Source organism: Alcanivorax sp. DP30 (genome assembly GCF_009882945.1).
Taxonomy (GTDB): domain Bacteria; phylum Pseudomonadota; class Gammaproteobacteria; order Pseudomonadales; family Alcanivoracaceae; genus Alcanivorax.
On the sequence record NZ_WTUY01000002.1, the window covers coordinates 699,325 to 756,995 of the forward strand.

The 57,671-nt window shown below is 58.0% G+C and carries 50 protein-coding genes (1 of these 50 running past the window's edge); 12 read left to right on the forward strand and 38 right to left on the reverse strand.

Translation table 11 applies throughout. The features are described 5' to 3' along the window. Positions 1-2,279 precede the first annotated feature (2,279 nt). The gene (locus GQF00_RS03825) at positions 2,280-3,281 is read right to left on the reverse strand and encodes an alpha/beta hydrolase (protein WP_161317805.1); all 1,002 of its coding nucleotides are present in this window, start codon (positions 3,279-3,281) and stop codon (positions 2,280-2,282) included. A gap of 107 nt (positions 3,282-3,388) precedes the next feature. Between GQF00_RS03825 and GQF00_RS03830 the strand changes: the two genes are divergently transcribed. Then, positions 3,389-4,216, forward strand: coding sequence for an ion transporter (locus tag GQF00_RS03830; protein ID WP_161317806.1), 828 nt, complete (start codon positions 3,389-3,391; stop codon positions 4,214-4,216). Between the two features lie 12 nt (positions 4,217-4,228). Here the strand turns inward: GQF00_RS03830 and GQF00_RS03835 are convergent, their stop codons facing one another. From GQF00_RS03835 to nirB, 5 genes are read right to left on the reverse strand one after another with little or no spacing between them, the layout of a single operon-like run. After that, complete coding sequence (locus GQF00_RS03835; protein WP_161317807.1) at positions 4,229-5,071, reverse strand: peroxiredoxin; 843 nt, start codon at positions 5,069-5,071, stop codon at positions 4,229-4,231. A gap of 56 nt (positions 5,072-5,127) precedes the next feature. Continuing rightward, a complete protein-coding gene (locus tag GQF00_RS03840) occupies positions 5,128-7,743 on the reverse strand; it encodes a nitrate reductase (protein WP_161317808.1) in 2,616 nt (871 codons plus the stop codon). Beyond that, positions 7,740-8,966: an NAD(P)/FAD-dependent oxidoreductase gene (locus tag GQF00_RS03845; protein WP_161317809.1), complete on the reverse strand. Its 1,227-nt coding sequence runs from the start codon at positions 8,964-8,966 to the stop codon at positions 7,740-7,742. Before GQF00_RS03845 ends, GQF00_RS03840 begins: the two co-directional genes overlap by 4 nt. A 19-nt stretch (positions 8,967-8,985) precedes the next feature. Then, the gene (nirD, locus tag GQF00_RS03850) at positions 8,986-9,336 is read right to left on the reverse strand and encodes a nitrite reductase small subunit NirD (protein ID WP_161317810.1); all 351 of its coding nucleotides are present in this window, start codon (positions 9,334-9,336) and stop codon (positions 8,986-8,988) included. Between the two features lie 2 nt (positions 9,337-9,338). Beyond that, positions 9,339-11,867: a nitrite reductase large subunit NirB gene (gene nirB / locus GQF00_RS03855; protein ID WP_161317811.1), complete on the reverse strand. Its 2,529-nt coding sequence runs from the start codon at positions 11,865-11,867 to the stop codon at positions 9,339-9,341. 671 nt (positions 11,868-12,538) lie between these two features. Between nirB and GQF00_RS03860 the strand changes: the two genes are divergently transcribed. Continuing rightward, positions 12,539-14,008, forward strand: a complete 1,470-nt coding sequence (locus GQF00_RS03860; RefSeq protein WP_202560333.1) for a NarK family nitrate/nitrite MFS transporter — start codon at positions 12,539-12,541, stop codon at positions 14,006-14,008. 56 nt (positions 14,009-14,064) lie between these two features. After that, the gene (locus tag GQF00_RS03865; RefSeq protein ID WP_161317812.1) at positions 14,065-15,789 is read left to right on the forward strand and encodes a bifunctional protein-serine/threonine kinase/phosphatase; all 1,725 of its coding nucleotides are present in this window, start codon (positions 14,065-14,067) and stop codon (positions 15,787-15,789) included. 145 nt (positions 15,790-15,934) lie between these two features. Here the strand turns inward: GQF00_RS03865 and GQF00_RS03870 are convergent, their stop codons facing one another. Both GQF00_RS03870 and GQF00_RS03875 read right to left on the reverse strand, forming a co-directional pair. Continuing rightward, positions 15,935-16,477, reverse strand: a complete 543-nt coding sequence (locus GQF00_RS03870) for a DUF1285 domain-containing protein (RefSeq protein ID WP_161317813.1) — start codon at positions 16,475-16,477, stop codon at positions 15,935-15,937. After that, entirely contained in the window at positions 16,474-17,109 is a 636-nt protein-coding gene (locus tag GQF00_RS03875) for a TetR/AcrR family transcriptional regulator (RefSeq protein WP_161317814.1), read from the reverse strand. Before GQF00_RS03875 ends, GQF00_RS03870 begins: the two co-directional genes overlap by 4 nt. A gap of 241 nt (positions 17,110-17,350) precedes the next feature. Here GQF00_RS03875 and GQF00_RS03880 point away from each other — a divergent pair, with 241 nt between their 5' ends. Next, positions 17,351-18,469, forward strand: a complete 1,119-nt coding sequence (locus tag GQF00_RS03880) for an aminotransferase class V-fold PLP-dependent enzyme (protein WP_161317815.1) — start codon at positions 17,351-17,353, stop codon at positions 18,467-18,469. A gap of 41 nt (positions 18,470-18,510) precedes the next feature. Continuing rightward, positions 18,511-19,359 (forward strand): hypothetical protein, encoded by an 849-nt coding sequence (locus GQF00_RS03885; protein WP_161317816.1) that lies wholly within the window; start codon positions 18,511-18,513, stop codon positions 19,357-19,359. Here the strand turns inward: GQF00_RS03885 and GQF00_RS03890 are convergent. The 15 genes from GQF00_RS03890 to GQF00_RS03960 all read right to left on the reverse strand — a co-directional run bounded on the left by GQF00_RS03890 (position 19,318) and on the right by GQF00_RS03960 (position 33,078). Next, on the reverse strand, positions 19,318-20,967 hold the full coding sequence (locus GQF00_RS03890) for a trypsin-like serine protease (RefSeq protein WP_161317817.1): 1,650 nt from the start codon (positions 20,965-20,967) through the stop codon (positions 19,318-19,320). The genes GQF00_RS03885 and GQF00_RS03890 overlap by 42 nt on opposite strands. A gap of 279 nt (positions 20,968-21,246) precedes the next feature. Then, positions 21,247-22,560 (reverse strand): DNA recombination protein RmuC, encoded by a 1,314-nt coding sequence (gene rmuC / locus GQF00_RS03895; RefSeq protein WP_161317818.1) that lies wholly within the window; start codon positions 22,558-22,560, stop codon positions 21,247-21,249. Then, positions 22,557-23,348 (reverse strand): TatD family hydrolase, encoded by a 792-nt coding sequence (locus tag GQF00_RS03900; protein ID WP_161317819.1) that lies wholly within the window; start codon positions 23,346-23,348, stop codon positions 22,557-22,559. Before GQF00_RS03900 ends, rmuC begins: the two co-directional genes overlap by 4 nt. 156 nt (positions 23,349-23,504) lie before the next feature. Beyond that, entirely contained in the window at positions 23,505-23,852 is a 348-nt protein-coding gene (locus GQF00_RS03905) for a PilZ domain-containing protein (protein ID WP_161317820.1), read from the reverse strand. A 77-nt stretch (positions 23,853-23,929) separates the two neighbouring features. After that, positions 23,930-24,928, reverse strand: coding sequence for a DNA polymerase III subunit delta' (locus GQF00_RS03910; protein WP_161317821.1), 999 nt, complete (start codon positions 24,926-24,928; stop codon positions 23,930-23,932). Further along, on the reverse strand, positions 24,919-25,545 hold the full coding sequence (tmk, locus tag GQF00_RS03915; protein WP_161317822.1) for a dTMP kinase: 627 nt from the start codon (positions 25,543-25,545) through the stop codon (positions 24,919-24,921). The genes GQF00_RS03910 and tmk overlap by 10 nt, the downstream gene beginning before the upstream one ends. Next, positions 25,542-26,600 (reverse strand): endolytic transglycosylase MltG, encoded by a 1,059-nt coding sequence (gene mltG / locus GQF00_RS03920; protein WP_161317823.1) that lies wholly within the window; start codon positions 26,598-26,600, stop codon positions 25,542-25,544. Before mltG ends, tmk begins: the two co-directional genes overlap by 4 nt. A 68-nt stretch (positions 26,601-26,668) precedes the next feature. Then, on the reverse strand, positions 26,669-27,484 hold the full coding sequence (pabC, locus tag GQF00_RS03925; protein ID WP_237440364.1) for an aminodeoxychorismate lyase: 816 nt from the start codon (positions 27,482-27,484) through the stop codon (positions 26,669-26,671). A 21-nt stretch (positions 27,485-27,505) separates the two neighbouring features. Beyond that, positions 27,506-28,744, reverse strand: coding sequence for a beta-ketoacyl-ACP synthase II (fabF, locus tag GQF00_RS03930; protein ID WP_161317824.1), 1,239 nt, complete (start codon positions 28,742-28,744; stop codon positions 27,506-27,508). A 204-nt stretch (positions 28,745-28,948) separates the two neighbouring features. After that, positions 28,949-29,182, reverse strand: a complete 234-nt coding sequence (acpP, locus tag GQF00_RS03935) for an acyl carrier protein (protein WP_035233967.1) — start codon at positions 29,180-29,182, stop codon at positions 28,949-28,951. A gap of 187 nt (positions 29,183-29,369) precedes the next feature. Next, entirely contained in the window at positions 29,370-30,101 is a 732-nt protein-coding gene (gene fabG / locus GQF00_RS03940; protein ID WP_161317825.1) for a 3-oxoacyl-ACP reductase FabG, read from the reverse strand. Positions 30,102-30,125: 24 nt separating this feature from the next. Further along, positions 30,126-31,052 carry an ACP S-malonyltransferase gene (gene fabD, locus GQF00_RS03945; protein ID WP_161317826.1) on the reverse strand — a complete coding sequence of 309 codons (927 nt, stop codon included), beginning with the start codon at positions 31,050-31,052 and terminating at the stop codon, positions 30,126-30,128. Positions 31,053-31,134: 82 nt separating this feature from the next. Further along, on the reverse strand, positions 31,135-32,163 hold the full coding sequence (gene plsX / locus GQF00_RS03950; protein ID WP_161317827.1) for a phosphate acyltransferase PlsX: 1,029 nt from the start codon (positions 32,161-32,163) through the stop codon (positions 31,135-31,137). A gap of 174 nt (positions 32,164-32,337) precedes the next feature. Then, the gene (gene rpmF, locus GQF00_RS03955) at positions 32,338-32,529 is read right to left on the reverse strand and encodes a 50S ribosomal protein L32 (protein ID WP_161317828.1); all 192 of its coding nucleotides are present in this window, start codon (positions 32,527-32,529) and stop codon (positions 32,338-32,340) included. A gap of 33 nt (positions 32,530-32,562) precedes the next feature. Continuing rightward, a complete protein-coding gene (locus tag GQF00_RS03960; protein WP_161317829.1) occupies positions 32,563-33,078 on the reverse strand; it encodes a DUF177 domain-containing protein in 516 nt (171 codons plus the stop codon). 221 nt (positions 33,079-33,299) lie between these two features. On the opposite strand from GQF00_RS03960, the gene GQF00_RS03965 reads away from it, so the two are divergent. After that, positions 33,300-33,890: a nucleoside triphosphate pyrophosphatase gene (locus tag GQF00_RS03965; RefSeq protein WP_161317830.1), complete on the forward strand. Its 591-nt coding sequence runs from the start codon at positions 33,300-33,302 to the stop codon at positions 33,888-33,890. Positions 33,891-34,052: 162 nt separating this feature from the next. Here the strand turns inward: GQF00_RS03965 and sppA are convergent, their stop codons facing one another. The 3 genes from sppA to GQF00_RS03980 are packed head-to-tail and all read right to left on the reverse strand — an operon-like array spanning position 34,053 to position 36,666. Then, positions 34,053-35,033, reverse strand: a complete 981-nt coding sequence (sppA, locus tag GQF00_RS03970) for a signal peptide peptidase SppA (RefSeq protein ID WP_161317831.1) — start codon at positions 35,031-35,033, stop codon at positions 34,053-34,055. Continuing rightward, positions 35,034-35,705: an HAD family hydrolase gene (locus GQF00_RS03975; protein ID WP_161317832.1), complete on the reverse strand. Its 672-nt coding sequence runs from the start codon at positions 35,703-35,705 to the stop codon at positions 35,034-35,036. A gap of 4 nt (positions 35,706-35,709) precedes the next feature. Beyond that, positions 35,710-36,666: an RluA family pseudouridine synthase gene (locus tag GQF00_RS03980; protein WP_161317833.1), complete on the reverse strand. Its 957-nt coding sequence runs from the start codon at positions 36,664-36,666 to the stop codon at positions 35,710-35,712. 741 nt (positions 36,667-37,407) lie between these two features. On the opposite strand from GQF00_RS03980, the gene rne reads away from it, so the two are divergent. Beyond that, a complete protein-coding gene (rne, locus tag GQF00_RS03985; protein ID WP_161317834.1) occupies positions 37,408-40,500 on the forward strand; it encodes a ribonuclease E in 3,093 nt (1,030 codons plus the stop codon). Between the two features lie 435 nt (positions 40,501-40,935). On the opposite strand, the gene murB is transcribed toward rne, so the two are convergent. From murB to GQF00_RS04025, 8 genes are read right to left on the reverse strand one after another with little or no spacing between them, the layout of a single operon-like run. Then, entirely contained in the window at positions 40,936-41,955 is a 1,020-nt protein-coding gene (gene murB / locus GQF00_RS03990) for a UDP-N-acetylmuramate dehydrogenase (protein WP_161317835.1), read from the reverse strand. Continuing rightward, positions 41,952-42,425 (reverse strand): low molecular weight protein-tyrosine-phosphatase, encoded by a 474-nt coding sequence (locus GQF00_RS03995; protein WP_370519460.1) that lies wholly within the window; start codon positions 42,423-42,425, stop codon positions 41,952-41,954. The genes murB and GQF00_RS03995 overlap by 4 nt, the downstream gene beginning before the upstream one ends. A 13-nt stretch (positions 42,426-42,438) precedes the next feature. Further along, on the reverse strand, positions 42,439-43,194 hold the full coding sequence (gene kdsB, locus GQF00_RS04000) for a 3-deoxy-manno-octulosonate cytidylyltransferase (RefSeq protein WP_161317836.1): 756 nt from the start codon (positions 43,192-43,194) through the stop codon (positions 42,439-42,441). Positions 43,195-43,239: 45 nt separating this feature from the next. Next, a complete protein-coding gene (gene lpxK / locus GQF00_RS04005; protein ID WP_161317837.1) occupies positions 43,240-44,235 on the reverse strand; it encodes a tetraacyldisaccharide 4'-kinase in 996 nt (331 codons plus the stop codon). Between the two features lie 36 nt (positions 44,236-44,271). After that, positions 44,272-46,014 (reverse strand): lipid A export permease/ATP-binding protein MsbA, encoded by a 1,743-nt coding sequence (msbA, locus tag GQF00_RS04010; RefSeq protein WP_161317838.1) that lies wholly within the window; start codon positions 46,012-46,014, stop codon positions 44,272-44,274. Beyond that, the gene (locus tag GQF00_RS04015; RefSeq protein ID WP_161317839.1) at positions 46,011-46,436 is read right to left on the reverse strand and encodes a biopolymer transporter ExbD; all 426 of its coding nucleotides are present in this window, start codon (positions 46,434-46,436) and stop codon (positions 46,011-46,013) included. Before GQF00_RS04015 ends, msbA begins: the two co-directional genes overlap by 4 nt. Next, positions 46,433-47,062: a MotA/TolQ/ExbB proton channel family protein gene (locus tag GQF00_RS04020; protein WP_161317840.1), complete on the reverse strand. Its 630-nt coding sequence runs from the start codon at positions 47,060-47,062 to the stop codon at positions 46,433-46,435. Before GQF00_RS04020 ends, GQF00_RS04015 begins: the two co-directional genes overlap by 4 nt. A gap of 48 nt (positions 47,063-47,110) precedes the next feature. Next, positions 47,111-49,342: a DNA internalization-related competence protein ComEC/Rec2 gene (locus GQF00_RS04025; RefSeq protein ID WP_161317841.1), complete on the reverse strand. Its 2,232-nt coding sequence runs from the start codon at positions 49,340-49,342 to the stop codon at positions 47,111-47,113. Between the two features lie 248 nt (positions 49,343-49,590). Here GQF00_RS04025 and GQF00_RS04030 point away from each other — a divergent pair, with 248 nt between their 5' ends. After that, positions 49,591-50,202 (forward strand): DUF2062 domain-containing protein, encoded by a 612-nt coding sequence (locus GQF00_RS04030; protein ID WP_161317842.1) that lies wholly within the window; start codon positions 49,591-49,593, stop codon positions 50,200-50,202. 8 nt (positions 50,203-50,210) lie between these two features. Here the strand turns inward: GQF00_RS04030 and lolD are convergent, their stop codons facing one another. Then, positions 50,211-50,900, reverse strand: coding sequence for a lipoprotein-releasing ABC transporter ATP-binding protein LolD (gene lolD, locus GQF00_RS04035; RefSeq protein ID WP_161317843.1), 690 nt, complete (start codon positions 50,898-50,900; stop codon positions 50,211-50,213). After that, positions 50,893-52,128 (reverse strand): lipoprotein-releasing ABC transporter permease subunit, encoded by a 1,236-nt coding sequence (locus tag GQF00_RS04040; protein ID WP_161317966.1) that lies wholly within the window; start codon positions 52,126-52,128, stop codon positions 50,893-50,895. Before GQF00_RS04040 ends, lolD begins: the two co-directional genes overlap by 8 nt. Before the next feature lie 179 nt (positions 52,129-52,307). Here GQF00_RS04040 and GQF00_RS04045 point away from each other — a divergent pair, with 179 nt between their 5' ends. From GQF00_RS04045 to yecR, 4 genes are all read left to right on the forward strand, one after another. Next, positions 52,308-53,315 carry a hypothetical protein gene (locus GQF00_RS04045; RefSeq protein WP_161317844.1) on the forward strand — a complete coding sequence of 336 codons (1,008 nt, stop codon included), beginning with the start codon at positions 52,308-52,310 and terminating at the stop codon, positions 53,313-53,315. Between the two features lie 43 nt (positions 53,316-53,358). Next, positions 53,359-54,366, forward strand: a complete 1,008-nt coding sequence (locus GQF00_RS04050; protein ID WP_161317845.1) for an agmatine deiminase family protein — start codon at positions 53,359-53,361, stop codon at positions 54,364-54,366. A gap of 37 nt (positions 54,367-54,403) precedes the next feature. Further along, positions 54,404-55,297 carry a carbon-nitrogen hydrolase gene (locus GQF00_RS04055; protein WP_202560335.1) on the forward strand — a complete coding sequence of 298 codons (894 nt, stop codon included), beginning with the start codon at positions 54,404-54,406 and terminating at the stop codon, positions 55,295-55,297. A 169-nt stretch (positions 55,298-55,466) separates the two neighbouring features. Further along, the gene (yecR, locus tag GQF00_RS16660) at positions 55,467-55,676 is read left to right on the forward strand and encodes a YecR family lipoprotein (protein WP_237440366.1); all 210 of its coding nucleotides are present in this window, start codon (positions 55,467-55,469) and stop codon (positions 55,674-55,676) included. 163 nt (positions 55,677-55,839) lie between these two features. Here yecR and GQF00_RS04065 read toward each other — a convergent pair whose 3' ends face one another. Further along, the gene (locus GQF00_RS04065) at positions 55,840-57,096 is read right to left on the reverse strand and encodes a hypothetical protein (protein ID WP_161317846.1); all 1,257 of its coding nucleotides are present in this window, start codon (positions 57,094-57,096) and stop codon (positions 55,840-55,842) included. A gap of 206 nt (positions 57,097-57,302) precedes the next feature. Further along, positions 57,303-57,671, reverse strand: partial view of a polysaccharide deacetylase family protein gene (locus tag GQF00_RS04070; protein WP_237440367.1) — the end only. It continues 390 nt past the right edge of the window; only the last 369 of its 759 coding nucleotides appear in the window; its start codon lies beyond the right edge, outside the window — the gene reads right to left on this strand; it ends in the stop codon at positions 57,303-57,305.

Sequence of the window (57,671 nt, forward strand, 5' to 3'; positions counted from 1 at the left end):
CGGCCATTGAGGTTTCCGGACAGAACTGCGCCAGTACCGGCTCCAGCGGATTGCCATCGGCACCCGGCAGGCCACCGCCGCCCGGGGCAAAGCCTCCGGCTGCTTCTTCAAAGCAAGCTGCGGGATCAATCGGGCTGTTCGCCGCGGCTTCCGGGCACAGTTGCTCGGTCAGCGGGTTGGAGCCTAGCAGCAGGTCCTGCACGTCGCCAAAGTTACCTCCGGCTTCGGTCAGACAGTCGATCGGTGTGGTCGGACCCAGGTCCGCCTCGGAGGTGTCAGGGCAGAACTGGGCCAGTACCGGCTCCAGCGGATTGCCATCGGCACCCGGCAGGCCACCGCCGCCCGGGGCAAAGCCGCCGGCCGCTTCTTCGAAGCAGGCAGCCGGATCAATCGGGCTGTTCGCCGCCGCTTCCGGGCACAGTTGCTCGGTCAGCGGGTTGGAACCCAGCAGCAGGTCCTGCACGTCGCCGAAGTTACCACCGGCTTCGGTCAGACAGTCGATCGGTGTGGTCGGACCCAGATCTGCTTCGGAGGTGTCCGGGCAGAATTGCGCCAGTACCGGTGCCAGCGGGTTGCCGTCGGCACCAGGCAGGCCACCACCACCCGGGTTGAAGCCGCTGGCCGCTTCCATAAAGCAGGCAGCAGGATCAATCGGGCTGTTCGCTGCCGCTTCCGGACACAGTTGCTCGGTAAGCGGGTTGGCGCCCAGCAGCAGATCCTGCACGTCGCCAAAGTTACCACCAGCCTCGGTCAGACAGTCGATCGGCGTGGTCGGACCCAGGTCCGCCTCGGAGGTGTCCGGGCAGAACTGTGCCAGTACCGGCTCCAGCGGATTGCCGTCGGCACCCGGCAGGCCGCCGCCGCCCGGAGCAAAGCCTCCGGCTGCTTCAGAGAAGCAGGCTGCGGGGTCGATCGGGCTGCTGGCTGCCGCTTCCGGGCACAGTTGCTCGGTCAGCGGGTTGGCGCCCAGCAGCAGATCCTGAACGTCCTGGAAATTGCCGCCGGCTTCCGCCAGGCAGTCAATCGGTGTGGATGGTCCAAGGTCCGCCATGGCTGTTTCCGGGCAGAACTGCTCGAGGGCAGGTGCGAACGGATTGCTCCCACCGTCGCCGCCACCGCCACCATCGCCGCCATCTGGAATACCGCCACCCATCAGGGCTTCAGCAAAACACTGGGGCGGATCAATGCGGCCATCCTTAGCATCATCGGGGCAAATCTGCTCGGTCAGTGGATTAGTGGCGGTGAGCATATCGTAGATTTCTACGTAGGCACGGCTGGCCTCGTTGAGACAGTTGACAGGCGTTTCCGGGCCCAACTCCTGTTCGCCGGTTTCCGGGCAGAGCTGAGCAAGAAGCTGGTCAGAACCGGGCAGACCGCCATCGCCACCGGGCAAGTCGCCACCGCCACCTACGGCTTCCGTGAAGCAGGCAGCAGGATCAATCGGGCTATTTGCCGCCGCTTCCGGGCACAGTTGCTCGGTCAGCGGGTTGGAGCCACCGATCATGTCACCGATGTTCTGGAAATTACCGGCAGCTTCCTGCAGACAGGCTGCCGGGAAGGTGGCGGAGCCGTCGAATGAAGTATCGGTATCGTAAATGAAATCCTGATCCAGCAGTTCACCATTAAAGGTAAGCGTGGCATCGAAAGCCTCAGCGGCTTGCGGGCAGAACTGCTGAACCACAGGATTCAGGGACAGCTCATAGCCGGTATCTTCTTCAGCGCCGTCCTCGCCTTCCTCAAGACAGGCTTCCGGGCTGATGTCCCCCAGCTCATCCGGAGCGGCGCTGGTCAACGGACACAGGGCATCGGTGAGTGGATTTTCCTGATCGATAATCGCTGCGATCTCAGGTGGCAGTGCGCGGGGTGCTGCGCCGGCATCTGCAGCCGGCGTGGAGCTGCTGCCCCCGCCACCACAGGCTGTCAGCAGTGCCGCCAGGGCGCTGGTGCCGACCATGAGTTTGATTTGATTGGCCAAGATGAACCCCTCCATCATGCTTTGTCATTATGTCTCACGTGGTATACGGGAGCGTGCATGATGGACTATGGGAGGGATGTGCAATCTACTGTAGAACATGGAGGTTGGCGATCTGTAACCATGCGTAGCCTGCGTAACCATTCCGTGTCTGACTCTGGCTCAAAACTACACACTGCAAAAAAGTGGCGATTATTTAGCCTCTTTGCTGGTCAGGAAATGACCGGGCTAATCGTTTTTCATCTCTTTATTCAGCACGCAAACAACATGACACATGCAGCCGAAACCTGACGCATCCAGGACTGGATTACTCTCGTCCGCGAACAACTCTGGCATGGGCGCGGACATGCCCTTGGTCATCACGCTGGCTGAGATGATCATGAACAAAGGCGCCAATTTCCTGCAGCGCCCGTTGCGCTTCCGGGATCCATGAGGCCAGTGCATGGAATACATGAGGCATGTTCTCCCACACCTGGAGTTGACAGGGAACGCCCGCTCTTTTCGCCTGTTCTGCTACCCGTTCAGCATCACTCAGTAACACTTCTGTACTTCCCACCTGCACCAGGATGGGAGGCAGACCAGTGTAATCAGCAAAAACGGGGGAGATCAGCGGCGACGCAGGGTCGTGCTCCCGGCTGTAGGAGCCGGAGACAAAATTCAGCGCCCCCATGGGAATCAGTGGATCACGATCTCCATTGGTAGCGACACTGTCACCGGAACAGGTGAGGTCTCCCCATGGGCTGATCAACACCGCACAGGAAGGTTGCGGCAGACCAAGTTCGCGCAGACGCAGCATGGTAACCAACGACAGGTTGCCGCCGGCGGAATCCCCGGCAAAGACAATGTGATCGGGATCGTAGCCCAGCTCCAGCAACGCCTTGTAGGCACGCACCGCATCATCTATGGGTGCCGGGTAAGCCCAATCCGGTGGCTGGCGATAATCCAGCGCCAGTACCTTGGCCTTGCAGTACTGGCTCATACGCCAGGTCACTGCCCGGTGGGATCGCGGCGATCCAAAGAAATACGCGCCGCCATGAAAATACAGCACCACCCGGTTGGAACGAACACCCCGCCCGGCAATCAGCCACTCACCCGGCACACCACCGACCAGGGCCGGCGAGATGTGAACATCAGAGTGAACCGGCAACGCCAGCGTGACGGTGTCAAAACCCAGCTGGGAAAACTTCATGAAGCGCCGGCTGAAACGGATCCGGCTCACCACCGGTTTCACCAGGGATCGCATGGCCGTGGTAATCACCTTGCCCTGCCAGCTGGTTGCCGGGAACACCGTATTGTTGTTTTTGTTCATCTTGGTATGCACTCAATATGGCTGCCATTCAGACTAAGTGGTCATCCGATTCGTAACAAGCCACAATAGCTGCAGCTTTGTTGATACAACGAGATCAGAGAACCTGCATGGAAAGTCTGCGACAGCGCTGGCGGCACATTATCTTCGGAACGGACACCCCTGCGGGTCAGATGTTCGATGTCATCCTGATCGTTGCGATTCTGGGCAGCGTCATTGCCGTGATGCTGGACAGCGTCTCCAGCCTGCATGATGACTACGGTGTCTGGCTCTACGCCGCAGAGTGGTTCTTTACCATACTGTTCACGGTGGAATACGGCATTCGACTTTGGGTCAGCGAGCGCCCTCTGCGCTATGCGCGAAGCTTCTTTGGGGTGGTGGACCTGCTCTCCATCATCCCCACCTACCTGAGCCTGTTCGTGGTGGGCTCCAATTATCTGCTCACCATTCGGGCGCTACGGGTATTACGCGTCTTCCGGGTCATGAAACTGGCCAAGTTCATGGGAGAAGCCAATCAACTTGGCCTCGCGCTGGTCCGCACCCGCCGCAAGATCGCCATCTTCATGTTCTCGGTGTTCGTGGTGATCATCATCTTCGGCAGCATCATGTATGTGGTGGAAGGCCCTAAAAACGGGTTTACCAGTATTCCGCGCAGTATCTACTGGGCGATTGTGACGATTACCACGGTGGGCTACGGTGATATTTCACCGCAAACGCCCTTTGGCCAGTTTATCGCCTCCCTGGCGATGATTACCGGCTATGCCATCATTGCTGTTCCTACCGGCATCGTCACCGCCGAGATTTCAGCAGCACGCACCAGCATGCAGTACGAGCGCGAGTGCACCCAATGCCATCGCCACTCTCATGACCCGGATGCCCGGTTCTGCAAACAATGCGGAAATGAGCTGCCGAAGTTGTCGTTAACGGGCCAAGAATGAGTATCGCATTCCTCAGATCAACTCTCTATCCATCAGCACCCTGATAAACAGTGATGGCTCAGGGCGAACCCGGTAGTTATCGGTGAGGTGCTGATAGATCAGGCGCCCTTCCCCATCCAGAATCAGTACCGTCGGCATCACCGTGTCACTGTCATACCCTAACGCTTCCAACCCTGCCGGTGTGCCGCCGGCATCAATGATGCCGAGAACGTTTGCCGCCTGGTTGTCATCATCGCGCAGGTACTCAAACTGCACCGAAAACTGTTTCGCCAGTTGTGCCGACTGCTTGTGGGATTGCGGGCTAACCAGCGCCACACGGATCCCTTTCTCCTGCAAAGACTGATATTCCGCCGCCACTTCCCGGATCTGCGCCATGCAGAGTGGGCACCAGTTACCTCGAAAGAAAAGCAGCACCAGAGGCTGACCCGCAAAGCTTTGCGGCGTAATGACCTTCCCTTCCAGATTCGTGAAGCTTACCGGTGGCAAGGGCTCGCCCAACTGGACCACGGGCCCCCTTTGTTCATAACGGCTGTACCAACGGATATAGAGGTGCACTCCGATCAGGTTGAGTACCGCCAGGGTGGTCATCAACCAGCAGGCATGCCCAAGCGCAAACAGCACTAACACCAATAGGGTTCCCGCCAGGCTCGGCCAGAAGACCCACGGCAAATTGGCACTGGTGCGTGCCGGCTGCCTAAGAAATAACCAACCCAGAAAAACCAACAGCGGCAGCGCCGGCAACAACAACGCCGGTGCCCAGAGATTGCCGCCAGCGGTGAGCCAGACCGCCACAATCACAGAACCAACTGCCAGCGTAATCTGACCTGAAATAAACAGAGACTTGAGACTTTTCATGGAAACCCCGCAATACACTCTTGTTTCGATGCACTGCAGGGTATGTTGTTACAGCATCAGACCGCTAAGGTTTCCAGCAGACCGCGCAGTTCAGGAATGCAGGAGCCACAGTTGGTGCCTGCCTTACAGCACAGGCCGATGGCCTCTACGGTATCCGCGCCCTCTTCCACCGACGCCTCGATGGTCTTCTGACGCACTTGGTGGCAACTGCAGATCACCGGCCCAAGATCCGGACCGGCATCGGCGGGTTGCCCTGCCAGAATGGACAAGGGTTGCACATCTTCCACTCCGGCAAAGCAGCTTGCCAGCCATTCCACATCACACAGCGGCAGGCTTTCTCCGATGGCCAGCCAGGCGATGAGCTTGCCTCCAGCATCCAGTGCCGCGCGACGGTAATGGCCGGTGGAGGGATCATTCAGCGCCAGCCATTGCGCCGCCTCCGGCATCCATTCATGAAGTTGTTGTTCAGTTAGGTCCGCATCACCGGCCAGCCGATAGCGTTGTACCTGGCCCGCCTGCAAAAATGCATCGACGGGAACTCGGGCCCAGTACTCCACAGCGGGCGGGGTAGCCGCTGTGAACAACCAGCCATGCCAGCGGGGTTGCCAGTCGCTGACATTAACCGGCGTATGTTTGAACGCAGGCTGGCCGGAATGCGGATCCAGACGTGCCGGCACCAGGGCATCCACCCTGGCCCGGCGAGAAAACTGATCAGTCCAGTGCATGGGCATGAAGGCGGTTCCGGGGCGCTGCCCGGCATCACTTTTCACCCGCACCAGGGCATCACCGACCTTGCTGGTGAGGCGGACAAAACCACCATCACTGAGTCGATAACGCTCGATATCGTTGGGATGCAGCGCCGTAAACGGTTCACTCAAGTGGGCAAACAATCGCCCCGCGCGGCCTGTACGCGTCATGGTGTGCCACTGATCACGAATACGACCACTGTTAAGAATAATCGGGAAGGCCTCCCCGATCTTGTGCACGACGGGGTTCTCACAGACGATGAACCGGCCACGGCCATCCGGTGTCGCGAATTGGCCATCACCGAAGCAGCGCGAGCCCCCGTTGAGAGGCCACTGTTGCGGTTGCCAATTTTCATATTGGTCGGCGCTCAATTCCGCGGCAGCAGTCAGATCAAGCCGCTTGCCAAACCGTCCTGCCAGGGCGGTGAGCGCCGAGTACTCGGCAAAAATTTCGTGTTCGTTCTGGTACGCAAACGCCGTGGCAAATCCCATACGTCGAGCCACTTCGGTAATAATCCACCAATCGGCTTTCGCTTCACCCGGCGGGGCGACAAAAGGCCGCTGGCGGGACACACAGCGCTCAGAATTTGTCACCATGCCGGACTTTTCTCCCCAGCCCAGCGCAGGTAGTCGAATGTCGGCACAAGCCAGCGTATCGCCGCTGGCGACACAGTCGGAGACCACGACGGTGTCACAGGCCATCAAGGCATGGCGAACCCGATCTGCCTCTGGCAGTGAGTCCACCGGGTTGGTCGCCATGATCCACACGGCTTTCACCTGGCCACTTTCTACTGCATTAAACAGATCGACGGCAGTCAGACCATTCTTGGTGGCAAGAGTCTCTGTCTGCCAGAAATCGGCAACCGCAGCATGATGCTCGGCGTTATCAATATCCAGGTGTACGGCTAGCTGGTTGGCCAGTCCTCCGACTTCCCTGCCCCCCATTGCATTGGGCTGACCGGTAATGGAAAACGGGCTGGCACCGGGCTTGCCCACCCGGCCAGTGGCCAGGTGCGCATTGATGATGGCATTACCTTGATCGGATCCATTGCGAGCCTGATTAACGCCCTGGGAGAAGACCGTTACGGTACGTTCGCAGGCAGCAAACCAGTGATAAAACGTGGTGAGATCGACGTGGGAAACGCCCAGCTGGTTTGCCAGGGCATCCCAGTCATTGCCCTGTTCACGGGCTGTCGCCAGAGCGGCATCAAAACCAGAGGTATGCGCATTGATATAGCCTGTATCCAGCGCATTATGGTCGTCGAGCCAGGTCAGCAAGCCATTGAACAGCGGCACGTCCTGACCGGGCCGTATCGCGATATGCAGATCGGCCAAATCGCAGGTGGCTGTTCGGCGGGGATCGATGACCACCACCTTCATTTCCGGGCGAGCCTGCTTGGCAGCGGCAATACGCTGGTAGACGATCGGGTGTGCCCAGGCCGTATTGGAACCGGTGAGGATCACAAGATCGGCAATTTCCAGATCTTCATAGCAACCGGGCACCACGTCTTCGCCGAAGGCACGCTTGTGCGCCACCACCGCGCTGCTCATGCACAAACGGGAATTGGTATCGATGTTGGCGCTACCGATGTAGCCCTTCATCAACTTGTTGGCAACGTAATAATCTTCGGTGAGCAGTTGGCCTGATACGTAAAATGCCACCGAATCCGGGCCGTGCTCTTCGACAATACGGCGAAAGCGCTCGGCCACTTCGTCCAGTGCCTGATCCCAGGTCACTCGCTCGCCATCAACGTCCGGATACAGAAGGCGATCCTGATCGCCTAGCGTTTCCAGTACCGAGGAGCCCTTCACACACAGACGGCCGCCATTGGCAGGATGGATTTCATCCCCCTGAAGGGTCTTGCCATCGGTGCGAATGCCGCAACCCACGCCACAGTAGGGACAAGTGGTACAGATACTACTCATGCGGCAATTTCCTCCTCGCCGTCACCGCCTGCTGCCTTGCAGAACGCCTCGCCCATTAGCAGAACCTGGCGCAACGATGCAATATTGGTGCGCTCCCGCCACAGGTTTTCGTAATACGCAGCGTCAGTCACATCGCCATACAGCACCATACCGACAATCCTGTCATCGACGATCTGCAGACGGCGATAGCTGCCCGGCAAAGACAGTTGCAACATCTGCCCCTGTCCATCGAAATCGCCCAGCGAGACGAGATCGATCCCGGAGATTTTCAGGCGAGTGGCGTTATCGGCAAACAGGTAGCGCCGATGACCCAATTCCGCCAGATGACTGGCGCAGACCGCAGCCTGCTCATACAGTGGCGCCACAAGGCCAAAGGTACGGTTACGGTGCTCCACGCATTCGCCAATGGCGTAAATGGCAGGGTCAAACGTTTGCAAGGTATCGTCCACGCGCACACCTTGGTTAACGGTTAAGCCTGCTTGATCGGCCAGCTCAGTCCGCGGCAAGATTCCCACGGCCTGAACCACATAATCCGCGGGCAGAACCTGGCCATCCGCCAGATTCACGGCAGTGACAGCGCCCTGCCCGTTATCCTGGATGGATTCAGTACGAGCCTGCATGACAAACTTCACGCCCCGTTTTTCCAGGTCATGTTGCAGACGATGGCCCGCCTCTTCATCCAGCTGTTGGTTGAGCAGGTGGCCGCGGCTGTGAACCAGGGTCACGTCATGCCCCTGTTTGACCAGCGCATCGGCAGCCTCCAACCCCAAAAAGCCGCCGCCAACGACCACCACACGGGCGGCCGAGAGCGACAACAACTTGCGCACGTCATAGAGATCACGAAAGCTCATGACGCCATTTAATTCGTTGCCCTCAATGGGCAATTGGCGGGGCGCAGCCCCGGTAGCCAGCACCAGGCGGTCGTAGTCCAGCTTGTGGCCGGCGGCGGTGACCACCTGACGACGGTGGCGGCGGATAGCCACCACCGGTGAACCGGTTATGAGTCGAATATTCCGGTCCCGGTACCACTGGTGCGGGTGGGTGGTGATAGCGACTTCGTCGGTACCGCCACCCAGTAAAGGCGAGAGCATGACCCGGTTGTAACCGGCAAAAGGTTCGTCGCCCACTACCGTGATCTGATACAGATCCGGCGCCAGACGTGTCACCTCTTCAAGCAGGCGAATCGCCGCCATGCCGTTACCGATTACCACCAGTTTTTTCATTACTGCATCGCCCTTGCGGTCAGTGTGTGGCTGAGACAGCCACTTCGATCACGTCACCCTCCACCCGAACCGGGTAGACATTCAGGCTGACGGTTTCGTCTTCGAGACACTGACCGGTTTCCAGATCAAAGTGCTGTTTGTAAATCGGTGAGGCGACCACTTTCTTGCCCGCCAGAGAACCCAGCAGACCCCGACTCAGGACATTGGCGTGGCTGAATGGGTCCATATTATCCAGCGCAAAGAATTTACCATCGCGGGTACAGAACAGGGCTGCCTGGCCCTGGGGCAGGCGCACGCCAACCCCAGTGCCCGGCAACACATCGCTGACGTTACAAACGGCTTTCCATTCCACAGCAACAGAACTATTCATGATCAGGCCTCCTCCACCAATTCAATCCGTTCGTGATCATAGGCCGGACGACGCTGGCCACGTTCACGGACATACTTGAGGTTGTCATCCGCGGCATCATCGTTGACGAAATGCTTGAAGCGTTTTAGCGCTTCCTCGTCTTCAATGGTGGTCTTCCACTCACACTGGTAGGTGGCGATGACATGCTGCATCTGCGCTTCCAGCTCGTCGCCAATACCCAGAGAGTCGTTAAGAATGACGTCTTTCAGGTAATCAAGGCCGCCTTCCAGATTCTCCAGCCAGACGCTGGTACGCTGCAGACGATCTGCCGTCTTGATGTAGAACATCAGGAAGCGGTCGATGGTTTTGATCAGTTCTTCGTCGGAAAGATCGGACGCAAACAAATCGGCGTGACGAGGGCGCATGCCACCGTTACCACACACATAAAGGTTCCAGCCCTTTTCGGTGGCGATTACCCCCACATCCTTGCTCTGGGCTTCGGCACACTCACGGGTGCAACCACTGAACGCCATCTTGAGTTTGTGCGGGCTACGCAGCCCCTTGTAGCGCTCTTCCACCTGAATGGCTGTACCCACGGAGTCTTTCACCCCGTAGCGGCACCAGGTGGAACCTACACAGGATTTCACGGTACGCAGGGACTTGCCGTAGGCATGACCGGTTTCAAACCCGGCATCCACAAGAATTTTCCAGATCTCGGGGAGCTGGTCGACGCGGGCACCGAACAGATCCACACGCTGACCACCGGTGATCTTTGTGTAGAGGTCGTACTGCTTGGCCACTTCACCCAGAACGATCAGCTTGTCCGGGGTAATTTCGCCACCCGCCACACGGGGCACGATGGAGTAGGTACCATCGCGCTGCATGTTACCGAGGAAGTAATCATTGGTATCCTGCAAGCCGGCGTGGGGCTTCTCGAGAATATAATCGTTCCAGCAGGATGCGAGGACAGAGCCCACGGTGGGCTTGCAGATATCACAGCCGTCACCACTACCGTGTTTTTCCAGCATCTGGTCAAACGTCTTGATCTCGCCCACACGCACCAGGTGATAGATCTCTTCACGGGAATAGGCGAAGTGTTCACACAGGTGGTTGTTGACTTCCACACCGCGTTTTTCCAGTTCACTGTCCAGCACCTGTTTCACCAGCGCCGTACAACCGCCACAGGTAGCAGAGGCCTTGGTGCATGACTTGAGATCACCAACCGTCATGGCGCCATCGTCGATGGCCGCGCACAGATCGCCTTTGGACACGTTATTACAGGAACAAATCTGCGCGGTGTCGGGCAGTGCATCGGCCCCCAGCAGCGGCGCGCCATCGGAAACCGGCGCAACCAGTGCCGCCGGCTCTCCAGGCAGATCCATCTCATTCAAGCAAAGCTGCAGCAGATTGCCGTAATCGGCAGCATCGCCCACCAGCACAGCGCCGAGCAATTTCTTGCCGCACTCACTGATGACCGCCTTCTTGTAGACGCCGGCGGTCTGATCCATGAACACGGTGCTGCGACAGCCGGGGGTGTTGCCATGGGCGTCACCGATAGACGCCACATCCACCCCCATCAATTTCAGTTTGGTGCTCATATCCGCACCCTGGAAGGCATTCTCACTCTTGCCCATCAGGTGCTCGGCGGCCACTTCTGCCATCTGGTAACCGGGCGCCACCAGACCGAAGATGCGGCCATTCCACAGCGCCACTTCACCGATCGCATAAATGTCTTCATCGGACGTGACGCAGTGATCGTTGACCACAATGCCGCCCCGCTCGCCCAGTTCAAGCTCACAGGCGCGAGCCAGCGCGTCCTGCGGACGGATACCGGCGGAGAAGACGATGACATCGGTTTCCAGATGCTTGTCATCGCCGAAGTTCATGCGATGTTTGCAGCTCTCGCCGTCGATAATTTCCTGGGTACCGGTGCTGGTATGCACGGTCACACCCAGTTCCTGAATCTTGTCTTTCAGCAGGCCGCCACCAAAGTCATCGACCTGTACGGCCATCAGACGCGGAGCAAATTCAACGACGTGGGTCTCAAGCCCCAGGTCATGCAGCGCCTTGGCGGCTTCCAGACCCAGCAAGCCCCCACCCACCACGGTGCCCACCTTGCCGTCCTTGCTGGCGGCAATCATGGCATCCAGATCGTCGATGGTCCGGTAGACGAAACAGTTCTCACGATCATTACCCGGGATCGGCGGAACGAACGGATAAGAACCGGTAGCAAATACCAGCTTGTCGTAACTGAGCGTCTCACCCGTATTGGTGGTTACGGTTTTCGCTGCCCGGTCGATACTGTCGGCACGGGTCTTGAGTTTCAGCGAGATGTCATGCTCTTCAAAGAAACCCAGCGGCACCAGGGACAGATCATCCGCGGTCTTGCCGCTGAAGTAGCTGGTCAGCCCTACCCGGTCATAGGCCGGCAGCGGCTCTTCACAAAGAACGGTAATGTCGTATTGCTCACGGCCGCCCTGGGCAACCAGCGATTCCAGATATCGCTGACCTACCATCCCGTGACCGATCAAAAGAAGTTGTTGCTTTGCCATAAGGCTCACCCTCGCGGTGCGTAACTGACAGCGCTACCTGAGCAAGGCCTATGCCAAATCAATAACCCCCTGTTTTTAATATATTTATTTATTTATTCTTATAATTCTTCACTTAGCCATGCATTGATTTAATGCGCAGATGCACGACGAAGATGCACTTTTTCGTGCACCTTTATGAGTCAATTGCGCAGATCCGCGAAGCACAGCACTGAAAACCAGCACCCGCTCCGTTCCATAAACTCATAACACAATATGGATCCGCCTCTTACCAGGCCGCTCCCTTTCCGATCTTTGATCTGGACAACTGTCTGGAAAGGTATTTCCCGATCAGAATGCCATCATCGCTCTGCCTGCATACCGCGAGTGCGTATGCGGTCCACGCCTTGGTAGATGCTGCATCGCATCCAAAACACGACGACAAACACACCGGCACATTTTGGGCGCCCAACCGGAGCCCTCATATAAGGCAGAAATCAAAAACAAGATATTTGCACGTATTTTGGGCAAAATTTTCGCCCCATCATGCAGCCTCAAGCATCACGATCCCGCACTAAAATCACAGAACAGCAACGCCAACCCAAGATTTTCCAATAAATATCAACAAGTTAAATATTGGCACGAGCATTGCTTTGCCATAGCCCATCGACCAACCGCCCGTGGACGGAGTGATCATGAGCGCCGACAAACTGAATCTTCTTAATTTTTCTGCACCGCGAATCCGGCTGCTTCATCTGAGCTGGATCGCATTCTTCATCACCTTTGTGGTGTGGTTTTCACACGCACCACTGATGGGACACCTGCGCGAGGCCTTTGACCTCACCACGGACCAGGTCAAGGCGCTTCTGATCCTCAATGTGGCACTGACCATTCCAGCACGCGTGATCATCGGCTCCCTGGTAGACCGCTTTGGTCCGCGCAAGGTATTCGGCCTCCTGCTGATCATTTCAGCATTTCCATGTTGGGCATTTGCCATGTCCACCAGCTTCGAACAGCTGGCCGTGACCCGATTGCTAATGGGCTTTGTCGGTGCCGGATTTGTGGTGGGTATTCGCCTGATCGGTGAGTGGTTCCCTGCACGCGAAGTGGGACTGGCCGAAGGGGTATATGGTGGCTGGGGTAACTTTGGTTCTGCCGCTGCGGCAATCACACTACCCACTGTAGCCATGCTGTTTGGTGGTGAAGACGGCTGGCGATGGGCCATTGCCAGCACCGGCCTGATCGCGATGATCTACGGCGCGATTTTCCTGTGGCGCGCACGCAACACCCCCCAAGGCTCCTCCTACTTCAAGCCAAAGCGCAGTGCCGCCCTGGAAGTCAGCACCAAGCGCGACCTGTATTTCTACCTGGCCATGAGCGTGCCACTGTATGCGGCCCTGCTGGTCATCGTATGGCGCCTGGGTCCAACCAATCTTGCCCTGTTCGGCACCACGGCCCAATACATACTGGTCTCCCTGATCCTTGCACTGGGTATCGTGCAGATCGGTCAGGCCTGGCGGGTAAACCGCGAGCATCTTAAAGAAGGTGTGGATGAACAGGATCGTTACAGCTTCAAGCAGGTCGCCATCCTGGATCTGTCCTATCTGGTGACATTCGGCTCCGAGCTTGCGGTCGTCTCCATGTTGCCGCTGTTCTTTGCTGACACATTCAAGCTAGAACCGGTAATGGCAGGCTTGCTGGCGTCCGGCTATGCCTTCATGAACCTGGCGGCCCGCCCTAGTGGTGGCTGGTTGTCAGATAAATTCGGCCGCAAGAAATCGTTGATCATTCTCCTCGCCGGACTGATGGTCGGCTATGGCCTGATGAGCCAGATCAGCAGCACCTGGCCGCTGGCACTGGCAGTGATCGCCACCATGTGTTGTTCCTTCTTCGTGCAGGCAGGCGAAGGCGCGGTATTTGCCACTGTTCCTCTGATCAAGCGCCGCCTGACCGGCCAGATTGCGGGCATGGTGGGAGCCTACGGAAACACCGGTGCGGTCATTTTCCTTACCGTGCTGACCTTTGTAGAGCCAAGCACCTTCTTCCTGGTTATTGCAGCCAGCGCCGCCGTTGCCTTCGTGGCCGTGCAATTCCTGGATGAACCCAAGGGACACATTGCCGAAATTGACGAGACCGGACAGGTCCAGCTGATCAACGTGGGCTAAGATGATAATGGCCGGCCCTGGGCCGGTCTGTTCAGGATTGAGCACAGGGAATGACCATGGACGTTTCGATTGCAACGCAAACGCCCGATGCCGTGAATGATTCCCCTATCAAAAGGGAACCGGAGCTGGCACCCCGGGTACGCATTGGCCAATACAGTGACAGTGGCCCCAAGCTCCACAATCAGGATGCGCTGGCCATGCGGATTCCCGAAGGGAGCCTGCTGCGCACCAAGGGCATCGTGTCAGCACTGGCTGATGGTCTATCCACAGCGGGCGCTGCACGAGAAGCAGCCGAATCCTGCGTGCTGGGCTTTATCAGTGATTACTATGCGACACCGGCATTATGGAGTGTTCCTCGCTCTGCCCAGAAAGTGCTTGAAGCATTGAATCGCTGGTTGTGTCGGCAAACCCTTGCCGGTGAAAGTCACCTCTGCACCCTGTCCCTGCTGATCCTGCGATCACAAACCGCTCACCTGTTTCAGGTGGGCGATTCCCGCATCTGGCGCCTGCGTAACGACAAGCTGGAATGTCTGACCCGCGATCACAGCCGCATGCTCGGTGATAACCGCCAGGTGCTGACCCGCGTCATGGGAGGAGACACCCGCCTGGATGTGGACTACTGCAGCAGCGATCTTCAGGTCGGTGATATCTTCCTGCTGACCAGTGATGGCGTGCACGGCTTTCTCAGTCGCTCGCGGATGCAGGGGATCCTGAGGGGTTGCTCCAAACCGGAGATCTGCTCCCAGGCATTGGTGGAAGCCGCGATCGCCAACGGCAGCGATGACAATGTCAGCTGCCAGGTTCTGACCATCGACGCCCTGCCCGATGCCGGTGCCGATGAAGTGTTACGGCAACGGGGCAATCTGCCCCTGCCGCCTCCACTCACTCCCGGTGTCCGTGTAGATGGTTTCACAGTCATTCGTGAATTGTATGCCAGCGTGCGCAGTCATCTTTATCTGGTGGAAGATGCGGACGGAGAGCGCTCGGTGCTGAAAACCCCCTCTGTCAATCTGGAGGATGACCGCTTTTCCCTTGAACGGTTTGTCATGGAGGGCTGGGTTGGCAACCGGCTGCGCAACCCACATCTGCTCCGCTACCTGCCTATTCAGGATAACCCCAGTTGCCTGTACCAGCGCCTGGAATTCATTGATGGCGTTACCCTCAAGCAATGGTTGAACGACCACCCCGACGCCCCGGTGGAAGAAAAACTCTACCTGGCGGATCAACTGCTCAACGGTATCCGGGCCCTGCACCGAGCCGATGTAATCCATGGTGATTTGAAACCCGACAACATCATGGTGGACAGCAACGGCTTGGTCCGAATCGTGGACTTTGGCAGCTGCCACTGCCGGGGCATGGAGCAGATAAACGCGGGTATTCCCCTTGGCACCCGTGATTACAGTGCACCTGAGCTGGTGGAAGGCACAACCCCGTCAGAGCAGAGCGATTTATTTTCAGTGGGTGTCATCATCCACGAGATGCTCACCAGCGCCCTGCCCTGGCACGGCCGCTACGAGAAAGCCACGCATCAACCCTTGCCAGCGCTGCAGGGACAAAATGCCTTTATCCCCCTGTGGATCAACAACGTGCTGCAAATCGCCTTGCATCGCCAGCCCAATCAGCGCTTCGCGGACGCCGCCGAATTCCGTGACGCCCTGCGCCGGCCAGTGCGCAGCACCAAAGCGGCGAAGGATAGCAGCGTCAATGAATTACGGCTTTGGAAAGGAGCATGCGTAGTACTGGTGATGTTGCTGTTAATCAGTGTCAGCCTTAATCAATGAACGACAGGATAATTAATAATGAATAGCTGCGCGAGCAGCGACTGTCTTCATACCAAGCAATGAGGCCGCGCCCAAACTCTGGGCGCGGCCTCATGCGATTCAAAACACGAAAACCCGTCTTGCGACGTTATTAACTATTCATTATTCATTCTTCCAGAGCCCCCAACTCAAACCGCTCCCCGCCACTCTCAACCACCAACCTGCCACCCTCTTCCCTACCCCAGTCGATCAGCTGGTAGAAAGCACTGCGGCCAATAAGGGCTTCAAGGTTCTTGCGTACAGTGATGTAGGGGGATGGTTCACCGGTTTCAGGATCAGTCACTACCCGGATGGGGTGCTCGGCAGAGGCGACAACGTGGCTACCCACATTGGTGGTGAAGACCAGTTTGCCATCCACCCGTTGCACCTCTCCCGCCACGAAAGGCGCATCATCCACCTGGATACGCAGCTTCTCCACCGGGGTAATGAGAAAGTAATCATCCCCTTCGAGCAGCAGGATGGTGGAGAACAAGGCCACCATTCGCTCGCGCTCAATGGCTGAGCCTTCGTAGTACCAGGTACCATCACGGGCAATGCGCATATCAATGTCCGCATGACGCTCCGGCTTCCACTGCTCCACCGGCGGCAAACCCTGCTCGTCCAGGCCTGCTTTGTCCAGCAGCGTGAGCAGGTCTTCCGTCTTGCTCATCGCGGGCCCCGCTGGCCCTTGTTACCCATGCGGATGCCTATCTCGATCAGGAAATCGAGGAAATCTTCCTTGTCCTCGATCAACCGCTTGTAAAACGGCGATTCCATCAGCGCTACCGCACCGTGGGCCAGCGCCCAGGCGGAACAGATATGGTAGATGGGTGGCACCTCTTCCAGGGAGCCTTCTGCCATCCGGGCTTCCACAATTTCGGTAAGACGGGCGAAATTGGCCTCGCGAATGCTATGCAGCTTTTCCACCAGCTCTGGCAAGGCATGATCCTTGATCACCTTGTTTTCCAGGCGATCAAACAGCTGGTAGCGCTTGGGGTCGGAAATGCGGAAGCGGAAGTATTCACGCACCAGCCTTTCCTTGTTGTCCGCATCCGAGATCTGCTTGAATACATCCGCCAGATCTTCCTCGTAGCGGATCATCAGGAGCAAATAGATCTCGTTCTTGGTCTCGAAGTGCTTGTAGATGGTGCCCTTACCAATCCCTACCCGGTCGGCAATCATCTCCACTGTTACCCGGTCTTCGCCTTCCTCAAGAAACAATTCCAGAGCGGCATCAAGAATCTGCCGTTCACGCTGACGAAATTCCTGCGCTTTTCGCGTGGCTTTTTCCAGGTCACCCATCCAATTCTCCTTGAGCACAACAGGGCTGCTAAGCGCCCCGAAACCATCCGGATTCAGGCTGATTGGTGCTGCCTGGCGTTTTCCGGTGTTTTGCAGGTGTGATTCTAACGTATTCCTTTTTTGTACGCATACGGCAGCAGCAGATTACCGGCAAACTGTTACCCTGTTAAACAGTCACTGAATAACGCCTTCAAGGCCGGTAGCATGACATCAACGTGTTACCTCCACAGGAGCCACCAGGATGTCGTTCCCAGCCGATCACCCGGACTTTCCCCAACAGGAAGACCTTGTCTACCTGAATCACGCCGCAGTGGCCCCCTGGCCAGAGCGCACCCGCCAGGCCGTTCATGCCTTTGCCGACGAGAATTGTCGGATTGGGGCACGCGATTACCCGCAATGGCTAAGGGTAGAGCAGCGCCTGCGCCAGCGGCTGGCCTGGCTGATCGGAGGCGTGAACACCGATGAGGTTGCCCTTCTGAAGAACACCTCGGAGGGGCTGTCCGTCATCGCCCAGGGCCTGACGTGGCAAGCCGGGGACCAGATCGTGATCAGTGACCAGGAATTCCCGTCCAATCGTATCCCCTGGCAGGCACTGGCCCAACAGGGGGTCGAGGTTATCGAAGTCAGCCTGGATGCGGATGACCCCGAACAGGCGGTCATTGATGCACTGGGCGAGAAAACCCGGCTGGTTTCTCTGTCTGCCGTGCAATACGGTAGCGGCCTGCTGATGAACATGGCGCGAATCGGCCAGGCCTGCCGTGAACGCGACATTCTCTTCTGCGTTGATGCCATCCAGATTCTTGGTGCCCTGCCCTTCGATGCCCGCGAAGCCTGCGCCGACTTTGTCGTGGCCGACGGCCATAAATGGATGCTCGGACCGGAGGGGCTGGCGCTCTTTTATTGCCGGCAGGAGCTGCAATCGCACCTCATTCTGCGCCAGCATGGCTGGCACATGATTGCCAGGGCCGGCGACTACACGCAGAACCAGTGGCAAATCGCTGACAACGCCAAACGGTTCGAATGCGGTAGCCCGAACATGCTGGGTATACACGCGCTGGATGCATCGCTGTCCCTGTTACAGGAAACCGGCATGCAGGCTGTACAAAGCGAGCTGCAGGCACGGGTTCAGTATCTGATCGACGGACTGAAGCAGAAAGGCGCCACCCTTCTCAGCCCCACCAGCACAGAACGCCGGGCAGGTATCGTGACATTTTCAATGCCCCATGAATCACCCGCCGAGACCTTCCAGCGACTCAAGCAGCAAGGGGTAGTCTGTGCAGAACGGGGCGGAGGCATTCGCTTTTCTCCGCACTTTTACACGGCATTTTCTGTCATCGACCGGGCGCTGGGGCTGTTGTAAGCTGCCTGCAATGTGGAACAAACCATGAACAGCGAGCAACAATGAGCAAACAGCGGGCGGTGTATGAATGGTGCTGTCGACAGCTTCAACGTGATGAAAGCCACAGCGGCCAGCCCAGTGCTGACCTGGACAGCCTGCGTACCGTAATCCGGTCCTGTGATGTACTTCTGGTCGCCGGCCACAGCAGCATTGATCGCACCTTCAAGGTGATCGGCGACAGCCGTTATGCTCGCGCCGTACTTTATGTGGGGCGTTTGCACGACGTGGCTGACCCTGCCCTGCGTGCCCTGCTTGCCGATTACACCCCCTGCGAACCGGACACCCAGCTGGTTATTGATGCCAATCTTGAGCGCGGCCTGATCGTGGAACCGCTGTCCGCACTTGAGGGTCGCCAGCTTCGCGTGTGCCGTGCCCAGGGTCTGAGTGACAACGAAGCACAAGACGTGCTGCGTTATGCCATCAGCCGGATCGGTGCCGGAGGTGGCCGCTCCTGGGGCGCGCTCAGTCTGATGGCACTGATTCCCTGGCGCTGGATGCCGCTGCGCTGGCGCAGCGGACTGTTTCGCCGTTGGGCTGGCGACTTGATCAAGGCACTGAGTGGCACCGTAATTTCCGATGCCTTCAGCTTTGTGCAATTTCCGGTATTACCCCTGGTGAAGGAAGATGGCGCAGGGGCTCGACTACTGCGCCTGCAGCCCCGCGCAGTCACTGCGGCGGACTTCGATCATTCACCCTACTTTGAAATCATCAAGGCGCCTTTCCAGCTGGCGGCCATCCCCAAGGGAATGGATGCCGTGCCCTGGAAAGGCAACCAGGGCGCGCTGGCACCAGAGCGTCAGCGCCACCTGTCACTGGTTGAGACCCCGGCGAACGGCGCCCCCAACCACTAGCAGCAACACCAGGCCTGACAGCGCACCGCCTCCACCACTGCCTGACCCCGCCCCGGCGTCGGTGGCACTACTGTTACTGACCACACTCCTGGCAAGCGCCGGGTAGCTGGCCGCCTGGTTGTCCCCACTGGGGAAATCGCCGTTATCGGTCCAGACCTTGATGGACACCAGGCCATTCCCCTGGCCTTTCATAATCAGTTGCTGCACAACGACTGCGCCTGGTGCCAGATCACCCAGCCCACACTGCACCAACGTCTCCCCGAAACAGCTCTCTGGCACCTGTGCCTGCCAGCCATTCGGCATCTGGAAGCCCAACCGAACGCGAGATGCCGCTCGATGAGTCGCCGCATTCTCTACACGGGCTGTCATCACTACCCGACCATCCGCCCGGCGTTGACTGGACACATTCAGCACCACATCGGGTTGATCACTGAACACCAGTTTGAAACTTTCGGACGCCACGCTGAAATAGTCATGACCATCACTATAAGGCAACACACTGACATTACCTGCCCATTGCTGGCCATCGTTTCTGAAACGCAGGGCAATCGAACCCAGATCATCTCCCACATAAAGATTTCTGCCTGCTGTGCAACGGGTCTGTTCAGCCCCCATCGCCACACAGCTCCAGCCCGGCACGGAAACCGCCAGACCCGCAGCGTGACGCACGGTGACCCCCACATTGGTGGCCTTGTTGATAATGCTGCGATTCACCAAACCCGCGCTCAGGCTCAGTGTGGTCCCTGGCGCTTGATAATGCTTCTCCGGCAAACCAACCGTCTCCAGATCTACCAACAGGCCGGACGTGGCGCTCTCCAACCAGTCAAGGTAGCTATCAATACGGGTATACACCGCCGGCACACCGCGGGTGGCGCAGGTTTCATGGCCGTAACTGGTAACCCCCACAAGCCACTGCTGGCCGTCTTGGTTGTAGATCAGTGGGCCGCCACTATCACCACGGCAGGTATCCTGAGGCTGCGGCGCAGGGTCCATTTCTCCAGCACAGATCTGCCCTTTCCAAAGCTGGCTCCACTGGCTGGCACAATAGCTGTCAGAAACATAATCCAGCTGGACTTGCTGCAGGGTATCGGACAGTGTGCCGTTGCTATTGCTGGTATAGCCCCAGCCCAGTGCCAGCAGCGACTCCTTCGGACTGGCAGCAACCGACTTGATCACTTCGGTCTTGGCCAGATCCAGAGTCTGCAATTTGCTGACCGACCCCAGACGCAGCAAGGCAATATCGTTGTGGTAGTTATCGGAACGGTAGTCGGGATGCACCAGTACAGCGCTGACGGCATGTTGCTCCAGAGCACGACCAAGACGATGGGTTCCGCCCAAAGAGACGAAGAGAATATTCGGTGCAAGTTTGACACCTTCACCCACGACACAATGTGCCGCCGTCACGACCCACTGGGGTGCAATCAGGGTGCCACCACACAATGTGGAAGAATTGACCGGGTCTCCGGATCGGCTGATTTCCACCTCGGCCATCCACGGCCTGATCGTTGTTACATCCTGTCCCCCGATGATGCGGGGCTGGGCGTCTATTGCCGATGCCGTCTGAACCAGCCCCGCACAAAGACACAGAACCACCATCAAACGATACATAGTTAATACCCATAGCTAGACACTCGTTACAAATGGATACTAACCAAGGGCTAAGGGGTTTACATGTGACGGAGTTCTGATATTACGACGATAGTACGAGCGCTCTAGATGGCACTCTTTTGCGACTGACAAGTCAGGTCACTTTGTTGGATTTTCGGTGCAAGATGTGGACATTTGGCGGCATATTTAAAATATTTTTATTGCTATTTCATTTATTAAAACTATTTTTATATAAAGTAAACATTTTACATTTCGGCACGACATTGTTCGACAGACCCGTCAGTCAGGTGAATCTTCTTCATCAGATCGTGGCAACGCCCGGCGCGCCTTGGCACCGAGATCAATCAGCTGATTGGCCTGACGCAACAGGTTGCCCCTGCCCTGGGTAAGGCGATTGTGGGTGGTTTCCCAGGCGCTGTGCGCCTTTTCGAGCTTGTCGCCCAGATCCCCCAGCGACTCATCGATCAAGGACACCTGATCGCAGATCTTGCCAGCACGATCTGCGATATCCAGCGCATTACGGTTCTGGTATTCATAGCGCCAGATGTTCTGGATCGTGCGCAACGTCACCAACAAGGTTGTTGGGCTGACCAACACGATATTGCGCGCAAACGCATCCGTGTAGAGACTCGAATCCTGCTCCATGGCCACCATAAAGGCGCCTTCGATGGGGATGAACAACAACACGAAGTCCAGACTCTGAATGCCCTCCAGACCACTGTAGTCCTTGATATCCAGGCCCTTGATGTGACTGCGCAGGGAAGCAAGATGCTCGCGCAAGGCCTGTTCCCGCTCTTCCTGTGTCGTGGCTGAGGACAATCGCTCATAGGCCAACAGGGACACTTTGGCGTCCACTACCACGTCCTTGTTTTCCGGCAAACGCACGATGGCATCCGGCAACCGCCGCTGGCCACTTTCATCCTTGAACGCTATCTGGGTTTCGTATTCACGTCCTCGGGTCAGGCCGGACGATTCCAGCACCCGCTCAAGTATCATTTCGCCCCAGTTGCCCTGGGTCTTCACTTGCCCCTTGAGCGCGTCGGTCAGATTCCTGGCGTCCTCATGCATTTGCTGGTTAAGCCCCTTGAGCTGGCTCAACTGCTCCATCAGCGTGGCCTGGGTGCGGGTCTCGTCACTGTGGATCTGATCCACCCGGCGGCGGAAATCGGTTAGCTGCTCTCGGAACGGTTTCAGCACACCATCCAGCCCCTGATGTTGCTGTTCCTGAAGTTGCTTGCTGCGTTGCTCGAAAATTTTCGCGGACAGATTCTCGAATTCCTGTTTGAGCAGCTCGCGACTTTTCTCAGCGAAAGCCAGTTTCTCTTCCTGGCCGGCCAGGCGTTCCTCCAGACGGGCTTTCTCTGCCGCCAGGTGTTGAGCTCGCTGCTCGGCTTCTCGTTGCTGCCGGCTGGCGTTACCCAGTTGCTCCTTGAGCAGCGGCAACTGCGCCAGGGGTTCTCGCAGCGCGTGTTTTTCCTCCTGCCACTGCAGAGCCAGACTCCCCTGCCTGCGACGCTCCAGCAGCCAGACCAGAATCGCAGCCAGTACCGCACCGGCCAGCGCCGCGAGAGCAAGCATCAGGGTTTGATTCATCGTTGTGCCTTGTTAAACAGGGTAAAGAAATTATCCGCGGTGATGTCGGCCAGGGTCTCCACACTCACGCCTTTCAACTCTGCCACGCACTCTGCCACCTTGGCTACAAACCGCGGCTCGTTGGGCTTGCCACGAAATGGCACCGGCGCCAGCCAGGGGGAGTCGGTTTCAATCAGCAGTTTTTCGATGGGCAACGCCTTGACGGTTTCACGCAGGGACTCCGCGTTGCGAAAGGTGACAATACCGGAAATTGAAATATAGAACCCCAACTCGATGGCCTGCTGCGCCATGTCCAGATCTTCCGTAAAGCAGTGGAGCACACCCGTCACTTCGCCACCGCCATGCTCGCGGAGCAGGTTCAGGGTGTCTTCCTTGGCACCGCGAGTATGCACCACCAGCGGAAGGCCCGTTTCCCGCGCCGCCTGAATGTGAGCGATAAAATAACGCTTCTGCCAGTCCCGCTCTTCCTTGGCATAGAAGTAATCCAGGCCGGTCTCGCCGATGGCGACCACCTTGGGATGACTGGCACGCTCCAGCAACTCAGAGACTGAAGGCTCACGGGATTCCTTGTAAAGCGGATGCACACCGACGCTGGCGAATACCTGCGGGTAGCGCTCAGCCAGTGCCTGAACATCCGCAAAGCTTTCCAGGTCCACACCGATGCACAACATATGGCTGACCCCAGCTTCTGCTGTGGCCTCCATCATGGCCGAAAAATCTCCGCCATGGGCATCCAGGTTGAGGCGATCAAGGTGACAGTGGGAATCCACAAAAGTGGCAACCGACATGAAGGACTCCGTATAAGCCGCACCACGCAGCACGCAAAACACAAAAAAACATCAAGAATTTAAACGTCAGAGGCCGCGCTCATGCGCGGCCTCCGGGGATAATACAATAACAGAAACATAGCCTGCGTTGTTACGACACGCGAGGTGCGTGAAGCATCACATCGTATGCGTTGGTCGATCCGATTCCAGTGAACCGGCCAAGTGGTTCTCAATGGTGACGCGGGCGGTGTCATCCTGATCCGAGAACTGTACACCAATACCCGCGCTGCGATTGCCCTGGGCGCCTTTCGGGGTGATCCAGACTACCTTGCCGGCCACCGGGATCTTGTCCGCCTCGTCCATGATGTTGAGCAACAGGAAGATCTCTTCACCCAGCTTGTATTGCTTTTCGGTGGGAATAAACAGGCCACCATTGGTGATAAAGGGCATATACGCCGAATACAGTACGGCCTTGTCCTTGATGGACAGTGAAAGAATCCCGCTTCGTCCGCCGGGCATCTTCATAGGGGTTGCCTCGTGGTCGTTGTGGCTGCCATGACAGGGCAAACCGGTACGACTTTATTATTAAAGTTGTCTAAAGGTTAGTGGCCTGCCGGCGCAGCGTCAACGCCTACCAGTACCAGCAACCACTGCTCGTAGAGCAGTTCCTTGTTGGGGTTGGCCCCGGACAGTAATGCGCGGCGCCCTTCCAGCACCCGCTGGGCCGCACGCAACAGTCGCGCAGCCGGAACTGCAGCGGCCAGCCGCTTCAACAAGGGAGCGAGCTGAGGATCCGCACTCTCAACACCGGATACGGACTGTTTCAGGCTCCGCCCCAGCCAGCCGTAAATCACGGTGGCCATTTCGATCGGGTCATGTTTGGCCAGCACCGATGAGGCCTGTGCCGAGGATTGACGCCCTTCCGCCACAGACACCAATGTCTCCAGCAAGCGGGAACGATCCGCAAACCAGTCCGCCTGTTCCAGCACCAGGGCCTGCAACGGCGCCCCCTGGGCCGCATCCAGCAGGGACTCGGGATCACCGGTCTGGCCTTGCAGCCATTCCAGCGCCTGCTCACGGGCAGGCAACGGCAAGGTGCGCTGCTGACAACGGCTGCGGATGGTGGGTAACAGTAGCGTTGGCTGGTGACTGACCAGCAGCAACAACGTTTTGCTCCCCGGCTCTTCCAGGGTTTTCAGTAGTGCATTCTGGGCGTTACGGTTGAGCGCTTCGGCCGGCGCAACGATGGCGATGCGGTAGCCATCGTACTGGGCCGTGCGAGTGGCAAAGCTGACCAACTGGCGTACCTGATCGATCTTGATCGCCTTGCTGCCATCTTCCGGACTGAGCCGATGATAATCCGGGTGGGTACCGGCAGCGCTGAGCTGGCAGCCCTGGCACTTGCCACAGGGGAAATCGCTACCGCTATTACAAAGCAGAGTCTGGGCCAGGGATTCGGCCAGACGCAGTTTTCCAATACCCCGTGGACCGCTAAGCAGCAGCGCATGGGGCAGCCTTTCCTGACGATGCTGATCCAGCAGCCGTGCCATTTCATCCTGATGCCAGGGAAGTGGCACCTGCACCCGGGCAGTTACGGCCATGTCAGCATCTCCGTGATCAGTGGCTCAAGCTGGGCGCGCACCTGCTCCAGTGGCTGCCCGGCATCCAGAACCCGAAAACGCCCTGGCTGCTGATCTGCCCGCTGAAGATAGCACTCACGGATACGATCGAAGAAGGCGCGGTCTTCCTGCTCGATACGGTCCAGTGCGGCACGCTTGCCCGCCCGGGCCATGCCCACATCCACTGGCACATCAAACAGGATGGTCATATCCGGCTGGCTTGTGGCCACCACCAGTTCTTCCAGCGCCCCGATGGCGTCCTGATCCAGCCCACGTCCAGCGCCCTGATAGGCCCAGGTGGCATCTACGAAACGATCACACAGCACCCATTCGCCACGCGCCAGAGCCGGACGAATCTTTTCTGCCAGATGCTGGGCACGGGCGGCAAACACCAGTAGCAGCTCGGTATTGTCGGCCATCTCTTCGTCACTGGGGGCCAGCAGGACTTCACGAATGGATTCCGCCAACGGGGTGCCACCCGGTTCACGGGTCAGCAGCACCGTTTTACCGGCAGCGCGCAATTGCTCAGCCAGCCATTCCATATTGCTGCTCTTGCCAGCGCCCTCGCCCCCCTCAAGGGTTATGAAGCGTCCACTCATTGTGACGCTCCCGGCGAAGACCGATATCCGTTACGACGCCGCAGTTGGTAGTCGCGGACCGCTTTCTGATGCTGGGCCAGGGTTTTGGAGAAGTAATGGCTGCCATCGCCACGCGCCACAAAGTACAGGGACTCCGTGGCTTGAGGGTTCACGGCGGCCAGAATTGCGTCCTTGCCGGGCATGGCAATCGGCGTGGGGGGCAACCCGAAAATGGTGTAAGTGTTGTAGGGGGTAGGCCTACGCAGATCAGAACGACGAATGTTGCCCTGGTAACGCTCGCCCATGCCATAGATTACCGTGGGGTCGGTCTGCAGGCGCATGCCTTTGCGCAGCCGGTTTACAAACACCCCGGCAATTTCGCCACGCTCTTCGGGCACACCGGTTTCCTTCTCCACGATGGAGGCCATGATCAGCGCTTCATAGGGATCATCGTAAGGCAGGTCATCGGCCCGCTGGGCCCAGGCATCATCGAGAACCTGCTGCTGGCGCGCCATGGCACGCTGCAATAACGTCAGATCCGTGGTGCCGCGAGTATAGAAATAGGTTTCCGGAGCAAACCAGCCCTCAGGATGACGCTCCGGATAGCCCAGCTTTTCCATGATCTGCTGATCACTCAGGCCATCCAGCGTGTGAATGAGCGATTCCTGTGCGGCCAGGCGCGTTCGCAGCTCCCGGAAATTCCAGCCTTCCACCAGGGTAACGCTGCGCTGCAACACCTCACCGCGATCCATTTTTTCCAGCAACGTCAGCAGGGAGTCGCCTTCAGCCAGCTGGTACTCGCCCACATGCAGGCGACCATCCATGCCGGTAAAACCGCTGTAGAGACGCGCACCCAGACGCCGCAGGGTGGCGTTGTGCCCTTCTCCCAGCAAGCCATCGCGCTGCAGGTTGTAAAGTACCTGGCTTAGCCCGGCGCCTTGTTCTACCACCACAATCTGAGGCTCGATCACGCCCAGGGGACGGTGCAGATAACTGCTAACCCAGGCACCCGCCAAGGGGATTGCTGCTACCAGTAGAAGCACCAGCAGTCCAAAGATTCGAATTTTTTTTCGCATAGAAGAATTGTAGGGCCTGTTAACAGGAAAGCTAGCGGGAATGATTTCGGGAGGTACGCTCTGGGCGATCAGGCGCCAAACAAGGCATCCACCCGACTTTGCAGGTTACGCACCGAAGTCGGCACACTCCACTGCCACTGCGCCAGTTTACGCACCGGGAGCACGCCGACAACACTGTTGGTGAGAAACACGGCCTGCGCGTGGCGAAGCTGTGACAGCGGCCTCAGATCGCATTGTACCGGCTCTGCACGGGTATTCAGGTGATCCAGCAACCAGTCACGCATGACACCCGCCACGCCAGTGTTGGCCGCGACCAGGTCCGGGGTCCACCACCCATCTTCAAACCGGGCAAACAGGTTCATGGCTGTTGCCTCCAGTGGCTGACGACGAGCCGACAGCAGCAAGCCTTCCTGCCAGCCCTGTCGGGCCACCTCGGCGCGGGCCTGCACCTGGGCCAGACGGTTGAGATGTTTGTGGCCGGCAAAAGGATCGACCTGCAACGGCCGGGAACAGAGCCCCATCACGATGCCCTCGCGTCGATCGCGGTCATTCCAGACCGGCAGCTTGCCGGTTTGCCAGAGCAAGGAGGGTGTTGGATCCGCCGGCGGCAGGTAGCCCCTGCCCCCCACGCCCCGGGTAACCATAAGCTTGATGAGGCCCTCACCGGCCAGAGACGCCCGCGCCTTTTCAACAGCCAGCTCCAGTCGTGCCGTGGAGGGAACGGGAATACCCAGCGCCTGGGCACCTCGTCCCAGCCGCAGGAGATGCCATGCCAGTAGCGGGATGCTCCCATCCGCCGCCACCCGCATGGTTTCAAACAACCCGTCACCGTAGGCAAGGCCCCGATCACTACTATCAAGCATGGCCGGTTGCCGCTGACTCATGGCTGCTCCATGGGCAATGACTCAAACCTTCTTGAACAGCAGCGAACCGTTGGTGCCACCAAAGCCGAAGGAATTGGACAGCGCATAGTCGATATTGCGCTCCTGGGCCACGTTCGCCACCAGGTTCAGATCGCAGCCCTCGTCCGGGTTATCCAGGTTGATGGTCGGCGGTGCAATGGAGTCACGCATGGCCAGAATGGAGAAAATCGCTTCCACCGCCCCTGCTGCACCGAGCAGGTGACCAATCATGGACTTGGTAGAGCTCATGCACAGCACGTTGGCGTGCTCGCCGAAAAGGGTTTTCACCGCCGCCACTTCGGCCAGATCCCCCATCTGTGTGGAGGTACCGTGGGCATTGATGTAATCCACTTTCTCCGGCGCCACACCGGCATTCTGCAGGGCGTTGCGCATGGCGCGCATGGCGCCGTCACCGCCCTCAGCCGGGGCGGTAATATGATAGGCATCATCGCTCATGCCATAACCCGCCACTTCGGCGTAAATGGTGGCGCCACGAGCCTTGGCGTGTTCATACTCTTCGAGTACTACAGCACCGGCGCCGTCGGCCAGTACAAAACCGTCACGGTCCTTGTCCCAAGGACGGCTGGCCGCCTCGGGGTCATCATTTCGGGTAGACAGCGCACGGGCGGCGGAGAACCCACCCAGACCCAGGGGCGTAGAACCTTTCTCGGCGCCACCAGCCACCATCACGTCGGCCTGGCCCAGCTGGATCTGCTGGGCGGCGAAACCAATGTTGTGGGTACCGGTGGTACAGGCGGTGACGGTGGCGAAGTTCGGGCCTTTCATGCCGTACATGATGGCCAGGTTGCCAGCAATCATGTTGATGATGGTACCCGGGACAAAGAACGGACTCAGCTTGCGCGGGCTGCCGTTCAGCATCTTGATGTGGTTCTCTTCGATATTAGTCAGACCACCAATACCAGAGCCGATGGCGGCACCAATGCGCTCGGCGTTTTCCTTTTCCATGTCCAGGCCGCTATCACGCACCGCCTGAATGGCTGCAATGAGTCCGTACTGAATAAAAATATCCATCTTGCGAGCGTCTTTCGGAGAAAGATACTCAGAGACATCAAAATCCGGCACAAGACCGGCAAAGCGGGTGGCAAAGGGCTCGGTATCAAAGTGTTCGATGTTGCGAATACCACTCTTGCCTGCCTTGATAGCTTCCCACGTGGAAGCCACATCAGCACCCAGCGGAGTCAGCATTCCCATCCCTGTGATTACAACACGCCGTAATGTCACCCGAATTCCTCCAGTACGCTCAAATGTGGAGCATTAAACTCTATTGAATGCGACAAGATTACTACAAAGCCGCAGAGATCACGCCGCGATTATGTAAGCGGCTGTTATGTTTACCCAGACAAGAGGCTACCTGAAAACCAGCCACAAAAAAGCCGCAAGTTCGTGGAACCTGCGGCCCTTTCATGTTGCTCAGCAGCTAAAGAATTAGCTGTGGGCTTTGATGTAGTCAACAGCGGACTGAACGGTGCTGATTTTCTCAGCTTCCTCGTCCGGGATCTCGGTCTCGAATTCCTCTTCGAGAGCCATCACCAGCTCAACGGTGTCCAGGGAGTCGGCACCCAGATCTTCAACGAAGGACGCTTCAGATTTTACGTCTTCCGGCTTAACACCCAGTTGTTCTACGATGATTTTTTGTACGCGCTCTTCGATGCTGCTCATGATCCTATAACTCTCCTGATTGATGGTGTGCTAGCACCTGTCAGCGGCTATTCTAGGTGAACGCCGTTTGCGCTTGCAAGCGAACTGACCCGGTGCGGTTCCTTCAAGTTTTTCCAAATATTTTTCTCAGTAAAAACAGTAGATTACACTGCCCCACAGAGAAACACTCTTCTGCCCACTTTTAACGCTAGCCGGTAAACATACCGCCATTCACGTGCAAAGTGGTACCGGTAACGTAGCCGCCACCGTCGCTGGCAAGCCAGGCAACTGCACTGGCAATCTCTTCCGGCTGCCCCAAACGGCCCAGCGGAATACCTGACAGCAGAGACTCTTTCTGGGCTTCCGGCAATGCATCCGTCATGTCGGTCTGGATGAAACCCGGTGCCACGGAGTTCACCGTGATGTTACGCGAGCCCACTTCGCGAGCCAGCGCACGGGTAAAGCCTTCCACCCCGCCCTTGGCAGCCGCATAGTTGGCTTGTCCCGCGTTACCCATGGTGCCTACCACAGAACTAATATTGATGATCCGCCCCCAACGTGCCTTGGTCATGCCTTTCAGGCAGCCCTTGCTGACACGATAAAGGGAATTGAGATTGGTGTTGATCACATCCTCCCACTCATCATCCTTCATCCGCAGCATGATGTTGTCACGGGTGATGCCGGCATTGTTCACCAGTACCAACGGCGCACCATGCTCCTCAGCAATGCTTTTCAGCGTTTCAGCAACGGATTCCTTGTCGGTCACATTCAGCACCTTGCCGGCACCGTTAGCGCCCAGGGCTTCACCGATGGCCGCAGCGCCCTGCTCGGTAGTCGCAGTCCCTACAACAAAGAAACCGTCTTCGATCAACTTGTTGGCAATGGCGCGGCCAATGCCTCGGCTGGCGCCGGTGACCAGCGCCACTTTCTTGTCTGACATCCTGTTTTCTCCTGGCAAATCCGTTTACAGGCCCAGCGCCTTCTCGAACGCATCGCTGCTTTCCAGCGGGCTGGCTGTTATCTCGCGATCAATACGCTTGATCAATCCGCTCAACACCTTGCCCGGGCCGCACTCATACACGTTAGCAACACCCTGCTCTTTCAGCGCCTGGATGGTTTCCACCCAGCGAACCGGAGAATACAACTGACGCACCAGCGCATCACGGATCTGTTCCGGAGCAGTTTCTGCCACCACATCCACATTGTTGATAACCGGGATTTCTGCAGCATGAAACTTGGTGGCATTGAGCGCTTCAGCCAGTTTTTCTGCAGCGGGCTTCATCAGCGCACAATGGGATGGCACGCTCACCGGCAGCGGCATGGCACGTTTGGCGCCCGCCTCTTTACAAGCCCCGATGGCGCGTTCTACCGCGTCGGCAGCACCAGCAATCACCACCTGACCCGGCGCATTAAAGTTGACTGCTTCAACCACAGAGCCCTCTGCCGCCTTGTCACAGGCCGCACGGACCTGATCATCATCCAGCCCCAGAACTGCGGCCATCTTGCCTTCGCCTTCAGCCACCGCCTGTTGCATCAGCTGACCGCGGGTACGCACCAGACGCACCGCATCACCCAGATTGATGACACCGGCGCAAGTCAGTGCGGTGTACTCGCCCAGGCTGTGACCGGCCAGAAAATGCGGACGCGGGCCACCACTCTGCTCCCACAAGCGCCACAGCGCCATCCCGGCGGTGAGCAGCAAGGGTTGGGTATTTTCGGTCTGGTTCATGCGTTCCTGAGGACCTTCCTGGCACATGGCCCAGAGATCCAGTTCCAGTGCGCCGGACGCTTCCTGGAAGGTCTGCTTGACCGCAGGGCGGTCAGCAAAATCCGCCAGCATTCCCAGTGACTGGGAACCCTGACCGGGAAAAATAAAGGCTGTCTTGGACATCTCTTATCCTCATTTCACGCGCCGCAGTATGCCCGGTTTACCGTGATCTGTCCGGGCAAGGCTGCAACAAAGTATTGCCAAATCAGGCGTTAACGTCTGCTGTCTCTTGCGGCGCCAGCGCATCACGGATCAGGGCCGGCACATTGCGCCGCGCCTCCAGCTCTGCCACTTCCAGCGCACTGATAAAGCCCTCGATACTGGTGCCGCCGTGACTCTTCACCACAACACCTTTCAGACCCACCAGGCTGGCGCCATTATAACGATCCGGATCCATACGCTTCTTGAGGCCAGCAAGCACCGGCAAGGCCAGCAGACCGCTGAGTTTACGCAGCCAGGACTGACCAATTTCCTCACGGATCATGTTGCCAATCATCTTGGCGACACCTTCCATGGTCTTCAGGGAAACGTTGCCAACGAAGCCGTCACAAACCACCACGTCTGCCTCTCCGGCGAAAATGCCGTTACCTTCCACGAAGCCCACGTAGTTCATGTCTTCGCTGGCTCGCAACAACGCCGCCGCTTCCTTGATCTGCTCGTTGCCCTTGATGTCTTCCTCACCAATATTGAGCAGCGCCACACTAGGCTGTTTCACACCATCCACTGCGCGCACCAATGCCTGGCCCATGAGCGCAAACTGGACCAGATGAGCCGGCTCGGAGTCTACATTTGCGCCCAGATCGAGCATGTGACAGTGGCCTGTGGCCGTAGGAATCGCCGTACAGATAGCCGGACGATCCACCCCCGGCAGCGTCTTCAGTACAAAGCGACTGACCGCCATCAGAGCACCGGTGTTACCGGCACTGACTGCCGCCTGGGCCTTGCCCTCCTTGACCTGATTGATGGCCACGCGCATGGAGGAATCTTTTTTCTGGCGTAACGCCACCGCCACAGGGTCATCCATGGCCACCACTTCGGCAGCAGGCTGAATGATGATGCGATCATGCCCCTGCAGGCCATGTTGTTTGATAGCCTCGGCCAGCGCTGCAGGCTGACCAACGAGAATGATATTCAGATGATCATGGCGGGAAAGCATCCGCGCTACGGCGGGCACCGTCACGGACAAACCGTGGTCGCCCCCCATGGCGTCAACCGCCAACGTCACAACCGACATGGGCTGCTTCCTATATATGCGATTATTAGATTTGAGGCCGACATTCTGACAAAAAACGCGCAGGGAAACAGGTTCCCTTGTATCCGCTTACAAAAAATCCTCCCGGAGGAGGATTCAAGTGGCCCATACAGACCAAAACAAAACGGGAGCCTTGGCTCCCGTTGTTTGAAGATTTTACTCTTCGTCGTCAGTCTCAGCCTGACGAATCACCTGACGGCCACGGTACATGCCATCCGGAGAAATGTGGTGACGACGGTGCACTTCACCAGTGTTGGTGTCCTCAGTCAGCGCAGCAGAAGTCAGCGCATCGTGGGAACGGCGCATGCCGCGCTTGGAACGGGTTTTACGGTTCTTTTGAACAGCCATTTCGAGCTCCTCGGGCGTTAAATCAGCCTGAATTTACTTGCCTTGACCCTTTAACTGGGCCAGCACGGCAAAAGGATTATCCGCGTTTTCGTGTTTCTCAGGTTCACCGCTGTCATGCGGTAAAGCTGTCGGGCAAGGGTCATGCAGTGCCACCAACGGCATGGCCAGCAAGAGCTCCTCTTCGAGCAGATCAGTGAGAACCATGGGGTCATCGCCAATCAGCCAGGGGTCCAGTCGCTCCGGCAGCGCCTTGGCCTGATCCTCATTCCACACCAGTGCCACATCGATCATGGCCTTGACGTCATAAGTCACCGGCTCCAGGCAGCGCTGACATGGCAGCACCAGTTTCGTGCTGACCTCGCCCTCAATACGCCGATGCCCCTCTTCGTCACGGCCGAACGCCAGCGATATCACTACCGGCTGGTCCAGACTGTCCTTGTAATCCTGCAGGCGAGGCAGGTCGCGGACAGTGAGCTGGCCTTCAACGACGCGACCCTGATCCGCGTATTTACGGGGGTCGAGGAACTGTGGCAGTTGCCCTGAAAACATAAGCGCGCAATTCTAGGGCTGAGAGGCCCATCTGTCAAAGTTAATGTAAGGCGCTAACCACTTGAACCGTAAAGATTTTTTCCAAAACGCGAAAAACTCTTTACCTTTACTGAGTGTTTTTTGCCCGGCGGCGGGCATTTTACCCTAAATCCGGGCCAACAAACCTTCTTCCGGCAATATAAAATCACTACACTCTGCCCGCTCACAGCGGAGATCGAACCATGACCCACACCCCTGCCCTGCTACTTGCCTCTTCATCCCCGTTTCGGCGGGAACTGCTGGGTAAACTGAAGCTGGATTTCAGCCACCAGAGTCCGGACATCGACGAAACCCGGCATGAGGGCGAATCCGCCACCGAGCTGGTCAGCCGGCTGGCCAGGGAAAAAGCCGCCGCCTTGGCTGACGCCCACCCTGATACCCTGATCATCGGTTCCGACCAGGTGGCGGTACTCGGTGACAAGGTGCTGGGCAAACCGGGCACTCGGGAAAACGCCATCGAACAGCTGAGCGCCGCCAGCGGACAGCGAGTCACCTTCCTGACAGGCCTGTGCCTGCTGAACACCTCCACCGGCCGCACCCAAACCGCCTGCGAACCCTTCAATGTGCAATTCCGCACTCTCAAGCCCGCCCAGATTGAACGCTACGTGGATCTGGAACAGCCGCTCAACTGCGCCGGCAGCTTCAAGTCTGAAGGCTTGGGGATTGTCCTTTTCAAGGCGCTGGAAGGTCGCGATCCGAACAGTCTGATCGGACTACCGCTGATCACTCTGACCGAGTTTCTGGCGGCGGAAGGCGTTCAGCTGCCGCTATAGCTACGAGCTACGAGCTACGAGCTACGAGCTACGAGCTACGAGCTACGAGCTTTCAGAATGATGATCCAAGCAGACTAAAGCGCAATCCTTAAAAGCAAAAAACCCGGCGCCGCCGGGTTTTTGCTTTTCCTTGTAGCTGGAAGCTCGTCGCTCACAGCTGCTTTACCGAATACTCGGCACCGCCGCGTCCAACCCGATCTGGCTGGCAATACCCGCGCCGATTGATACCCCGAACTTGCGCAGAAGCTCCTCCATGGGAGAACGGCTGGCGCTGTAATTCACCAGCTCATCCAGGCCCACCACATCACGCGCAACGTCGCCCGGGCTCTTCAGGCCATCGATCAACCCCATGGCCTCCGCTCGCTCGCCCGTCCAGAACAGGCCGGAGAAGATTTCCGGGTTCTCGGCTTCCTTGAGGCGATCTCCGCGACCGTTGCGTACCGCAGTGATGAACTGCTGATGAATCTCGTTGAGCATGGTTTCCATGTGCTTGCGATCCGAGGGGCGGATCGGTGAGAACGGATCCATGATGGCCTTGTTGTCGCCGGCCGTGAGCACACGGCGCTCCACTCCCAGCTTGTCCGCGGCCTCTTCCAGCCCGAAACCAGCCATGATGACACCGATAGAACCCACGATGCTGGCCGGATCGGCATAGATTTCATCCGCTGCAGAAGCGATATAGTAAGCACCGGACGCGCCCACATCGGTAATCGCCGCATACAGTTTCTTGTCCGGATATTCGGCGCGCAGTCGCTTGATCGAGTTGTAGACCTGATTGGACTGCACCGGTGAACCACCGGGACTGTTGATCTTGAGCAACACGGCCTTGCTGTTTTCGGCCTCAAACGCGCGGGTCAGCCCGGTGACGATAAGATCCGCACTGGCATCCTGATCCGGCGCAATCACCCCGTTCACCGTGACCACCGCCACATGGTCCTCCACAGAGGAAAGACCGGTGGAAGAACCACGCCCAGACAACATCATGCTAAGCAAGGCAAACAGATAGACAAACGTGAGGATCTTGAAAAATATACCCCAGCGTCGTGACTTGCGGTGTTCTTCCTGGGCCTGGCCCAGCAGCTTCTCAATGAGTTTCCACTCTTTCTCATCAGCGGGACGCTGCGAGGAACTCTGGTTTTCCATTTACTGGCTCTCCATGGACAATTCATCCGCTCCCAAAAGCGGCAGCAAGTCGTTCAATCTATCAATCACTGCCAAGGGTTCACAAGGCAGAAGCCGATCGACGGGGTGCGCACCATAGCTGACTGCCACCCGATCAACACCGGCATTACGCGCCATATCCAGGTCAAAGGTGGTGTCACCGACCACCACTGCACGCTCTGCAGGCACGGCCATTTCTTCCAGCAGTTCAAGCACCATGTGCGGCTCAGGTTTGGAGCGGCTCTCGTCAGCACAGCGTGAGGCATGAAAGTAGCGATCCAGACCGGTATTACCCCATACCCGCTGCAAACCCTTGCGACTTTTTCCGGTGGCCACCGCCAGCCTGAACCCCCGCTCGCGCAACGTAGTCAGTAACGATTCGGCCCCGGGGTACAAGGCGCTGGGGGTACTTTCTGCGGCGATAAAATGAAACGCATATCGCTCACGCATGCGTTCGATATCATGACCACCCAACACCGGATACAGCGTCGCAATGGCCTCCGGCAAACCCAGCCCAATGATGTCCCGCACCGTCTGATCTGGAAGTGAAGGCAACCCCAGGTCCGTTGCAGCCAGATGCATGCAGCTGACAATACGGCCAGTAGAGTCCATTACCGTGCCATCCCAGTCAAAAATCACCAGGTCATAGTTCATGGGGTCAGGCCTTCTTCTTGCGCAGTGCGGCCAGGATGACGTCAAAGTCCTCATCAAGAGGGGCAGTTACCGCGATTTTCTTGCCGGTGTCCGGATAAGGGAAGCTCAGGCTACGGGCATGAAGACACAGACGCCGGCGGCCAATCTGCTCAAGCAAGGCGGCCCCTTTGGCTGTACCGTATTTGTCATCGCCAAGCAGCGGAAAGCCGCCAAACTGGCTATGCACCCGAATCTGGTGAGTACGGCCGGTTTCCAGCAATGCTTCAACCAGCTGCGCCTCCTGCAGGCGCTCGATCATGCGGAAATGGGTAACCGAGGCTTTCCCCTCCCGGGAAACCCGCACCACCCGCTCATTCCCGTTCTGCATCTTCAGAAGCGGTGCATCCAGGGTGCGCTCATTGCCCTTGAACCCCTGACAGATGAGCCAGTAACGCTTCTCAACCTTGCCGCTCTGCATCAGCTTCTGCAGTTTGCGCAGAAAGGAACGGCGACGGGCGACCATGATCAGGCCACTGGTATCCCGGTCCAGGCGATGCACCAGCTCCAGCTCACGCTCCTGGGGGTAGATCACCCTCAGCGCCTCAATCAGCCCGAGACTGACCCCGCTACCGCCGTGCACTGCAAGACCAGCAGGCTTGTTGAAGATATAAAGGTTGTCATCCTCATACACACAGGCACGGGCAAGGCGCTCGGTAAGACCATCACTGACCTTGGGAGGCGCATCGGACTCACTGGTGCGAATGGGAGGAACCCTGACCACATCCCCGGCTGACAACCGGGTTGTCTGCTTGGCGCGCCCCTTGTTCACCCGTACCTCTCCGGATCGGATGATCCGGTAGATACGCGACTTGGGCACCCCTTTGAGATGGGTAAACAGGAAATTATCAAGGCGCTGACCCTGCCGCCCTTCGTCAATGGTGACGAAGCTGACACGGTCCGCCGCTGGGGCATCATTTGGCATGCGGCGATTCTATAGAAACCGGTGAAAAGTGAATAGCCAACAATCCATGACCTGATCTGCGCGGGGCTTGCCGGCCAAGCCATCCAAGAGCATAAATAGCATCAGACTTATGTTTTTTGGTTATCAGGCATCTTCAAACCACTGTTAACTGCCTTTATCTATCTGATTGATCACACAAGCCTTTTGTTGCTATAGTCAAGCGTCGACCTGAATTAAGGCAACGGCGACGCGCAGCGAACATTCGCCGTGTGGCCCGCTCCGGCACAGCCGAGAACGACATGGGCCCCGCCTCATCAAGGTCTGACAGATAGCGTTACCGCCTGCCCCTCTCCCCACAAGGGCAAGAGCCAGGCAACAACGCTGCAGCGCAATCCATTTAAACAGCGTCCATGTATGGACCCTGAACATTAACATTGGTGGCCTGCAGCGCCGGTCGAATGACCTGGAAAACAGACAGACAAGAGTTTACATATTGTTGTGCAGCCCTGGAGCGAACACAGTCTCCCACCGCCACAGCAATCGCGTGAAGTATTACCCGCTGGCCACATTGCCAGCCACAATTACGCACTAAACATTGCAAACAACTCGGAGAGACGCTCACTCAGGCACTGAATCACCCAGGAAAGCGAAACCCACGTACTGCGTGCGCCCTGGCCGTGAGAGGCCTGAAGCCCTCCCCCTGGTCTGCTACCGGTTGTAACCCGGCCCTGCCCAGTGCCACCACTAACGTGTGGTAGCACCATGAAACGTATGCTTATTAACGCCACTCACCCTGAAGAGGTTCGGGTGGCACTTGTCGATGGCCAGCGTCTGTATGACCTGGATATTGAACACAGAACTCGCATTCAGAAAAAATCCAACATCTACAAGGGCAAGATCACCCGCGTAGAACCCTCTCTCGAAGCCGCCTTTGTGGACTTTGGTGCCGAACGTCACGGCTTCCTGCCGCTGAAAGAAATTTCTCGCCAGTACTTCCAGAAAGACCCGAAAGACATTCAGGGTCGCATCAACATCAAGGAAGTGATCAAGGAAGGCCAGGAAGTCATCATCCAGGTCTCCAAGGAAGAACGTGGCAACAAGGGCGCGGCCCTGACCACTTTCATCAGCCTGGCCGGTCGCTATCTGGTACTGATGCCAAACAACCCCCGTGCCGGCGGTATTTCCCGTCGCATCGAAGGTGAAGAGCGTGCCCAGCTTAAAGAAGCCATGAGCGCCCTCACCGTGCCGGATGAAATGGGCGTTATCGTCCGCACCGCCGGCCTGGGCCGCAGCGCGGAAGAGCTGCAGTGGGATCTGGACTTCCTGCTCAAGCAGTGGAGCTCCATCGATGAAGCGGCCAAGGAACGCAAGGCGCCCTTCCTGATCTATCAGGAATCCAATGTCATCATCCGCGCCATTCGCGACTACCTGCGCAAGGACATCGGCGAAGTACTGATCGACTCCGAGAAGGTGTTCGCCGAAGCCCAGGGCTTCGTCCAGCAGGTGATGCAGGACTTCCAGAGCAAGATCAAGCTCTACAATGACGAAACCCCGTTGTTCTCGCGCTTTCAGATCGAATCCCAGATCGAGACGGCGTTCGAGCGTGAAGTGAAGCTGCCCTCCGGGGGGTCCATCGTTATCGATCCGACCGAAGCCCTGGTCTCCATCGACATCAACTCCTCCCGTGCCACCAAGGGCGCGGACATCGAGGAAACCGCCCTGCAGACCAACCTGGAAGCGGCCGAGGAAATTGCCCGTCAGTTGCGCCTGCGCGATATCGGCGGCCTGATTGTGGTGGATTTCATCGACATGGGTCCGGCACGCAACCAGCGTGAAGTGGAAAACCGCATGCGCGATGCTCTCGAAGCTGACCGTGCGCGTATCCAGCTGGGCCGCATTTCCCGCTTTGGTCTGCTGGAACTGTCCCGTCAGCGCCTGCGTCCAAGCCTGGGCGAGACCTCCAGCATTGTCTGCCCCCGCTGTGACGGCCAGGGCCATATCCGTGATGTGAAATCCCTCGCCCTGAGCATCCTGCGCCTCATCGAAGAAGAGGTAATGAAGGAGCGCACCGGCGAAATACAGGCCCAGGTTCCGGTCGCCGTTGGCACCTACCTGCTGAACGAAAAGCGTGACCCGTTGCGCGCCATCGAGCAGAACCACAAGGTTCGCGTCGTGATCATCCCAAACCCGAACCTGGAAACCCCGCACTTCGAAGTGGAACGCATCCGTGACGATCAGGTGGTCTCCCAGCTGAGTCACGAGATGGATCTGATGGAAGGTGCCGCCGAAGGCGAAGCTCCCAATAGCCAGGATCCCGGCGTCAAACCGCAGGAACCGGCCGTGAAACTGATGGCACCGGACACCGCACCGCCGCCGCCCAAGCCCGCTGCGCCGGCCCCCGCAGCCCCTGCCGCTGCCCAGAACCTGGGCTTGCTGGCACGCTTCTTCACCTGGCTGGCTCAGGTCTTTACTGCCCAGCCCAAGCCGGAGAAAAAGGCCAAGCCCCAGCAGAAAGGCAATAAGGGACAGCAGAACAACCGTAACCGCAGCGCTGGCGGCAACAACCGCAACCGCAATGACAACCGCGGCGGCCGTAACGACAACCGCAACAAGCTGGATGGTGGGCGTAACGGCAACAAGGGTGGTGACAAGGACAATCGCAACACCCGTAACCGCAAGCCACAACAGGACAAGGACGACAACCGCAAGGACTCCCGCCAGTCTGACAACAAGCGCAATGATGCCCGTGACGACAGCGGCAATGAGCAACGTCGTGGCCGCGATAACCGTCGCAACAAGCAGGACAGCGGCAAGAGCGGTGATAATAACGACAACCGCAACAACCGTAATCGCAAGCAACAGGATAACAAGCCTGACAACAAGGCCGACAAGTCCGAAGGCGGTAACAAAGGTGGCAATAACGACAGAGGCGCCAAGGCCCCTCGTCGCACTGACGCCAAGGATGACCGTCCGCTGCGCGAGCGCAAGCGTCCGAACAAACAGCAGGCAAGCGAGAAACCCGCTGGCGAGCAGCCACCGGCCAGGCAGGAAAAGCCACAAGCAGCTCCGGCTCCGGTAGAAGATAACCATCAGCTGCAGGGCGCAGAAAGCCACCCACCCGCCAAGCTGGTTCCCGAGCAGGAGCCCGGCAAGGCCAACGCTGAACAGAAAACCAGCGCCCAGCCCAAGGCTAATCCAGCCCCCGCCCAGCCGAAGCCGGCAGCGGAGAAAGCTCAGCCCAACCAGGCAGTAGCAGAAACCCGCCAGCAAGCTGAGCAGGCCCCCAAGGCCGCCGCGGCAGAGAAAACCGAGGCTGCACCGCAAGCAGAGAGCAAGCCGGCGGAGACTCAACCTGTGGCGGAGAAACCCGCGCCGCAAGCTGAACAGCCTGCACCGGCTGCAGAGCCTCAACAGGCAGCAGTGAAAAGCGAGGCGAAGCCGGAAGCCAAGGCTGAAGCAAAACCTGAGCCGACGACGCAAGCCCAGGCAGAGCCGAAGCCTGCCGAAGCACCCGGACAGCCCCCCCAGGCCAAGGCGGAAGAAGCGCCGGCAGCAGATTCAGCGGAACCGGTTCGCGCGAGCAACGATCCACGCTCCCCGAACTACAAGCCGCAGCAGCATGCTCCGCGTCAGAAGGCCGAGAAACCGAAGCCTGCTCCGGAAGCAAATCCGCTGCCGAGCCGCGCTACTGAAGTGAAGCCTGCCGCCGCCCAGGCCCAGCCCGCTGCCGCCGAGCAAGGCCGTGCGTCCAATGACCCGCGCGCCCGTCGTCGCCAACAGCAGGCAGAAGCTGCTGCGGCCAAGGCTGCGGAACAGGCGGAGAGCCCGTCCGAGGAAACGTCCTCGGACAGCTAAATTTGTTGCGAAGCCCACAAAAAAGCCCCGCAAGAGCGGGGCTTTTTTGTGGGCCTCAACATGCTTCACGCAACACGCCTGACGCCAACAATCGTAACCCCGCAGGAGCCAACCTGCTGGCGAATGCAGCCTGGAGACAAGGTTATCGCTTGCAGGCAAGCCCTTCCGGCAGGAAGCGGGGAAAGCCAGGCTTTCAGAGGCTGGGCGGATACCCTGAATGCTGCATCAGGAGAGGCCGCGGATTACGGTTGCAAGGAAGTCGAAAGAAAATGATTTCGGGCTGGTCGGCTAGGCTACCCACACACAATCGGCACTCACCGGTTTCAGGCACAGAGCCTTCCACGTAACGGACCCGGTGACGGCCACCGCCCCGGTTACTGGATACCTGAAAGATCCGATCACGCTCGTCGCTCATGCCATGCCTCCGCATCCCTTTCAGGGTAGCACAACAGGCTCTTGCTCCAGCTGGACACCAAAACGCTGCCAGACATCGCCGCGCACGGCTGAGGCCAGCACCTGCACATCGGAGGGCGTCGCTCCCCCATAGTTGACCAGCACCAGAGCCTGCTCCCGGTGCATACCCACAGGGCCCAACTGCTTGCCTTTCCATCCCGCGGCCTCAATTAACCAGCCTGCGGCCAGTTTCACACCGTCTTGCTGGGCATAACACACCAGCCCGGGAAACGCTGCCTTGAGTGATTCAGCCTTGTCGGCACTCACCACGGGATTCTTGAAAAAACTGCCGGCATTGGCCAGTTCCGCTGGATCCGGCAACTTGCTTTGCCGAATGGCAATGACCTGGTTGCGCACCGCTGCCGCCGTTACGGCCTGTGGCGGTTGATCCGCAAAATGCTGCTCGAGGGGCCCATAGCTGATATTGCAATGCGCCTGGCGATTCAGCTTCAACTCGATACCGGTAATGATGTAACGGCCCTTGTCACGCCCCTTGAAACGACTGTCCCGATAGGCGAACTCACATTCTTCACAGGAATAATGGGTAACTTTTCCGGTGGCGATTTCCATCACCGTCACCTGCTCCAGTACCTGGGCAAGTTCGACACCATAAGCGCCGATGTTCTGATAGGGGGCCGCACCGGCGGTTCCCGGGATCAGGGACAAGTTTTCCAGCCCCTGCCAGCCCTGCTCCACCGTCCAGGCCACCAGATCATCCCAGTGAACGCCTGCGCCAGCCGCCACCCAGACATGCTGGTCGGTTTCCTTCACCCTGGTCATTCCATCAATGGCCAGCGAGATGGTCAGCCCGGGAAGATCGCCCTGAAGAACCAGATTGCTGCCTTCTCCGATCACATACAGCGGCGCATTCGGATCACGATCCGCCAGCACCTGCTCCAGTGCGTCCAGTGTCGTCGGGCGAACCAGGCATGCCGCCCGGGCCGGCAGGCCCAGCGTATTCAAACGGCTCAGATCGGCATTGTACTCCAGACGCAGACTCACAGACGCTCCTGCAGGGACACCAGCAAACCGTCTGCGCCCTCTTCCACAAGATTGAGCACTGCAGCAAAGCCATCCTCACCACCATAGTAAGGATCAGGGACTTCGCGCAGGTCACTGTGGGGGGCGTAATCCAGGAAACGCTTGAGGATCACTGAGGAACCGGGAGGCTGCATGGCGACCAAATCTGCCAGATTGGCATCATCCATGGCCAACAACACGTCAAACCTGGCAAAGTCGTCCACGGTCACCTGGCGCGCACGCAGGCTGCTCATGTCATAGCCTCGCTCTGCTGCCGCATCCTGGGTGCGCGGGTCCGGCGCACGGCCAATGTGCCAGTCTCCGGTTCCGGCGCTATCAATCAGGATGTGTTGCTCCAGTCCGGCAGCCCGAACCCTGTCGCGAAATACGACTTCCGCCGTGGGAGAGCGACAGATGTTGCCCAGACAGACAAAAAGTACTGATATCGTCACGCCCGATCTCCTGTTACTTCGCTGCCAGCAAGGCCTGCACCCGCTGCAGGTCTTGGGGGGTATCAATCCCGCCAGGCACAGGTTCGCAGGACGGGGCGATATGAATGGATTCACCATTGGCCATGGCACGAAGCTGCTCAAGAGACTCCAACTTCTCCAGTGCCGCCGGCGCCCAGGTCACATAGCGATGCAGGAAAGCCACCCGGTAGGCGTAGATGCCGATATGACGCCACCACTGCCCACCGGAGGTGTCACGGGCACCGTCAGCAAAGGCATCACGGTGCCAGGGAATCGGCGCCCGAGAGAAATACAGCGCCTTGCCATTGTCATCGAACACCACCTTGACCACATTGGGGTTGAAGACATCCTCGCTATGCTCAATGGGTTCACACAACGTGGCCATCTGGCAATCCGGGTTGGCCGCAAGATTGCGGGCGACCTGATTGATAACGGCAGCAGGAATGAGTGGCTCATCCCCCTGTACATTAACGATGATATCGTCATCGGCAAGGCCAAGGCTTACGGCCACTTCCTGCAGCCGGTCTGTCCCGGAAGGATGGTTGTCGCGGGTCATGACCACCGACACCAAACCCTCCAGGGCATCAGCAATGCGCTGATCGTCCGTAGCCACATAGACGCTGTCAGCCTCACTCAGCTGACAGCGCTCCGCCGCCCGCGCCACCATGGGTTTGCCTGCCAGATCCGCCAGCGGTTTACCGGGAAGTCGTGTAGATGCATATCGCGCCGGCACCACCACATAAAAGCTCATGAACCACCTCTTTGACTAATTCAGGCGGAGTTGAAAGTTTAACGTTCAACTCTCCTTTTCATCCCTTCCCAGCGCCCGATCCAGCATCTGATCCAGCAACCCGTCAGGCAAATCCGCCGTCACCGGTAAAAACCACCAGTGGGGCTCTGCAAACGCCGCACACTTTACCGCATCCTTTTCCGTCATCAGCACCGGCAGGCCATCGGCAAACGCCAGGTCTGCGGGTTGATAGGCATGGTGGTCCGGAAAAACATGGGGCTGGGTACTGAGACCAATAATACTGAGAAGATTGAAAAAGCGGCGGGGGTTGCCAATGCCGGCGACAGCATGGACAGCGGGGTGCTCGCGAAGAAAGGCGCTGACATCCAGGGTACGTCCATCAGCCAGATTTTCGATCTCACCCGGTCGCATGATCATTGGATAGGCGCCGCTCCAGCCTCCGCCGGTGCTGATGACAAAGTCCACTTCCTTGAGCCTGGACGCGGGCTCCCGAAGCGGCCCTTCCGGCAGGCAATGGCCATTACCGAGACCGCGCTGACCATCGACCACAACGATTTCAGCGCTGCGAGGCAAGGCATAGTGCTGCAGGCCATCATCACTGATGACCAGATCCGGATTAAAGTGATTGATGGCCACATCCAGGGCATTACGGCGATCCGGATCGAGCACCACCGGCACACCCGTGCGGCGAGCGATCAGGACAGGCTCATCCCCCACCTCCAGCGCGACGCTGTCGGCGGTGACGGTTATCGGGTACTGGTCCGTCTTGCCGCCATATCCACGGGATACCACAACCACCTTCAGGTCCCTTTGCCGGGCAGCCTGCACCAGCGCGATCACCAACGGGGTCTTGCCGGTGCCACCCACAGTGATATTACCCACAACCAATACCGGCACTGGCGGGCTGGGCCGCTGGGCATTGAAACGACGCAAACGTCGACGCGCTTCCAGAGACACCAGCATGGACAGCGGGCGCAAGGGCACTAGCCAGGGACTCCCCTTGTACCACCCTTGTTGAATCCAGTCGCTAACCTTGCTCATGAACCTGCTCGACCTGATACGCCATTAGAATTGCAATTACTCTTCGGCAAAATCCATCCGGTACAACTGGGTATAAATACCATTACGGGCCAGCAGCTCTTCATGGGTACCCTGCTCCATCAGCTGCCCCTGATCGAGAACCAGAATCCGGTCCGCCTTTTCGATGGTGGACAGACGGTGCGCAATCACCAGCGTCGTGCGCCCTGCCATCACCCTTTCCAGGGCCTGCTGGATGTGATGTTCTGACTCGGTATCCAGAGCACTGGTGGCTTCGTCCAGAATCAGTAACGGGGAGTCCTTGAGTAACGCCCGTGCGATCGCAATGCGTTGACGCTGACCACCTGACAGCTGCACGCCGTCCTGCCCAAGACGCGTATCCAGGCCATGCTCCAACTGCTCAATAAAGCGCCAGGCATGGGCATCACGAGCCGCTTTTTCAATGGTCGCATCATCGGCGATTCGCAGTTCACCATAGGCGATATTATTGCGGACTGTGTCGTTGAATAGCACCACCCGCTGGCTGACCATTGCAATCTGGTGACGCAATTCAGCAAGGCGGTATTCCGACAGCGGCACGCCATCCAGCAGAATGCGCCCGTGATCAGGATCAAAAAAACGCGGCAACATGGCGCTGATAGTGCTCTTGCCCGCGCCGGAGCGTCCCACCAGTGCCACGGTCTCCCCGGCCTTGATGGTAAACGACAGATTGCGCAGCACCGGCGACTCCGGCTCATAGCCAAAGGTGACGCCGTCAAATTCCACATCCCCACGCACTCGCTGGGCCGGCACATAGCTGCCGGTATCCACTTCTTCAGGCGTATCCAGCAATTCAAACAGACTGGACGCACCTGTGACACCGCGCTGCACCTTCACATTCACATCAGTGAGCTGCTTGAGGGGTTTCTGGATCATCCCGGCGGCAGCAATGTAGGACAGGAAGCCCCCTACTGTGAGATTTTCTCCCATCAGGTGAATATACAGGTAGGTAATGGCACCAATGCCCACAGCCACGAACAGCTGAACGATCACCGTGCTGGCGATCTTGCTGGCATTGAGCTTGACGTTCTGCTTGGCGAAACTGCGGCTAACCGTATGAAAGCGACCGGCCTCCTGCTCCTGTCCACCGAAGATTTTCACCTCACCACTGCCTTCAATGGCCTCTCCCAGAAAATGGGTAATGTTGGACATGGAAGACTGGATACGGCGGCTGATCTTGCGGAAACGTTTGCTGGTGATATTCACCACCAGTGCGATCAGCGGCGCCACTGACACCAGGATTAACGTCAGCTTCCAGTTTTGCCAGAGCAGAAAGGAAAAGAGACCGATAACCGTCAACCCTTCTCGCACAATGACGATAATGGCATCGGTGCCGGCACTGGTGACCTGCTGCGCATCAAAGATGATTTTCGACATGATGCGCCCGGAAGCATTGCGGTGATATTCCGACTGAGGCAGTTTGAGCACATGGCCAAACACATCGTTACGCAGCACGTAGACCAGTTGCTGGGCGACCCAGTTCATACTGTAGCTGCCCATAAACTGTCCCAGCCCCTGAAAGATCACCAGCACCAGGGGCGCAATGGACACCACCATGACGCGGAAGTCCGTGGGATTGACAATGGTATCGCCCAAAAAACCGGCCAGTTGTGCCCCTCCAGCCTGGGTAGCGGCATACAGCGCATAGCCAATCACACTGATCAGCAGCATGAACCAGTGGGGACGGACATAGGACAGCAACCGTTTATAGGTTGGCCATACGTCATCGTTGGAATGACTCATTGTGCCTCGTTGGGGGATTCACGGGTGGTGAGTGACAGCTTAACAAAACCCAGCTGCCCCGCCACATCATAGACTCGGACCACCGACTGATAAGCCACATTGGCATCCGCATAGATTTGCAAAGGCATATCTGCCTTGTCCTGCCCCAGCGACATCAGCGCAGTGCGCAAGGTCTTGCTGTCAGACGCTGCCAGCTTCTCCCCGTTCACCAGATAATCGCCGGTAGAGGTAACTGTCACCGTCACCTGATCGGCAGACTGCGCCAGCGCAGCCCCATCGGCTTCCGGCAAGGTGATGGAAAGCTGTGTCTTGTCATCAAAGGTGGTAGATACCATGAAGAAGATCAGCAACAGAAACACCACATCAATTAGTGGTGTCAGGTTAACGCTGATCTCTTCCTGGCTGGGCCGAGGGAACTTCACGCCTGCTCTCCCGGCTCGGCTTCACGATCACCATGTACCAGATCCACCACGTGGACGGCGCTTTGCTCAAGCTCCACGGTAATTTCTTCCACCCTGCGAACAAAGAAGCGATGAAAAAAGATCGCCGGAATTGCCACTACCAGGCCCGCAGCCGTGGTCAGCAGCGCCTGCGAAATGCCTCCGGCCAGCTGGGCTGCATCACCGGTGCCATGAATCATGATGGCAGCAAACACATCAATCATGCCCACCACGGTACCCAATAGCCCCAGCAGCGGAGTGATGGCCGCAATGGAACCCAGCGTGCTGAGAAATTTTTCCAGCTCATGAATCACACCGGTAGCGGATTCCTGAATGCTTTCCTTCATGATCTCGCGACCATGTTTGGCATTGGACAGGCCCGTGGCCAGAATCCGGCCCAGCGGAGAACTGTCACGCAACTTGATCAGATTCGCGCTGTTCAACAGGCCTCGTTTCAGCAATGTCTGCACCTGCGGCACAGTATCGGCCGGAGCCAACTTGCTGGGACGCAATGTCCAGAAACGCTCAGCCACGATGGCCAATGCCACCACTGAACAGATCAGGATCGGGAGCATCATCCAGCCCCCGGACTGCAAAAGATCCTGCACCTTGTCTCTCCCCTTACTCACTACATTGCCCGGTTGGGCATAGTCGGGTTACCAGAAACGCCAGCCGGCTGGCTGTTGCCACGGCCGGACATACTCTTGGCGCCATTTTGTTATAAGCGGAACATTATCGTGGCCGTACCCGCGAAACACAATCATGCCGTCTTCGTCGGTACGCAGAACTGTGACTCCCGACTTGGCAAGACGCGCCAATACCTCCGCATGTGGATGACCAAAATAATGCTGGTAGCCCGCACTGGCCAGCGCCCAGGAGGGGGCCACTTCCCGCAGTAACGCGGCGGAGGTACTGGATTTGCTGCCATGATGAGCCAGCACCAGCAGATCCACCTGCGGCCAGTTACCCAGCAGCTGATATTCCACATCTCGCCCCACATCACCGGGCAACAGTAAACTCATGCCGTTGCCCTCGACCAGAATCACACAACTGGCATCGTTTCCCTGTGGGGCTGTCAGTGGAGGCCAAAGCACCGAGAAACGCACTCCATCCCACACCCATTGGTCACCAGCAACGCAGGGAACACTGCCACTCACCCGCTCTGGCTCGCCACTCAACCGGGGAATAGCGGCATCAAAGTCACGGTTACCCCCGGCATGATCGTTATCACCATGGCTGACCACCAGCCGATCAGGCGTTAATTGATTACGCGACAACCAGGGCACGATGATGGATTGGGCCATACTGCCGCCGGACCACGAAGCGCCGGTGTCATACAGCAGAAGGTGATCACGGGTGCGAACCGCCAGCGCCAGGCCCTGCCCCACATCGAAGGCCGTCAACTCCCACTGTCCCTGCTCAAGCGGCGGCAGCGATTGCGTTAGCCAGGGCAATAGCCAGAACGGCAGCAATCGCCGTGGAAACGGCACCGCTGGCAACAGTAAAAGAAACAGCCCGGCCATAAGACAGAGCGCACTCGCCAACTCAGGCAGAGGTAAAATCTTGGCCAGCGGTTCCGACCACCGTGATAACCCCTCCATGATCACTACCGACAATTCCACAGCCGCCCCTGCCCCTTGCAGCAACACCTCCAGGCCAGTAATCGCTCCAAGAAGGGTCAAGGGAATAATCAACAGGGAATAAAGCGGAATCAGCAACAGATTGGCCAGCGGCGAAAGCAAAGACCACTGGCCGAACAAGGCAGCAGATAACAGTGTCATCAAGACCGGTAACAACAACATCAACCGGCGCCCACTGTGCCCGTTCATCAAGGCAGCAATCACCGCCACCGCAGCAAAGGACAGCCACAGGCTTTCTGACAGCGCCGACAACGGCTGCAACAGCAACACCACCAGTAAAGCCCAGCCCAGACTGGACCACAGACTCACCTCGCGCCGGCACAGGCTGGCCAACGCCACCACTGACAACATGACAAGGGCGCGCTGCGTGGGCAGGCTGAACCCGGCCAGTGCACTGTACCCCAATGCCACCCCAAGCGCGGGCAACCACCCCAGTTGCTGCTGGGTCAGGCGCCGGGACCTCGGCCACAGCCAATGACACAGTGGCCCGAACACGCCCCTGCCGAACCACCAGACAGCGCCCGCGACTATTGCCACATGCAAACCGGAGATTGCCAGCAGATGTGCCGCACCGGTGGACTGAAACCCGGACATTAACGTCGTATCGAGCCCGGAACGGTCTCCCACTACCAGTGCTGGCAGCACACCGCGGGCCGCCGGCGATGTCTGTACCGCGCGGTAGATGGAAGCGGACAACTGCTGACGCCAGTAAGCAAGACCTTGCCCTTCGGAAATCAGAACCGCTTTTTTTAATGTGGATCGGGCAGCAATCCCCGCCGCCAAATCATGGCGAGCCAAATCCATACCTGTGGCGTTATACAGCCCACGTCCTGCTTTGAGCTTCAGACTGAGCCGTAAATGTTCGCCGGCGTTTACCAGCCTGTCGGGCCCATAGCTACTGATGCGTATCCGGTGCTCGCCGGGCCAGCGCGGATGGTTCCCGGCCTGAAAGATAAAATGCTGTTCCTGCTGCAAGCGCCCGAAGCGAAAGCGTTCGCGGTTCTCAGGTACCGACATCACGGTACCTGCCATGGTCAGAATCTCGCCTTCCAGACCGGCCGGAAGCCGCTGTTGAACGCCAAGCTGCAAATGCCAGGCACCGTAGAAACAAGCCACAGGCAGCAATAACCAGATGTTGAGGCGACCACGTGCCAACAGCAAGGCAATCAACAGGCAAGCCAGTACAGCCCCCAAGGCACCCGTCCCGCTGCCGGCAATCATGGCAAACGCCATTCCCCATCGTCGCATTGCCTCTCCCGAAGACGAATCCTGCTGCAGGTGTATGCCTTTTCTGTTCGAGTGGGCATAATAGCCAGCCGCAGGCATCAACCGGGTAAGCTTCTGACCCGATCTTCTGCCAGCCATTGGCTACACCCCTGTCGTGCAATCACGGCAACATGACCAAGGTCTGACAGGCTGATCAGAGGATTTCTGACAGTCTTGACCCCAAACCGGAACGCCGCCACCCGACAGTGGTGGCCAGCAGATGCGAATACATGCCTAGAAGGATTTTTCGTAAATACCTGCCCAAACCGGAACGACTGCGAGAGCACAAGTCGTTAAGTTTTCTGGGTGAGGTTCTCTCTGATCCCAACCTCTGGCATATCAACCGGCGGTCACTGGCGGGTGCCGCCTTTATCGGGATTTTTGCCGGTCTGCTGCCCATCCCCTTGCAGATGGGCCTTGCCGCCCTGCTTGCGGTTCGCTTCCACTGCAACCTCCCGCTTTCCGTGGTACTGGTGTGGATTTCCAATCCGGTTACCTATGTACCGATTTTCTACTTCAATTACCGTATTGGCGCCTGGCTAATGGGAATGCCCCCCCACAGCGGGGATGCCATTACCGTCGCCTGGTTTGTTGAGCAACTGGTGCCTCTCTGGCTGGGCTCGACGCTCTGTGCAGTGGTATTTGGTGGGGCCGCCTATCTGACGGTAAAGATTGCCTGGCGCCTGGCGGTGATCCGCAGCTGGAACCTGCGCGCGCGCAATCGCGAGCGCATCCTGCGCAGGGAAGCCAGGAAGGCGGAAAAAGTAGAGAAGGAACAACAAAAACGACAGGATGAGCAGTCACAGACCACCCTGCCCAACAACGATTCTGACAACCACTGAAGTCCGTCTCAGACCCGGTTCAGCAGACCATCATGTAATTCGTACTGCTGCGGACAACGTGCCGCAAACTCCCGATCGTGGGTCACGATCATGAATGCGGTATTCAGCGATTTATTCAGATCCAGCATCAGTGCTTGCACTTGCTCGGCCGTTCGCTCATCCAGATTGCCGGTGGGTTCGTCTGCCATCACCAGAGCCGGTTCCGTGACCAACGCACGGGCAATTGCCACACGTTGACGCTCACCGCCACTAAGCGCAGAAGGCTTGTGTGTCAGACGATGGCCCAGCCCAACCTTCTCCAGCATGGTCGCCGCCCTCCCCTGACAATCCGCCGGTTTGTCACCGCGAATCAGCAACGGCATGGCCACGTTCTCCAGTGCGGTGAATTCCGGCAACAGGTGGTGAAACTGATAAACGAAACCCAGGTAACGGTTGCGCAAGCGCCCGGTACTCCGGTCATTCAGGGTACTCAGATCATTACCGGCGATCATCACCTTGCCACGGGTGGCATCATCCAGCCCCCCCAGCAAATTCAACAGCGTGGACTTGCCCGAGCCGGACGCCCCGATGATGGCCAGAATGTCACCTTCCAATACCGTAAGGTCTACCCCGCGCAGCACCTCCAGCTCGCTGGGGCCTTCCTCGTAACACTTCACCAATTGCGCAGCCTGTAAAACAGGCACGACGGCATCATTCATAACGCAGGGCCTCCGCAGGCTGCACCCGGCTGGCGCGCCAGGATGGATACAGGGTGGCCGCAAAGCTGATAAACAGGGCGATGGCGACAATGGTGGTCACATCCCCCCACTGCAGCTCCGACGGCAGGTAATTGACGAAGTAGGCATCGAACAAACGGGTATTGAATGTCTTCTCGATCCACGCGGCCAGATTGCTCACATTGGTCGCCAACAGCACTCCGAGCAAGGTACCCAGCAAGGTACCCACAAACCCAATCAATGTGCCCTGCACCATGAAGATTCGCATGATCGCACCCGGCGATGCGCCGAGGGTGCGCAATACTGCGATATTGCCGCGCTTCTCGGTGACCAGCATCACCTGGCTGGAAATGATATTGAAGGCCGCCACCGCCACGATAAAGCTGAGAAGCAGCGTCATCATGGTTTTTTCCATCTTGATCGCCTGGAACAGATTACCGTGGGTGCGGGTCCAGTCACTGGTGTAGTAGCCCGGCCCCAGTTCGCGCTGCAAGCGCCAGCCCAGTGTGGGAGCGGAGAACAGATCTTTCAGGCGCAACCGCAGCCCCTGCACCGCCCCCGCTTCGCGCGCCAGCTTGGCCGCATCTTTCACATTCACATAGGCATAGAGCGAGTCGACTTCAGCACGAACACGGAAAATGCCAGTGACCGTAAAGCGCTTGAAGCGAGGCATCACGCCCGCCGGAGAAATAGTGGCTTCTGGCAACACCAGCGTCACCTTGTCCCCCATATCCAGCCCCAGCCGGCGCGCCAGACCATAACCGATGACCATGCCAAACTCGCCAGGCGCCAGTGACTCCAGCCGACCCTGATCCATGTAGTCCCCGACGATGGATACCTTGCGCTCCGCCTCAGGCTCAATGCCGTGAATCAAGGCCCCGGCCACTTCACCACTGTGAGTCAGCATGCCTTCGAGCTGGACGAATGGAGACACCGCTTCGATTTCATCATGATGGTCCAGTCGTTGTGCCAGCGCTTGCCAGTCCTGAACGGGCTCACGGCCGTGAACAGTCAAATGGGTGACCATGCCGAGAATGCGCGTCTGCAACTCCCGGTCAAAACCATTCATGACGGATAACACGGTAATCAGCACCGCCACCCCCAGCATCAGGCCAAGGGCGGAGATCAGCGTGATCACCGAAATAAAACTGTTTCGGGCTCTGGCGCCGGTATAGCGCAGGCCGATATATACGGAGAGAGGTCTGAACATGGAGCGCATTTAACCCGAATCCCGACACAAATACTACGCCCAGCCTCCGCGCGGATAGCGGGAATGGTGGTCTTGTTCACCTTTGTGAACCGGGTCTGCGTCCGGCTTCTAGCAAAATGGTTGAATAAGTAAGCCTAACTTTCTAATATCGAAAGAAAATACCTTCGCCGGGGGAAAGAATGAAAACGAGAATAAAGCCGCTGCTGGCCATTGCTGCGCTGGTAATGCCCGCTGCAGCCCTGTCGGCAGAGATCCCCCAACGGGGTCTGACAGAGTCCCAGGTCCGTAACCAGTTCGGTTCACCCAGCTCCACCCGAGGACCAGTCGGCACTCCGTCCATCACCCGCTGGAACTATGATGGCTTCACCGTCTACTTCGAAAACGGCATCAGTCTTCATACGGTGGTCGACCGCCCGGCTCAACAGGCACCTGACGTTGTCTCCGGCGCCGATGCCCTGCCCCCTATTGATGAAGTGAGCGAAAAGGCCACAGCTCCTGCAGCAACAGCGGTACCGGAAACACCTGCGGCCGCGCCTGAGGCGGAGATGGCCTTCGACCCGGTGAGTGGGCGCTTTGTACCCACCGAAGCCACACAGCCGCCTGCAGCCGCCGGCCAAAAGGCCGAGGAAACAGATACACAACCTGAAGCCAGGAACGCAGCGGCGGCTGAAGGAACGTCCGTCGCCAGTGAGACCACCGAAAGCTCGGAGGTCGCCGAACAGGCTGCAACCCCAGAACCCGCTCCGGCCCCTGAGCCCGCTGCAACCCCGCAACCAGAACCTGAGCCAAAACCCGAACCCAAGCCCGTTGAGAAACCCGCTTCTGCGCCACCACAGCCCCCTGCAGCAGCACCAGCGTCGGACGGAGAATTCCGCTTCGATCCGGTAACGGGTCGCATCATTATCGCTGGCGAAGAAACCCCCGCACAGGCTGCTGCCCAATCCGAAGCTGATGCAGCCATTGCCAAAGCCAAGGAAGAAGCCGTGAAAGCCTCCGCAGAAGAAGCGGCTGAGGACGCCAGGGCCACGACAGAAAAAGCGATTGAAGATGCCTCTGAAACCGTCGACAAAGCCGCAGAATCTGGCGCCAAAGCCAAGCAGGAAGCCGTGGACAAAGCCGCCGATGAAGCTTCCGATGCCGCCGAAGACGAAGGTGGTTTCTATATTGACTGGGGCGCCCGTCAGTAGCACACTCGCGCGCATGTGACTTCCCTGATGGAACCTCCCTCCCATGCGCCGATTCCTACCTGAATGGCACCCCCAGTGGGGGGTGCTGCTCGCCTGGCCCGATCCTGATACCGACTGGGCTGATCACCTTGCCGAAGCCGAACAGTGCTACCTGAGTCTATTGGCTGCGCTGCTTGATCACGAACATGTCCTGCTGATCTGCCGCAACGAGACTCTCAGCAATCGCATCCAGCGTCTGGTTGCCCAACGCGGCATCCCTACAGAGCGACTGCGCCTCATCATTGCAGATTACAACGATACCTGGGCACGGGACTTTGGCCCACTGGCCGTGGAAAGCAGCGGCACGGTAGAACTGCTGAACTATACCTTCACAGGTTGGGGCGGCAAGTTTCAGGCCGACAGGGATAATGCACTTAACGCCTCCCTACCCTGGTCCCTGCCTCTGCATACTCAGGATCTGGTCCTTGAGGGTGGCGCCGTGGACACCGATGGTCAGGGCCATCTGCTGACAACGCGCCACTGTCTGCGCAATCCCAACCGCAATCCGGCTCTGACCGACGAAGCACTCACCGCCCAGCTCAAGGAACAACTGGGGGTAAAGGAGATCTGGTGGCTGGAGCATGGTGAGCTGGAAGGCGATGACACTGATGCGCACGTGGATACCCTTGCCCGCTTCGTGGATGCCCGCACCATTGCCTATGTGCAGTGCACAGATGCCAGTGACAGTCATCATCCCTCCCTGCAACGCATGGAAAAGGAGCTGCAGACGCTTGCCCACAAGCATAACCTGAGTCTGGTGCCGCTGCCGCTGCCTGTCGCCCAGTACAGCCGTGAGGGCGAGCGGCTGCCTGCCACCTATGCCAATTTCCTCATTACCAACGAAAAGATTCTGCTGCCGGTGTATGGCTGTGAAACCGATCAGGCAGCCATTGATGCGCTGAGTGCCGTAGCCGGAGAGCGCAGGGTGACACCGGTGGATTGCCGGGTCTTGATCGAACAACATGGCAGCCTGCATTGTGTCACCATGCAGCTGCCCCAGGGCGCCCTGTAAGCGCACTGCTTTTCACATTATTCAGGAAGGATCAGCAATGCGAGTTGCCGTTATCCAGCAGAAAAACAGTGCGGATCTTTCCGCCAATCTGGATCACTCCCTGTCCCTGGTGCGCCAGGCGGCCAGTGCGGGCGCGGAATTGGTAATGCTCCAGGAACTACACCGCAGTCTGTATTTCTGCCAGACCGAAGACACCTCGGTGTTCGATCTGGCAGAAAGCATTCCCGGGCCCAGCACCGACAAGCTTGGCTGCCTGGCCAAAGAGCTGGGCATCGTCATCGTCGGCAGCCTGTTCGAAAAGCGCGCCACCGGCCTGTACCACAATACCGCCGTGGTTCTCGAAAAGGACGGCAGCCTGGCAGGCATCTATCGAAAGATGCACATTCCAGACGATCCGGGCTTCTACGAGAAATTCTACTTCACCCCCGGCGACGCAAATTTCAATGAGGGACGCAGTGGTTTCAGCCCCATTGATACCAGTGTCGGTAAACTTGGCCTGCTAGTGTGCTGGGATCAGTGGTACCCGGAAGCGGCACGCCTGATGGCATTGGCGGGGGCGGATCTGCTGCTCTACCCCACCGCCATCGGCTGGGACCCGGAAGACGACAGGGACGAGCAACAGCGACAACTCGACGCCTGGATCACCATTCAGCGCGCCCATGGTGTTGCCAACGGTCTCCCCGTGCTGGTGGCTAACCGTACGGGTTTCGAACAGAGCCCTGCTGATGACAGTGGTATCCGTTTCTGGGGCAACAGCTTCGTCTGCGGCCCCCAGGGCGAGTTCCTCGCCCAGGCCGACAGCGACAGCGAGCAGGTACTGCTCGCCGATGTGGACATGCAGCGCAGCGAATCAGTACGCCGCATCTGGCCCTATCTGCGTGACCGCCGCGTGGATGCCTACCAGGATCTGAGCAAACGCTATCGGGATTGAAGCCAAGATCCATACCCACTTATGAACGGGCGCCAAAAACATGCGTTCGTCCTTGCTACTCGTCGCCGTGACTGCACTCCTGAGCGCCTGTGCCACCCCGTCCACCACCCGCTTAGCGGGTGGAGAGCCGCCCCGGGGCACCCGTGGTCATGGCCTGTGACTACATCTGATGCAACGCCCGAAAGTGGATTGGCACCAGGGCTTGCAGAAAACCTCGGGGCAATGTCAGCGTTGGGGGTACAACGGCGCTATTCCAGCTGGCAAACCCAGCCAGCGTTGCAAGACCGAAACCCAGCAAGGCAATTCCATCGGCTGGGCCTACAGCGCCGACTTTGAGTGCCCCGCCCCGGCAGAACAAAAATTTGAACGCCTTAGGTAAAACACAACCATTCACCGTGGGAGCTTGCCTGCAAGCGATTTGCCCTGCAAAAAGCTTTATCGCATACAGGCGAGCTCTTACAGAAGTTTCATGGAAATACAGCAATCCGGAACGTTAAACCCTTTCCCAATCGAATCGAGCATAGGTCATAGCTGACACGGACTTAATCCACCATGCTGAACTCGTAACCCTCTTCCTTGCGCTTCACATACTCACTCACCAGAAATGCCGGCTTGAGGACGTTGTAGAGGTTTTCATCCGTCACTTCCATATACTCACGGCGCTCGCGTTCAAAAGCGCGAAAACTCTGCTTGTAGTTCAGATAGTAATCCTGGATTTCCTTGAAACGCTTGGCAGCATACATGGAGTCCAGTGCTTCCATAGCCGACTTGGGATGGATACCAATGGCGGTGTTGAACTGGTCAAAAGCACGATAGATGTCACGATTGCGATTCACATAAATCAGAGAATTAGCGTACTCGTAGTGAACAATGGCGAGGTCATCTTCCTGCCGGAAAGAGGCTTCAAACCCATCTTCCACCCGGCTCAAGCGCGCCCCAAACGTGAGCCGGCCAAGCAGCTTGCCCACCACGCGGATAATATTGGCATCCTTGGCGGCCTGCATTGCCAGCGCCACGGGGTGGTCGGGATCGATTTCAACGGCATCATCAAGAGCCCGGCTGACCTTGAACAGATAGTTATTCATCAGCGCTTCCATGGGCGTCGCTTCTTCTGCCAGCCGGCCAATGGCAAACGCATAACCAAGACGCAGGACCATATAGTCATCACGGAACTCAGGCTCATCCTTCATACCTTTGAGCACGTCCACATAGTCGGCAATCTGGTTGGTCACATCGTTCAGCATTTCCAGCTTTTCATCCCGACTCTCAGTCAGATACAGGGCCTGGATACTCTGCGCAAGATACGCCGGCAGCTTGCCATAGGCCCCTAGCTGAACACCGAAGTCCTTGGCTGCACGAAAGTCACCACGGAAAAACAGACGCCAGGTGTGCAATACCTGTTGAGACAGGGCCTCGTAGTCACCATCAAAATCTGGCCCCAGTTCTTCTCTGAGGACCGGGAATCGCTCAATTCTTACCTGTAGATATTCCGGAGAGGGATAAGGCACTCGAATCGCCCGGGTCAAATCAGACCAACGAGCCTTGAGTTTTTCTGGCGGGTAGTCGAAATAACGAGTCTGGAACGGCACGGCATTCCAGGCACCCTCAATCACCGATTCGTCGACATCCACTTTTTCCGTCTGCCAGACATCATTCTCATCAACTGATTTACGGCTCTTCTCAGCCATGGCCCTGAGCTCACTGCGGCTGTAATCCTCATAATTCTTTTCAGCCAGCACCTGACCGGAGACAACAAAACCGGCAATGGTCAGCAGGGTGATACCAACGTGACGTTTCATATCCCTTTTCCGTATTGTTATTTTTGATAACTGAATGACTGAACCGTCAAAAAGTATCGCGTCCAGCAGAGGGAATGAATGTTCTGTTTTATCTCAAAATGACATCATCCTACACCCAGCCGACCAGTGGGGCTTTGCAGGAGAAAAAGTAAACACTTCAGGCAGAAGCGTAAGCGCCTGAGGGACAAAGGACAGGACGAAACCGGCTAGAGCAACTGACGCGGTAGCCACTCAGGATCCCCCAGTGCGGCATAGTCGTGAAATTCCGTCACGCGAGCAATCAGGTTAGGGATCTGTGACGCCAGATGGCTGGAAAGATCGAAGGGATGCAGCCCAATCCGAACCGGCATCTGCTGTGCCTTGGCACGAGCCACATTGTAGCCATTGAAAAGTTTCAGAAACCAGGCGCGAAATACCGTATCCGCCTCAAAGCCTACCAGCGGCAATCGAGTCAGGGTTCCGCTTTGGGTATCCAGCACGCCGGCGAGAGTTTCCAGATAACGGAACGGCAGCTGGTGATAGTGCTCCGGCCGCAGACTGCCCAATGCCCAGGCTGGTGGAACATACAGTGGCGA

Coding starts and splice junctions, on each gene's coding strand:
- GQF00_RS03825 (WP_161317805.1), bottom strand. CDS start 3,281: ATGAACAAAAACAACAATACGGTGTTCCCGGCAACCAGCTGGCAGGGC.
- GQF00_RS03830 (WP_161317806.1), top strand. CDS start 3,389: ATGGAAAGTCTGCGACAGCGCTGGCGGCACATTATCTTCGGAACGGAC.
- GQF00_RS03835 (WP_161317807.1), bottom strand. CDS start 5,071: ATGAAAAGTCTCAAGTCTCTGTTTATTTCAGGTCAGATTACGCTGGCA.
- GQF00_RS03840 (WP_161317808.1), bottom strand. CDS start 7,743: ATGAGTAGTATCTGTACCACTTGTCCCTACTGTGGCGTGGGTTGCGGC.
- GQF00_RS03845 (WP_161317809.1), bottom strand. CDS start 8,966: ATGAAAAAACTGGTGGTAATCGGTAACGGCATGGCGGCGATTCGCCTG.
- nirD (WP_161317810.1), bottom strand. CDS start 9,336: ATGAATAGTTCTGTTGCTGTGGAATGGAAAGCCGTTTGTAACGTCAGC.
- nirB (WP_161317811.1), bottom strand. CDS start 11,867: ATGGCAAAGCAACAACTTCTTTTGATCGGTCACGGGATGGTAGGTCAG.
- GQF00_RS03860 (WP_202560333.1), top strand. CDS start 12,539: ATGAGCGCCGACAAACTGAATCTTCTTAATTTTTCTGCACCGCGAATC.
- GQF00_RS03865 (WP_161317812.1), top strand. CDS start 14,065: ATGGACGTTTCGATTGCAACGCAAACGCCCGATGCCGTGAATGATTCC.
- GQF00_RS03870 (WP_161317813.1), bottom strand. CDS start 16,477: ATGAGCAAGACGGAAGACCTGCTCACGCTGCTGGACAAAGCAGGCCTG.
- GQF00_RS03875 (WP_161317814.1), bottom strand. CDS start 17,109: ATGGGTGACCTGGAAAAAGCCACGCGAAAAGCGCAGGAATTTCGTCAG.
- GQF00_RS03880 (WP_161317815.1), top strand. CDS start 17,351: ATGTCGTTCCCAGCCGATCACCCGGACTTTCCCCAACAGGAAGACCTT.
- GQF00_RS03885 (WP_161317816.1), top strand. CDS start 18,511: ATGAGCAAACAGCGGGCGGTGTATGAATGGTGCTGTCGACAGCTTCAA.
- GQF00_RS03890 (WP_161317817.1), bottom strand. CDS start 20,967: ATGTATCGTTTGATGGTGGTTCTGTGTCTTTGTGCGGGGCTGGTTCAG.
- rmuC (WP_161317818.1), bottom strand. CDS start 22,560: ATGAATCAAACCCTGATGCTTGCTCTCGCGGCGCTGGCCGGTGCGGTA.
- GQF00_RS03900 (WP_161317819.1), bottom strand. CDS start 23,348: ATGTCGGTTGCCACTTTTGTGGATTCCCACTGTCACCTTGATCGCCTC.
- GQF00_RS03905 (WP_161317820.1), bottom strand. CDS start 23,852: ATGAAGATGCCCGGCGGACGAAGCGGGATTCTTTCACTGTCCATCAAG.
- GQF00_RS03910 (WP_161317821.1), bottom strand. CDS start 24,928: ATGGCCGTAACTGCCCGGGTGCAGGTGCCACTTCCCTGGCATCAGGAT.
- tmk (WP_161317822.1), bottom strand. CDS start 25,545: ATGAGTGGACGCTTCATAACCCTTGAGGGGGGCGAGGGCGCTGGCAAG.
- mltG (WP_161317823.1), bottom strand. CDS start 26,600: ATGCGAAAAAAAATTCGAATCTTTGGACTGCTGGTGCTTCTACTGGTA.
- pabC (WP_237440364.1), bottom strand. CDS start 27,484: ATGAGTCAGCGGCAACCGGCCATGCTTGATAGTAGTGATCGGGGCCTT.
- acpP (WP_035233967.1), bottom strand. CDS start 29,182: ATGAGCAGCATCGAAGAGCGCGTACAAAAAATCATCGTAGAACAACTG.
- fabG (WP_161317825.1), bottom strand. CDS start 30,101: ATGTCAGACAAGAAAGTGGCGCTGGTCACCGGCGCCAGCCGAGGCATT.
- fabD (WP_161317826.1), bottom strand. CDS start 31,052: ATGTCCAAGACAGCCTTTATTTTTCCCGGTCAGGGTTCCCAGTCACTG.
- plsX (WP_161317827.1), bottom strand. CDS start 32,163: ATGTCGGTTGTGACGTTGGCGGTTGACGCCATGGGGGGCGACCACGGT.
- rpmF (WP_161317828.1), bottom strand. CDS start 32,529: ATGGCTGTTCAAAAGAACCGTAAAACCCGTTCCAAGCGCGGCATGCGC.
- GQF00_RS03960 (WP_161317829.1), bottom strand. CDS start 33,078: ATGTTTTCAGGGCAACTGCCACAGTTCCTCGACCCCCGTAAATACGCG.
- GQF00_RS03965 (WP_161317830.1), top strand. CDS start 33,300: ATGACCCACACCCCTGCCCTGCTACTTGCCTCTTCATCCCCGTTTCGG.
- sppA (WP_161317831.1), bottom strand. CDS start 35,033: ATGGAAAACCAGAGTTCCTCGCAGCGTCCCGCTGATGAGAAAGAGTGG.
- GQF00_RS03975 (WP_161317832.1), bottom strand. CDS start 35,705: ATGAACTATGACCTGGTGATTTTTGACTGGGATGGCACGGTAATGGAC.
- GQF00_RS03980 (WP_161317833.1), bottom strand. CDS start 36,666: ATGCCAAATGATGCCCCAGCGGCGGACCGTGTCAGCTTCGTCACCATT.
- rne (WP_161317834.1), top strand. CDS start 37,408: ATGAAACGTATGCTTATTAACGCCACTCACCCTGAAGAGGTTCGGGTG.
- kdsB (WP_161317836.1), bottom strand. CDS start 43,194: ATGAGCTTTTATGTGGTGGTGCCGGCGCGATATGCATCTACACGACTT.
- lpxK (WP_161317837.1), bottom strand. CDS start 44,235: ATGAGCAAGGTTAGCGACTGGATTCAACAAGGGTGGTACAAGGGGAGT.
- msbA (WP_161317838.1), bottom strand. CDS start 46,014: ATGAGTCATTCCAACGATGACGTATGGCCAACCTATAAACGGTTGCTG.
- GQF00_RS04025 (WP_161317841.1), bottom strand. CDS start 49,342: ATGCGACGATGGGGAATGGCGTTTGCCATGATTGCCGGCAGCGGGACG.
- GQF00_RS04030 (WP_161317842.1), top strand. CDS start 49,591: ATGCCTAGAAGGATTTTTCGTAAATACCTGCCCAAACCGGAACGACTG.
- lolD (WP_161317843.1), bottom strand. CDS start 50,900: ATGAATGATGCCGTCGTGCCTGTTTTACAGGCTGCGCAATTGGTGAAG.
- GQF00_RS04040 (WP_161317966.1), bottom strand. CDS start 52,128: ATGTTCAGACCTCTCTCCGTATATATCGGCCTGCGCTATACCGGCGCC.
- GQF00_RS04045 (WP_161317844.1), top strand. CDS start 52,308: ATGAAAACGAGAATAAAGCCGCTGCTGGCCATTGCTGCGCTGGTAATG.
- GQF00_RS04050 (WP_161317845.1), top strand. CDS start 53,359: ATGCGCCGATTCCTACCTGAATGGCACCCCCAGTGGGGGGTGCTGCTC.
- GQF00_RS04055 (WP_202560335.1), top strand. CDS start 54,404: ATGCGAGTTGCCGTTATCCAGCAGAAAAACAGTGCGGATCTTTCCGCC.
- yecR (WP_237440366.1), top strand. CDS start 55,467: ATGCAACGCCCGAAAGTGGATTGGCACCAGGGCTTGCAGAAAACCTCG.
- GQF00_RS04065 (WP_161317846.1), bottom strand. CDS start 57,096: ATGAAACGTCACGTTGGTATCACCCTGCTGACCATTGCCGGTTTTGTT.